We start from the raw sequence: 57671 nt of genomic DNA on the forward strand, positions 1-57671 counted from the left end.
GTTGATAGGCCAGATGTGGAAGCCCGGTAACGGGTGGAGCTGACTGGTACTAATAGGCCGAGGGCTTGTCCTCAGTTGCTCGCGTCCACTGTGTTAGTTCTGAAATAACGAACGGCCGTGTTGTGTTCCGGTGTTGGTTAATTTCATAGTGTTTCGGTGGTCATTGCGTTAGGGAAACGCCCGGTTACATTCCGAACCCGGAAGCTAAGCCTTTCAGCGCCGATGGTACTGCAGGGGGGACCCTGTGGGAGAGTAGGACGCCGCCGAACAATTATTCCGGGAAAGCCCCGTGCCCTTGTGGCACGGGGCTTTTCTGCGTTTGAGGACCGGTCGAGGTGAGAGCTTCCAGCTCTCCGAGCCAGGGCACGTCAGCAGACCGGACCGCGTGGATGCAGCATGCACCGCACCGCCGTGCATGGTCACAGCCCGGCGCGTGCGCGCACCGGGTGCCGAGCGTGCCGGACGGACGATTCCTGTCGCACCCCCGGGTCTCCGCAGTGGGGTGTGCCAGGGATCTTTACAGTCGTCCGGCGGCTTTGAGCGCCAGGTAGGCGTCAGCCAGCGCGGGTGCGAGTTCCTCGGGGCCGGCGTCGACGACGGTGACCCCATACCGTCGGAGCTGGTCGGCGGTCCGCCGTCGCTGGGCCCGTGTCTGTTCGCCCGCCGCCGCCTCGTAGGCGGACTCCACCGTGCCGCGCGCACCGGCCATCGTCTCGACCTTCGGATCGGCGACTGCGGCCACCAGGACGGTGTGGCGCTGGGTGAGCTGAGGGAGGACCGGGAGGAGCCCTTCCTCGATGGGGGCGGCGTCCAGGCTCGTGAGCAGGACGATCAGGGAGCGCCGGGGGGCACTCGCCAGTGCCGCCGTGCTGAGACCACGTGCGTCGGTCTCGACGAGCTCGGGTTCGAGGGTGGCCAGGGCACCGACGACGCTCGACAGGACCTCCCCGCCTGCCGCCTTGCCCTGCACCCGGGCTCGGACGCGCCGGTCGTAGGCGAGCAGGTTCACACGGTCGCCGGCCCGGGCGGCAAGCGCGGTGAGGAGCAGCGTCGCGTCCATCGCGGCGTCGAGCCGCGGTACGTCGCCCACCCTGCCCGCCGATGTCCGGCCGGTGTCGAGAACGATGAGGATGTGTCGGTCCCGCTCGGGACGCCAGGTACGGACAGCCACAGCGGAATGGCGCGCGGTGGCCCGCCAGTCGATGGACCGGGTGTCGTCCCCCGGCACGTAGGCCCGGAGGCTGTCGAACTCGGTGCCCTCCCCCCGGGTGAGCACACTGGTCCGGCCGTCCAGTTCGCGGAGCCGGGCGAGCCGTGAGGGCAGGTGCTTGCGGCTGGTGAACGGCGGAAGCACCCGGACCGTCCAGGGCACCCGGTGACCGCCCTGGCGGGCCACGAGGCCGAGCGGCCCGAACGACCGGACGGTGACCCGGTCGGCCTGGCGGTCACCGCGCCGCGACGGGCGGAGGAACGTGGTGAGGCGACGGCGCTCGCCGGCAGGAACAGTGATCCGGTGCCGGGACGACGCCTGCTCTGCCTCCGAGGTCCAGCTGCTGGGAGGCCAGGCGTCCCGGAGGTGTGCTCGGAGCTTGCGCCTGGAGGGGTTGGTCACGGTGAGTTGCACGGTTGCGGGTTCACCGAGTCGAACGGATGTATCACCGTTTCGGGTGAACTGCAGCGTTCGCACTGGCGCTGCCAGGGCGTAGTCGCACAAAATTGCCAGTGAAAGCGGGGCGTTGACCGCGAGCATGCCGGTCCAGCTCGGGGCCACGATGCCTACGGGGAGTGATCCCAAGGCCGCCAGCAGTGCCGCTCTTCCGGTGAGGGCCATGGTCACCGCCTCATCGGGGGACAGCGACGTGGGCGAGGACAGCGGTGATGACGGAGTCGGCGGTGACTCCTTCCATCTCGGCTTCCGGACGCAGCTGGATGCGATGACGAAGCGTCGGCAGGGCGAGGGCTTTCACGTCGTCAGGGATGACGTAGTCCCGGCCGGTGAGCCAGGCCCATGCACGAGCGGTGGAGAGAAGAGCGGTGGCTCCTCGGGGGGAGGCGCCGAGAGTGAGCGAGGGGGATTCGCGCGTGGCACGACAGATATCCACCACATAGGCGGCGATCTCCGGAGAGACGGAGGTCTTGGCGACAGCGGCGCGTGCTGCTTCGAGGTCGGCGGGGCCGGCGACGGCCCGTATGCCTGCCGCCTTGAGATCGCGCGGGTTGAACCCGTCTGCATGGCGGGTGAGCACGTTGATCTCGTCCTCCCGCGAGGGGAGAGGGACGGTCAGTTTCAGCAGGAACCGGTCCAGTTGGGCTTCGGGCAGAGGATAGGTGCCCTCGTACTCGACCGGGTTCTGGGTGGCTGCGACCAGGAAGGGGTCGGGCAGCGGACGGGGGGTTCCGTCGATGGTGACCTGGCGTTCTTCCATGGCCTCGAGGAGGGACGACTGCGTCTTCGGCGGGGTGCGGTTGATCTCGTCGGCGAGCAGGAGATTCGTGAAGACCGGGCCGGGCTGGAAGGAGAACTCGGCGGTTCGGGCGTCGTAGACGAGGGAGCCCGTGACGTCGCTGGGCATCAGGTCGGGAGTGAACTGGACGCGCTTGGTGTCCAGTTCGAGGGAGGCGGCCAGTGCGCGGACGAGAAGGGTCTTCGCGACACCGGGAACACCTTCGAGGAGTACATGGCCCCGGCAGAGGAGTGCGACGACCATCCCTGTGACGGCGGGGTCCTGGCCGACCACGGCCTTCGCGATCTCGGAACGCAGAGCTTCCAGGGATGCGCGGGCACTGTCGGAGTGCACAGGTGCCGCAAAGGTCCCTGTCGGTGCCGCAGGCTCGGCGGTCTCCGGGGTCGGGGCGCTCATGAAGTGCGTACCTCTCTTTCGAGGGCGTCGAGTTGGTCGGTCAGGAGAAGCAGGGCGGCGTCGTCGGCGGGAGCCGGGCCGAAGAGGAGGGAGCGGAGATCGCTGTGCGGTGCTCCCAGTCGTGCCGCGACCGCAGGCAGGAGGGTCTCAGGGGACTCGGAGTCGCGGGGGGAGACTCCGACGAGGGGGGAGATGCGGGCGCGGGTGGCGGAGCGGAGGACCTCTGCGGCCCGGTCGCGGGCGTCGGCCTTGCGATACAGGCGGGCACGGCCCTCGGTGGATTCGGATGCCCGGACGGCCACCGGTAGCCGCTCGGTGACCAGGGGCCCGAGACGCCGGGCCCGCCACACGGCGGCCAGGACAGCGGCGACACCGAGCTGGAGGGTGCCCCAGAGCCAGCCCGAGGGGATCAGACCGAGGAAGTCGCTTTCCCCCGAGGCTCCACTCTCGTCGCCCTCGCTGTCGGAGCGGGTGCCGCCTTCGGCGGCGGAAGGATCATCGAGCGAAGGGAGGTACCAGAGGAGATGAGGGCGGGACCCGAGGAGTTGCAGTGCCAGGGACGCGTTGCCCTGCTCGTCGAGGCGGTCGTTGTAGAGGATGTCAGGGGACCCGAGCAGTACGGTGTCGCCGATCTCTTCGTGCCCCGGCATGACCAGGAGGGTGGCGAGTCCGCCGTCCGGGTAGCAGGCGACGGCGCCCGCCGCGTCCGTCGTGTAGTGGATGCCGCCCATATCGCTCGTTCCCGCGGTCCGGGCGGCGGGGAGTTCGCAGCGTGGCGGGCGTGCGTCCACGGGGCCGGACGACTCCGCGTGTGCGCCGGGCGCGAGCCGTCCCACCGACGCCCCGCCCGGAGCGATGACGACGGTACGGCCCAGGGAGTCCGCGGTCGCCGCGTGGAGCCGGTCCTGCTGGTAAGGGGTGAGCACGTTGGGCCCGGCCACGAGCAGGGTGGTGTCGGGGGCGACCGCGCGGGTGGCCTCGTCGAGGGTGGTGGCGACGTCGACGGAGACGCCCCGGTCCTCGAGGAGCTGCGCGACGGCCCGGCTGCCGTAGGGATCCGGGGAGCGAGGATCGAGCCGGCCGTGCTGTCCACCGGAGCGGAGCGCGGCGACGCTCAGCCCCGCGACGACGAGGATGAGTACGGCGAGCAGCAGGCCTCGGGCGCGCTGCCAGATCTGGTGCGGCGTGCGGGACGCCGACGTGGAGGTGGTGGCCGTCTTGAGGGTCATCCGGCGGCCTCCTGGCCCGCGCCCGCGGCCACCATGGGCTTGGCGGTCTCGAGCTCCAGATCGAGCGTGCACAGGGTCAGGTACGCGCCCTCGTCGGCGGTACGACCGCCGTACGTCACGTCGTCGAAGACCCGGGCGGCGGAGAGGAGCCGGCCGGCGTGTGCGGGCAGCACCCTGCCCGCGTCGGCGGCTGCCTCGTCCGCGGTCCGGCCGGGGCGTGGATCGAGTACGGCCCTGTCCTCCAGCGAGCGCACGAGGGCCCGCATCCGTTCCTGGACGGCTTCGGTCCAGCGGTGGGCCTCGGCGTGCGCGGCGGCCGCGGTGCGGTGCTCGGCGGCACTGCGGGCAGCACCGCCGAACAGCGTCTCCGGTGTGCGGAGGGTGCGCTGCGGCGTGCCGAGCCGCCACCACAGGGCGGCGCCCAGGCCCAGGACGGCCAGGGTGATGACGACGAGACCGAGCGGCCCGCCGGGGGCCGCTCCTGCCGCTCCGTCCAGGAGATCACCGACCCAGTCCCAGAAGCGGTCCAGAGCGCGTTCGAGAAGGTTCGGGTCGTGCTCGTGGTACATCGGGTCGGAGAGCTCGTCCTCCGCCGCTTCCCGCGCGGGCACGCGTGGGACGTCCACGGGTATGTCCTCGCTCGCCCCGTCGAGCCGTGCTGCCACGATGCTGCCCCCCGCCCCCGTCATCGCATCAGCTCTTGAGGGTGTCGTAGCCGGGTACTCCGGCAGCCCGGGCGAGGTCGAGGTCGAGCGCCTCGCGGCGGATGCGCTGGTCGACGTAGAGCAGGGCCATCACTCCCGCGGTGAAGGGGTAGGCGAGCGTCGAGATGATCACGTCGCCGATGCCCGTGACGATGAGGAAGGGCCAGCCGAAGTCGGTCGAGCTGCTGTTCAGGAATTCGCTCAGGCCGTCGCTGTCCAGGGTCACGGCGATGATGCCGAACGGGATGGTGATGATCAAGGTGACGACGATGACCAGCACGTAGGTGAGCGCGAGGATGCCGAACGTCCGCCACCAGCTGCCCTTGACGAGCTTCGCCGACCGGCGCAGTGCCGTGAGGACGGGCTGGCGTTCCAGCATCAGCGCGGGCGCCGCGAGCGTGAAGCGGACCATGAGCCAGAGGACGACGACGCAGGCGGCGGCGAAACCGAGGAAGGTCAGTGCGAGTCCACCGGCACCGCTTCCCAGGAGCAGGCCCGGAACGAGGCCGGCCGCCATGATTCCGGCGCTCATCAGGCTCAGCAGCAGGGTCAGTCCGAGCAGGGGGAGGAGCCTGGGGCGGGCTTCGGACCAGGCTTCGCGGAGGGTGACTCCGCGGCCGATCACGGAGCGGCTGATCACCACGGTGAGGACCGAGGTGGTGATCAGCGTGCCGATCATGGCGATGAGGGTGCTCGGGGCGCTCGTGAGCAGCTGCGACTGCGCGGAGTCGGTGGCCTGGCGGAGGGCCTCGGCACCGACGGCGTTGGGGTCGACCGACTTCGGCTCCGGCAGAAGGTAGCGCTGCACGAGGATGACCACCATCTCGGCGATCACGGAGACCGTGAGGCTGACCCCGAGCACCGTGCGCCAGTGGGTGCGCATCGTGGACACCGCGCCGTCGAGGATCTCGCCGACCCCCAGCGGGCGGAGCGGGATCACGCCCGGCTTCGCCGCCATCGGTGCGCCGCCCCATCCTGGTCCGGGCTGCGGCGTTCCGCCCCAGCCCGGTGTGGGTGGGGGCGCGCCGGGGCCCTGGCCAGGGGCGCTGGGGGGCGACCACTGTCCCGGAGGGGGCTGTGCGGGAGACCACTGCCCGGCGGGGCCGCTTCCGTCTACGGGCGAGGAGGGACGGGGGATTCCCGCCTCCTGGCCTTCGGAGGGGGCGGATCCGGGCGAAGCCCAGCCCGGAGAGTCGTTCATGGTCGCTCCTTCACGGTCCTGTCCGCTCATCGGGGCGGGCAGGTTGGCTGCCATCGTGCCACGCGTCGGTCCGGCGCGGGCGGGGCCCTGTATCTCCTTCTTGCCGTCGTGCGCGGGCGGTTCAGCGGGCAGACTGGGCAGATGGCTGATCAGGACACACGAACGCCGGTGGGCATCGAGCCCCCGGCCCTCTCCGTACTCCGCTGGGACGAGCTTCCGGAAGGCCCCGCGGTGGTGCTCCTCGACCAGACGCGGCTGCCCTCCGAGGAGGTCGAGCTCATATGCGCCGACGTGCCCGCGCTCGTGCGGGCGATCCAGACCCTGGCCGTGCGGGGAGCGCCGCTGCTGGGCATCGCCGGGGGCTACGGCGTCGCCCTGGCGGCTGCCCGGGGTGAGGACGCGGCACGGGCAGCGGATCTTCTGGAGCAGGCGCGGCCCACCGCCGTGAACCTCGGGTACGGGGCGCGTCGGGTCGAGCGGACGCACCGCGCGGCCGTGGACGGCGGGGCCCCTGCCGATGTGGCTGCCGCGGCGGCGCTGGCGGAGGCGCGGACCTTGCACCGGCAGGACGCGGAGGCCAGTGGGCGGATGGCGCAGTACGGCCTGGAACTCCTGGCGGAGCTCCTGCCGGGTGCCGGGCACCGCCTGCTGACCCACTGCAACACCGGCGCCCTCGTGTCCGGAGGCGCGGGGACGGCCTTCGCCGTCGCACTTGAGGCTCACCGGAGGGGCAGGCTCCACCACCTGTGGGTGGACGAGACGCGCCCGCTGCTCCAGGGCGCGCGGCTGACGGCGTACGAGGCCGCACGGAACGGCATGCCGTACAGCTTGCTCACGGACAGCGCGGCGGGCTCGCTGTTCGCGGCAGGGGAGGTGGATGCCGTACTCATAGGGGCCGACCGCATCGCCGCGGACGGCTCGGTGGCCAACAAGGTGGGGAGCTATCCGCTGGCGGTGCTCGCGAAGTACCACCATGTGCCGTTCATCGTCGTGGCACCGACGACCACGGTCGATCCGAAAACGATGGACGGTACATCGATCGTCGTCGAGCAGCGTTCCGCGTCAGAGGTGACGGAGGTCACATCCAGGCCGGGTGTGGCAGCCGGTGGCGAGGGGGGCCGGACGGTCGTCGCACCCCCCGGAACCCAGGCGTACAACCCCGCATTCGACATCACGCCGCCCGAACTGGTCACGGCGATCGTCACGGAGGAGGGCGTCATTTCCCCGGTCACGGGGGTCGGACTGGCAGAGCTGTGTGCCAGGTCATCGCAGGTAACGATTAGCTAATGGGATGATGTCGTTTATGAAGGGACGCGTCCTTGTCGTCGACGACGACACCGCACTGGCCGAGATGCTCGGGATTGTGCTGCGTGGAGAAGGTTTCGAGCCGTCGTTCGTAGCGGACGGCGACAAGGCACTGGCTGCATTTCGTGAGGCCAAGCCGGACCTGGTGCTGCTGGACCTCATGCTGCCCGGACGGGACGGCATCGAGGTCTGTCGGCTGATCAGGGCCGAGTCGGGTGTGCCGATCGTCATGCTCACTGCCAAGAGCGACACGGTGGATGTGGTGGTGGGCCTGGAGTCAGGGGCCGACGACTACATCGTCAAGCCGTTCAAACCGAAGGAGTTGGTGGCCCGGATCAGGGCACGTCTGCGGAGGTCGGAGGAGCCCGCGCCGGAACAGCTGGCGATCGGGGACCTGGTCATCGACGTGGCCGGTCACTCGGTGAAGCGGGAGGGCCAGTCCATCGCCCTCACTCCGCTGGAGTTCGACCTGCTGGTCGCCCTCGCCCGCAAGCCGTGGCAGGTCTTCACCCGCGAGGTGCTGCTCGAGCAGGTGTGGGGTTACCGCCACGCCGCCGACACCCGCCTGGTGAACGTGCACGTCCAGCGGCTCCGCTCGAAGGTCGAGAAGGACCCCGAGCGGCCGGAGATCGTCGTCACCGTGCGTGGCGTCGGCTACAAGGCTGGACCGAGCTGACATGACCCTGGGCAGCGCTGCTCCGCCACCCGGGGGTTCCGGCGCCCGTACGGAGCGGGCTGCCGGTCCGGTACGGAGTTCTCGCCGATTCGTCAGGGCCCTGCGGGGCGGCCGGTTGCTACGCGACCGGACGCCCGGCGGGCCGGTGCCCCGTCTGCTGATGCGGTGGATCCGCGGGCCTCTCCTGCCCGCCGTCCGGCTCTGGCGGCGCAATCTGCAGCTCCGCGTCGTCGCGGGCACGCTGCTGATGTCGATCGGCGTGGTGCTGCTGCTGGGCTTCGTCGTGATCGGGCAGGTCCGTAACGGCCTGCTCGAGGCGAAGGGCACGGCTGCCCAGACACAGGCCGCCGGTGGCTTCGCCGCCGCCCAGGCGAACGCCAACGCGCCGCTGGTCCCCGGGGACCAGAGCGAGGAGGGCGCCGACGGCATGACGGCGAACACCTCATGGCGTACCGAGCTCGTCGACCAGCTCGCCAGTGGCGGTACGAACGCGTTCAACGTGGTGGCGCTCAGCGTCGACTCCGCCGACGGCGGTGTCACCAGCCGGGCCCCTCGCGGTTCCGGCAGCGTCGAGGCCTCCAGCGTCCCGCAGAGACTGCGGGAGGACGTGGGCAAGGGGCAGGGGGCGTTCCAGACGTACTCCCTGATCCGGTACTCGTACGGGAAGGATCCGGAGCCCGGTCTCGTCGTGGGCAAACGGCTCTACGACGTCGACCACAATCCGTACGAGCTCTACTACCTCTTCCCGCTCACGCAGGAGGAGAAGTCGCTCACGCTGGTGACGACGACGCTGGCCACGGCCGGGCTGTTCGTGGTCGTGCTGCTCGGGGCCATCGCCTGGTTCGTGGTGCGGCAGGTCGTCACGCCCGTCCGGATGGCGGCGGGGATCGCCGAGCGGCTCTCCGCCGGCCGGCTCCAGGAGCGCATGAAGGTCACCGGCGAGGACGACATCGCCCGCCTCGGTGAGGCCTTCAACAAGATGGCGCAGAACCTGCAGCTGAAGATCCAGCAGCTGGAGGAGCTCTCCCGCATGCAGCGGCGTTTCGTCTCGGACGTCAGCCATGAGCTGCGGACCCCGCTGACGACGGTGCGGATGGCCGCCGACGTCATCCACGAGGCCCGCGTCGACTTCGACCCCGTGACCGCCCGCTCGGCGGAACTGCTGGGCGACCAGCTCGACCGCTTCGAGTCGCTCCTGTCCGACCTGCTGGAGATCAGCAGGTTCGACGCGGGTGCCGCGGCGCTGGAGGCCGAACCGATAGACCTCCGCACGGTCGTCCGTCGTGTGATCGGCGGTGCCGAGCCGCTGGCGGAGCGCAAGGGCACCCGGATCCGGGTGGTCGGAGACGAGCAGCCAGTGATCGCGGAGGCCGACGCGCGCCGCGTCGAGCGGGTCCTGCGCAACCTGGTCGTCAACGCCGTCGAGCACGGCGAGGGCCGGGACGTCGTCGTGCGGATGGGCGTCGCCCAGGGTGCTGTGGCCGTGGCGGTCAGGGACTACGGGGTGGGGCTCAAGCCGGGCGAGGCCACCCGTGTCTTCAATCGTTTCTGGCGTGCGGACCCGGCCCGTGCCCGCACGACGGGTGGGACCGGTCTCGGTCTCTCGATCGCCGTCGAGGACGCCCGGCTGCACGGTGGCTGGCTCCAGGCCTGGGGCGAGCCCGGGGGCGGTTCGCAGTTCCGGCTGACCCTGCCGCGGACGGCGGACGAGCCGCTGCGGGGGTCGCCGATACCGCTGGAGCCCGAGGACTCCCGGCGTAACCGGGAGGACCGCGAGCGGGCGGAGGCCACACCGGCGGTGCCCGACCACCGGCTGATGTCCGTACCGAACCAGGCCGGTTCCACGGCGCGGTCGCTGCCCGCGCACGGGACGGTGGCGCCGCGCAGGCCCACATCCGTCGACCCGGCCGCCCTGCCGGGCAACGGCGCCCGTGTGGTGTCCCGCCCCGCCGCGGAACGGCCGGGCGGGAGCACCGACACGGACACGCAGGACCCGGAGCAGGAGGACACGGCACGTGGACACTGACCGTCGTCGGGGCGGCCACGGCCGGGCGGTGCGGCTCTCCGCGCTGCTGGGCTGCGGGGTCGTGGTGCTCGCCGGGTGCGGAGCGATGCCGGTCACCGGTGATGTGAAGGCGGTCGACGCCTCGCAGCCCGGGGATTCGCAGGTGCAGGTGTACGCCGTGCCGCCGAGGGAGGGCGCCACGCCCATCGAGGTCGTCGACGGCTTCCTGGAGTCGATGACCAGCGACGACCCGGATTTCCGGACCACCCGCAAGTACCTGACCGCGGAAGCCTCCCGCAGCTGGCAGCCCAGCGAGGGCACCACGGTGCTCTCGAAGGCGCCCAACCGCACCGGGCCGACCATCCACGACAAGGAACGCAGGTCCACCGAGACCTCGTACCTGCTGACCGGTGAGCAGGTGGCAGCGGTCGACGCGCAGAGCTCCTACCGGCCGCTGGTGCCGTCGGAGTACGCCCAGACGCTGCATCTGGTCAGGGAGAAGGGGCCGGACGGCAAGCAGGAATGGCGCATCGACATCGTGCCGGACGGCCTGGTGCTCGGGCAGTCCGACTTCAAGCGGCTCTACCGGTCCGTGAACAAGTACTACTTCGCGAGCGGCCGGACGGACGCCGAGCCCGCGCTGGTCGCCGATCCCGTCTACGTGCGCAACCGCACGGATCCCGTCACCCGCATGGACACGGCCACCCAGACGGTACGGACGCTGCTGGCGGGCCCGTCGAATTGGTTGCGCCCGGTGGTCGATTCACGCTTCCCGGCCGGTACGGCCCTGAAGAGCGGGGTGACCTCGCTGGCACCGGACGACCAGAACGTCCTGAAGGTGCCGCTCAACAAGAAGGCGGACAAGGCCGGGCCGGGAATCTGCAGGATGATGGCGGCCCAGGTGCTCTTCACCCTGCGCGACCTGACGTCCGCCAGGGTCGGACAGGTCGAGTTGCAGGGTGCGCACGGTCCGCTGTGCTCGCTCGGGGCCGACGAGGCCGAGGAGTACGTCTCGGACAAGGAATCCGGTGCGCCGGACAGCCAGTACTTCGTCGACGACAAGGGGCATGTCCAGCGCATTCCGGGGAGCACGAAGGGTGTCGGCGACCCGGTGCCGGTGATCGGCCCGTTCGGTGCCGGCACGGTGGCCATGAGCGCCGTCGGCGTGGCCCGGGACGAACAGCAGGCCGCCGCGGTCTCCGAGAGCCGGCAGCATCTCTACGTCTCCTCCCTCGTCGAGGAGAGCGAGCCGGCCGCACCCGTGGTGACCAGTAACGCGCCGAAACCCGCGGACCGTCTGTCGGCGCCGAGCTGGGACGGCAACGGTGATCTGTGGGTCGCCGACCGCGATCCCGCGGGGCCCCGGCTGCTGCGCCTGGCCGACGGGGCCGGGAAGCCGCAGGAGGTCGCGGTGCCCGGGCTCGACGGCGGGCGGATCGAGGCGCTGAGGATGTCGGCGGACGGGGTGCGGATCGCTCTGCGGGTGTCGAAGGACGGGCACACGACGCTGCACATCGGACGGGTCGAGCGTCATGGTTCGGGGGAGAGCGAGCAGGTCTCCGTGGAGGACCTGCGCCGTGCGGCGCCTCAACTGGCGGACGTGTCGGCCATCTCCTGGTCCGGTCGCAGCCGCCTCGTGGTGGTCGGCAAGGAGGAGGGCGGGGTCCAGCAGGTGCGATACGTACAGGCTGACGGTTCCACGTCGTCCTCCGCCGTCCTGCCGGGCGTGAACCAGGTGACGTCGGTGGCCGCGTCGGACGACGAGCAGCTGCCGCTGATGGCGGACACGGAGAGCGACGGCATAGTGAAGCTGTCGCCGGGCGACAACTGGCAGACGGTTCTCAAGGAGGGCGACTCGCTGGTCTACCCGGGGTGACCGGGAGACCGGCCGGTGCACCGGAGCGGAGCAGGCGGCCTCGGGTTCCGGTTCCTGATCCGCATGCCCCTGCCTGAGCTGCCTGACGAACTCGGCCGGGCCTGCTGGTCAGCCTGCCGTGCCGACGTGCCCTGACGTGCTCGACGTGCCGGTCCGCCCGGTCCGCCCGGCCCTGCCCCACGCGCTCGGCCCCGCCCCCTCCCGTGCTCGGCCGAGGACGCCCCGGGCTCTCGCGGGCTGATGCCGGGCCGGGCTGATGCCGGGCCGGACTGATGCCGGGCCGTCAGGGCTGCCCGCAGCAGCCTGAACGCCTTGTCCGCAGCCCCGTTACGCGGCCCGCATCGGGTTTTCCACAGGGGTTTTCCACAGGGGGTTGGCCGCGTATCCGCCGCCCGGGCACAGTGGAACCGTGCGCGGATGGCGGCGGGAGATTGCCGGTCTGGTCCTGCCCGTGGCCTGCGGTGGCTGCGGCAGGCCTCGGACGGAGCTGTGTGAGGAGTGCGCCGCCGTCCTGGCCAGGGCGCCGCGCCGGGTGAGACCGGCGCCGGAGCCAGCAGGTCTCCCGGTGGTGCACGCGACGGCGCCGTACGAGAACGCGGTACGCGCGATGCTGCTGGCCCACAAGGAGCGCGGGGCACTCGGCCTGGCCGGAGCGCTCGGCGGAGCCCTGGCAGCCGCCGTGCGGGCCGGGGCGGGGCAGCCGGGCGGAGCGGGTCCGCTGCTGCTGGTCCCCGTGCCCTCGGCGAGACGGGCCACGGCGGCGCGCGGACACGACCCCGCGCGCAGGATCGCCGTCGCGGCGGCGGCCGAGCTGCGGCGCGGCGGCGTCCCGGCCCGGGTGTCGGCCGTGCTGCGGCAGCGGCGCGCCGTGGCCGACCAGGCGGGGCTGGGTGCGCGGGAACGGCAGGCGAATCTGGCGGGTGCCCTGAGGGTGGTGGAAGGCGGCAGGCGGCTCCTCGACGGCGGCCGGGTGGTGCTGGTGGACGACCTGCTGACGACCGGGTCCTCCCTCGCGGAGGCGGCACGAGCGGTCCGCGCCGCCGGCCTCTCGCAGGGCGGTGAGGAGTCCGCCGGGAGAAGGGGGGCAGGAGCGCTCGGAGCCGCTGTTGTCGCAGCTTCTCCGACTGCTTTCGAATTAAACCGGAACTGACAGATAACTTGCATCGTTGCAGGTGGTGAGTGGGTAAAGGGCCCTGATCGGAGGTACGCGCGAGTAGCGGGTGCCGACACGGTGGTGGGCAGGCTATGTTCGGTTGTGAGGCACGGTGAATACCGCACCTCGACGAATGCACCACCAGGTTTCGGGCAGGTGACCCACCGGTACGCCAGAAGCTTGGAATTCGGTGGGGTGGACACCCCGCCGACGGGGGAGGAGGAGGTGAAAGTCACCGAGTCCGCGACTCCGGCGATCACCGGAGTCTGGTGCAAAAGGGAGATGCTCCGCCGCCGAAGCGGAGCGATCCGGGAACGGAGTTCTGCGTGGACATCGTCGTCAAGGGCCGCAAGACCGAGGTGCCCGAGCGGTTCCGCAAGCACGTGGCCGAGAAGCTGAAGCTGGACAAGATCCAGAAGTTCGACGGCAAGGTGATCAGCCTTGACGTCGAGGTGTCCAAGGAGCCGAATCCCCGTCAGGCCGACCGTGCTGCAAGGGTGGAGATCACGCTCCGCTCACGTGGGCCGGTCATCCGGGCGGAAGCGGCGGCAGGCGACCCGTACGCAGCGCTGGACCTGGCCACCGACAAGCTGGACGCACGGCTGCGCAAGGAGCACGACAAGCGCTACAGCAGGCGTGGCAGCGGCCGGATCTCGGCAGCCGAGGTGGCGGAGGTCGTGCCCGGCGCGGCCTCGTTCAACGGGGACGGCGAGCTGGTCCCCGAGGAGACGGCGTCACCCGTGCCCACCACAAAGATGGGTTCGCTCGAGGTGCAGGGCGAAGGCCCGCTCGTGGTGCGCGAGAAGACGCACGTCGCAGCACCGATGACGCTCGACCAGGCGCTCTACGAGATGGAGCTGGTCGGTCACGACTTCTACCTGTTCGTCGACTCCGAGACCAAGGAGCCCAGTGTCGTCTACCGGCGGCATGCGTACGACTACGGTGTCATCCACCTGAGGACCGACCCGCTCGCCTCCGACGGGGCCGGCGGAGCGGGCGGTGCGCTCGGCGGCTGACGCCACCATCCACAGACGACAACGCCGTGCCCCTGGAAGCGTCTTCGCGCCACCGGGGGCATCGCGCGTGACCGCGGGGGCATCGCTTGGGGGGCCGGGCATGAAAGCATGGCGTCCCAGGCCAATCAGTGCTCTGCGCACTGCCGTTGGCGGACAGCTTGTGACCTCGGGCCGTGGCCTTCAGGGGGAGGAACGATGGCGGACACCTTCGGGCCCGTGCGCGGGACGAACGATGCCGACAGCGCTGCCGGTGCGGATTCCGGGGCGGACGACGGAGGTTCCCGCAAGGAACCCATCAGGGTGCTGGTGGTGGACGACCACGCCCTCTTCCGCAGGGGCCTGGAGATCGTCCTCGCGCAGGAGGAGGACATCCAGGTCGTCGGTGAGGCGGGCGACGGAGCCGAGGCGGTCGACAAGGCGGCGGACCTGCTGCCCGACATCGTGCTGATGGACGTGCGGATGCCGAAGCGCGGCGGCATCGAGGCGTGCACCTCCATCAAGGAGGTGGCTCCCAGCGCGAAGATCATCATGCTGACGATCAGCGACGAGGAGGCCGACCTCTACGAGGCGATCAAGGCCGGTGCGACCGGTTACCTCCTCAAGGAGATTTCCACCGACGAGGTGGCCACGGCCATTCGCGCGGTGGCGGACGGCCAGTCCCAGATCAGTCCTTCGATGGCGTCCAAACTGCTCACCGAGTTCAAGTCGATGATTCAGCGCACCGACGAGCGCCGGCTCGTACCCGCACCGCGTCTCACCGAGCGGGAGCTGGAAGTGCTCAAACTCGTCGCCACGGGCATGAACAACCGTGACATCGCCAAAGAACTGTTCATCTCCGAGAACACGGTGAAGAACCACGTCCGCAATATCCTGGAGAAGCTTCAGCTGCACTCCCGGATGGAAGCGGTCGTCTACGCGATGCGCGAGAAGATCCTCGAGATCAGGTAGCGCTTTCGAGGGCGGAGAGCGCCCCGGAGCGCTCCGGCCCAAGGCGACGGGGAGTTCCGGCCGGCGGAGCCCCTAACCGAGGATGCGGGCGATCTCGGCGGCGAGCGGCTCGCGCAGCTCCGGAGCCTCGACCCGCTCCAGCCGCACGTCCGTGCAACCCACCCAGGACGCGGCCTCCACGAGCGCCTCGGCCATCGGCGCCACGGACTTACCCCCGTCCAGGGACACCTGGCGGGCGACCAGCGTGGTCCCCTCCCTCGCCGGGTCGACCCGGCCCCGCAGCCGTCCGCCCGCCAGCAAGGGCATGGCGAAGTAGCCGTGGATCCGCTTGGGCCGGGGGACGTACGCCTCCAGGCGGTGGGTGAAGCCGAAGATCCGCTCCGTACGCGCCCGTTCCCAGATCAGCGAGTCGAAGGGGGACAGCAGCGTCGTGCGGTGCCGGCCGCGTGGCTCCGAGGCCAGCGCCTCCGGGTGGGCCCAGGCCGGCTTCGCCCAGCCCCGCACCGACACCGGGACCAGCCCGGATTCCTCCACGACGGCGTCGAACTGCTCGCCCTTGAGCCGGTGGTAGTCCGCGATGTCCGCCCGGGTGCCGACGCCCAGTGAACGCCCGGCCAGTGCCACCAGGCGCCGCGCGCACTCGGCGTCGTCCAGGTCGTCGTGGAGCAGGGCGGCGGGAATCGCGCGCTCGGCGAGGTCGTAGACCCGCTTCCAGCCACGTCGCTCGGTGCACACCACCTCGCCGTACATCAGGGCGCGTTCGACGGCGACCTTGGAGGCGGACCAGTCCCACCACTCTCCGCCGTTCTTCGCGCCGCCGAGCGCGGTCGCCGTCAACGGGCCCTCGGTGCGCAGCTGGTTGATCACCGTCTCGTACGCCCCGTCGGGGAGGTCGTGGGCCCACTGCGGCCGGGAGCGGTAGGCGCGGCGGCGGAAGGCGAAGTGCGGCCACTCCTCGACGGGCAGGACGCACGCGGCGTGCGACCAGTACTCGAACGAGCGGCCCCCCGACCAGTACGCCTCCTCGACCGCGCGCCGGCCGAGCGCCCCGAGACGGGCGTACGGCACGAGTTCGTGCGACCTGGCGAGGACGGAGATCGTGTCGAGCTGGACCGCCCCGAGATGGCGCAGTACCCCCGGGACCCCGCTCCGGCGGTCGGGAGCGCCCAGGAGGCCCTGGGCGCGCAGGGCGATCCGGCGTGCCTGGTCGGCGGAGAGTTCCAGAGCGGGCTGCGGCACAGACGTCATGGGGCGACCCTAGGGGGCGCCACTGACATCGGGGGCCGGGATGTACGGAAGGGTGCCGGGCAGTCCCAGATCGGCCGGGAGCAGCGAGCCGGACCAGGTGTCACGCCGTACGCCCTTGTTGAGCAGGGCCGCTCGTTGGTCACCCTCCATGCGGAATCCGGCACGCAGCGCCACCTTTCGTGACGGGGTGTTGCCGATCTCGGCCCGCCATTCCAGGCGATCCGTGCCGAGGGCGGAGAAGGCCCAGCGGGCGGCCCCGAGCACCGCCTCGGTCATGAGGCCGGCGCCGCGGTGTTCCCGGGCCGTCCAGTACCCGACCTCGTACGTACCCGGGGATTCGCGGCGGTTGAGGCCGAGCGCGCCGACGAGGGGCCCGCCGGGCCGGAGCAGCACCGCGAAGTTGTACATCGAGCCGTCCTGCCAGCCCGCGGGCGAGAGCTTCCGTGTGAAGAGCTCCGCGTCCGCACGGGTGTACGGCGAGGGGACGACCGTCCAGCGCTGGATCGCCGGATCCTGGCACGCCGTGTAGGTCGCCTCCGCGTCCTCGGGCCCGAAAGGCCGCAGGAGCAGGCGTTCGGTGGTGACCGTGGTGGTTTCCATGCACGGATTCTGGTCAGCGCGGGCGCGGGATGCGAACACTTTTCGGGCTGCCCGGCACCTTCCGTCCCCTCTGTCCGTTGTCCTGGAGGGGTGCGGCGGGGACAACGCGGCAGCAGCCCTCCCGGCGTGGTGGGGTCCTCGCTTACGATGGCCGTTGCGGTAGGGCCTACCTGCCGTGCCCGCGCCAGAGTCCATCACACGACCCAGTGCCAGGCCCGACCGGCAAGGAGACCAGCCTCAGTGTCCGTCTTCAACAAGCTCATGCGTGCAGGCGAAGGCAAGATCCTGCGCAAACTGCACCGCATCGCGGACCAGGTCAGCTCCATCGAAGAGGACTTCGTCAACCTCTCCGACGCCGAGCTGCGGGCGCTCACCGACGAGTACAAGGAACGGTACGCGGACGGCGAGAGCCTGGACGACCTGCTTCCCGAAGCATTCGCGACCGTCCGTGAGGCCGCGAAGCGCGTTCTCGGACAGCGCCACTACGACGTACAGATGATGGGCGGCGCCGCCCTGCACCTCGGCTACGTGGCCGAGATGAAGACCGGTGAGGGCAAGACCCTCGTCGGCACCCTGCCCGCGTATCTCAACGCGCTCTCCGGCAAGGGCGTGCACCTGATCACGGTCAACGACTACCTGGCCGAGCGTGACTCCGAGCTGATGGGCCGGGTGCACAAGTTCCTCGGCCTCGAGGTCGGCTGCATCATCGCCAACATGACCCCGGCGCAGCGCCGTGAGCAGTACGCCTGCGACATCACGTACGGCACGAACAACGAGTTCGGCTTCGACTACCTCCGCGACAACATGGCGTGGTCCAAGGACGAGCTCGTCCAGCGCGGCCACAACTTCGCCATCGTCGACGAGGTCGACTCGATCCTCGTCGACGAGGCCCGTACGCCGCTGATCATCTCCGGCCCCGCCGACCAGGCCACCAAGTGGTACGGCGACTTCGCCAAGCTGGTCACGCGCCTGACCCGGGGCGAGGCGGGCAATCCGCTGAAGGGCATCGAGGAGACCGGCGACTACGAGGTCGACGAGAAGAAGCGGACCGTGGCCATCCACGAGCCCGGTGTCTCCAAGGTCGAGGACTGGCTCGGGATCGACAACCTCTACGAGTCGGTGAACACCCCGCTCGTCGGGTACCTCAACAACGCGATCAAGGCCAAGGAACTCTTCAAGAAGGACAAGGACTACGTCGTCATCGACGGCGAAGTCATGATCGTCGACGAGCACACCGGCCGTATCCTCGCCGGCCGCCGCTACAACGAGGGCATGCACCAGGCCATCGAGGCGAAGGAAGGGGTGGACATCAAGGACGAGAACCAGACCCTCGCCACGATCACCCTCCAGAACTTCTTCCGTCTGTACGACAAGCTCTCGGGCATGACCGGTACGGCGATGACCGAGGCCGCCGAGTTCCACCAGATCTACAAGCTGGGCGTCGTGCCGATCCCGACGAACCGGCCGATGGTCCGCGCCGATCAGTCGGACCTGATCTACCGGACCGAGGTCGCGAAGTTCGCGGCGGTCGTCGACGACATCGCGGAGAAGCACGAGAAGGGGCAGCCGATCCTGGTCGGCACCACCTCCGTCGAGAAGTCCGAGTACCTCTCGCAGCAGCTCTCCAAGCGCGGTGTCCAGCACGAGGTCCTCAACGCCAAGCAGCACGACCGTGAGGCGACGATCGTCGCCCAGGCCGGCCGCAAGGGCGCCGTCACGGTCGCCACGAACATGGCCGGCCGAGGCACCGACATCAAGCTCGGCGGTAACCCGGACGACCTCGCCGAGGCGGAGCTGCGCCAGCGCGGTCTGGACCCGGTGGACCACGTCGAGGAGTGGGCCGCCGCCCTGCCCGCCGCGCTGGAGAAGGCCGAGCAGGCCGTGAAGGCGGAGTTCGAAGAGGTCAAGGAGCTCGGCGGGCTCTACGTGCTGGGCACGGAGCGCCACGAGTCGCGGCGAATCGACAACCAGCTGCGCGGTCGTTCCGGCCGTCAGGGTGACCCGGGCGAGTCCCGGTTCTACCTCTCGCTGGGCGACGACCTGATGCGGCTGTTCAAGGCCCAGATGGTCGAGCGCGTGATGTCGATGGCCAACGTTCCCGACGACGTCCCGATCGAGAACAAGATGGTGACCCGGGCGATCGCCTCCGCGCAGTCGCAGGTGGAGCAGCAGAACTTCGAGACGCGCAAGAACGTCCTGAAGTACGACGAGGTGCTCAACCGGCAGCGTGAGGTCATCTACGGCGAGCGCCGGCGCGTGCTGGAGGGCGAGGACCTCCAGGACCAGATCCGTCACTTCATGGACGACACGATCGACGACTACATCCGCCAGGAGACGGCGGAGGGCTTCGCCGAGGAGTGGGACCTGGACCGGCTGTGGGGTGCCTTCAAGCAGCTCTACCCGGTGAAGGTGACGGTCGCCGAGCTGGAGGAGGCCGCGGGCGACCTGGCCGGAGTCACGGCCGACTTCATCGCCGAGTCGGTGAAGGACGACATCCACGAGCAGTACGAGGAGCGCGAGAAGACGCTCGGCTCGGACATCATGCGTGAGCTGGAGCGGCGCGTGGTGCTGTCCGTCCTGGACCGCAAGTGGCGTGAGCACCTCTACGAGATGGACTACCTCCAGGAGGGCATCGGCCTGCGGGCCATGGCGCAGAAGGACCCGCTGGTCGAGTACCAGCGCGAGGGCTTCGACATGTTCAACGCCATGATGGAGGGCATCAAGGAGGAGTCCGTCGGCTACCTGTTCAACCTGGAGGTCCAGGTCGAGCAGCAGGTCGAGGAGGTCCCGGTGCAGGACGCGGGCGAGCGGACCTCGCTGGAGAAGCAGGGTGCGCCGGTGGCCGCCGCGGCCGGGCGTCCGGAGATCCGGGCCAAGGGCCTGGACGCTCCGCAGCGCCCGGACCGGCTGCACTTCTCGGCTCCCACGGTCGACGGCGAGGGCGGGGTCGTCGAGGGCGACTTCACCAACGGTGACGCCGCGCGCTCCGAGGGCGACGGGCTGACGCGTGCGGAGCGCCGCAAGGCGCAGAAGAGCGCCGGCGGGCGGCGCCGCAAGAAGTAGCGGAACGCGCCACCACGCGAGCGCGCTCCCCGCGGGGCGTGTCTCGCATCCGTGGTGGCGCGGCCCGCGCGGGGCGTGCTTCCACCCGTGGGGGAGCACCTTGCCCTGAACGCGCTTCGACGCGAGGCGCACGTTCCGTGGAACGTGTGCCTGCGAGACGCGTGCCGGCAGGAGCATGGGCAGAACGGCGTGGCCCGGACATCACACGGTGTCCGGGCCACGCCGTTCTGCGCTTCCCGTGGACCGCGCCTCCCGCCTCGCACCGGTGGTGGTGCCTCTCGCGGACCGCGCCTCGCCGAATGTGCGCCCTCCACCTCCGGCGGGCCCCGCGAGACCGCTCGCCGGTAGGCGTATCCGGCCAGCGGCACGGGGCGGACATCACGCGCGTGTCCGACCCCGGACCGTTCTCCGGGGTTCTCCGGCCCTCACGAGGCGTGGCCCGTCTCCATGTGCCTGCCGAGGGTTTTCAGGGGCTCTGGCGCCCTTGTGCGGCTCCGTGAGGCCCGGTGCGCGGTGGACCGTGCGGTCGCGAGAGGGGCGCCTGACCCGGCCGTCGGCGGACAGCACGGTCATTTCGCCGTGCAGAGGCGTTCTCCTCCCAGGTCGATGGCGGCGCAGCGCCAGCGCAGGTCGGGGCCCTGTTCCAGGCGGAAGGCCATGGCGCGTACCCGCTCGCCCGTGGCGATGCTGGCGAAGGCCTCGACGACGCCGTCGGCCGGCTGGGTGCCGTGGCAGGTGCGGACGACCGGTCGCCCGTGGCCCGCGCCGAGGGGGGCGTCCGGGGCGAGTTCGGCGAGCTGGTCGTACGCCTCGCCGATCGTGTGGCCCAGCATCCAGTGCACCGGGCGCTGGCCGCTCAGGACGGCGAGCAGGCGTTCCGCGAACCACTGGTGCGGACGCAGAGGCCTCCGCGGGCGTTGTGCCGGTACCGTGCCCGGCCTGCTGCGGTCGTGCCGTCCGGCCGGCCTCGTCCTGTCCGTGCTCATGCTCGTAGCCCCCGTGGCTGCTGTCCGGCGCCCGGGAGTACCGGGCGGTAACTTCTGCTGGGGACCTTCTACGGGGCCGGTCGGCGGCCCCGCAAGCGAGGCGGGGGCCGTGGCGCGCGCCGGCCGGGATCACCTATCCAGGTGACGGGCCCCGCGCCGCAAGGGAACGGCGGGGGTGACGGCCGTCGCGGGGTGGACGGCAGGGGGTGGATCGGCAACCCCGAAGGGGGACGCCGCACGTATCCTGATGGCGTCATCGACTACGAAAGCGGTCAGCCATGCGTGTGTACGTCCCCCTGACACTCTCCGGTCTTGCCGCGGTGCACGGGGCGGGCGAGATCGGACCGGGGCCGCTGACTGCCTACGCCGTGACGCCGGGGCTGCGTGAGTGGTACGTCTCCGACGACATCGAGGAGCTGGAGTACGCGGCGCTCAACCGGGCCGCCGCCGCTTCGCTGCGGCTGATCGCGGCGAAGCCGGACGAACCCCGGCGCCGCGTCGTCGTCGCCCTCGACGTGCCGGACGGCGCGGCTGTCGCCGACCCGGATCACGTCCTGGACGCCGCCTCCCTCGGTGAGGTGCGGATCGCTGACGCGGTGGCGCTGTCGAAGGCCGCGGCCGTGCACGTCGACGCGGACGACGCCGAGAAGGACGTCGCCGCGGCTGCCTCGGCCCTGGGGGCGGCCGACCTCGGTGACGACGACGCCCGGTTCACCGTGGACGGCGCGGAGGACCACGAACTCCTGTGGTTCGGAATCCAGGAGATTCCCGGCCTCCTCGCCTGAGGGCACCGGGTCGCGGAAGCGCCGGCCGAGGGCTCGACGGGGCGTCTGTCGTACCCGGCGAGTATTTTCTCTCCATGGCGACATCGGCAAAGCACCGCACCCATCTGGTCTGGGACTGGAACGGCACCCTGCTCGACGACATCGAGGCCGTCCTCGGGGCGACGAACGCCGCGTTCGCGGAGGTCGACCTCGCTCCGCTCACGCTGGAGCAGTACCGCGAGACGTACTGCGTGCCGATACCCAAGTTCTACGAGCGGCTCATGGGCAGGCTGCCCACTCCCGCCGAGTGGGAGCGGATGGACGGCCTCTTCCACCGTCACTACACCGAGCAGCGGGTCGCCTGCGGGCTGACCGCCGGTGTGGAGGAGCTGCTGGACCGCTGGAAGCGGGCGGGCGGCAGCCAGTCGCTGCTGAGCATGTACGGCCACGAGCACCTGGTCCCGGTGGTGCGGGCGTACGGCATCGAGCGTCACTTCCTGCGGGTCGACGGCCGCACCGGGCCCTCGGGCGGCAGCAAGGCGCAGCACATGGCGCGCCACTTCGAGGTGCTGGGCGGCATCCCTCCCGAGCGGGCGGTCGTCATCGGTGACGCGGTCGACGACGCCGTGGCCGCGGCGCACGTCGGGGCGCGTGCGGTGCTCTACACGGGCGGTTCGCACAGCCGGGCCAGCCTGGAAGGCGCGGGTGTCCCCGTGGTGGACACCCTGGCCGAGGCGGTGACCCTGGCAGGGCTGATGGCGGAGTGAGGTTCCACGCGACGGGCGCCGCCCACGTCGCCCACCGCTGAGGCTCCACCCGACAGGTGCCGCCCACGCCTCGCACGCCGCCCACCGCTGCCGCTCCCTGCGCTACGCGCCGCACGCACCCGTTACGTGTCGCGAGCGTCTCCGGGCGATGTCCAGAGTGTCAAAGTTCGGGATGTTCTTTTGTACATATGCGGCTCATGACGGTTGTGGGTGCGAGAGGGATAGCCTGGGGCCGTGATCAGCGCGATACGCCTCGGGGGCAGCGAAGCCCCCGGCCTGCGCCCGGAGTGCCACAGCACCCGGGCGATCCGCGATCTCCGCATCCCGGGCGGTCTGCCGAACATGGCCGATATGGTCCCGGGAATCTCCCCAGGCGGCATAGCGTCGATCCAGACCGGAAACCCCGCGTCGTGGCGGTACGTCGTCGTTTACACCTACGTCACGCAACGGCGCGCGACAGGAGCCAGAGGACATGCAGACCAAGCTGGACGAAGCCAAGGCCGAGCTGCTCGCACGGGCGGCCCGGGTAGCTGACAACAGTCCGGGCGGTGGTGTCGGTGGCCCGGGAGGCGGCCTCCGGGTGCACCTTGCCGAAGCAGGGACCGCAGCCGGGACCGGCAGCGAAGCCGCGGACGGCACCGAGGCCGGCCAGGGTGAACCGTCGGCCCAGGAGATGCTGCTCGCCTATTTCCAGCGCTACTACCTGCACACCGCTCCGGAGGACATCACCGACCGCGACCCGGTCGACGTCTTCGGCGCCGCTTCGTCGCACTACCGGCTCGCCGAGAGCCGTCCGCAGGGCACGGCCAACGTCCGGGTGCACACGCCGACCGTCGAGGAGAACGGCTGGACGAGCAGCCACTCCGTCGTCGAGGTCGTCACCGACGACATGCCCTTCCTGGTCGACTCGGTCACCAACGAGCTGTCCCGGCAGGGCCGGGGCATCCACCTCGTGATCCACCCGCAGGTGGTCGTCCGCCGCGACGTCACCGGCAAGCTGATCGAGGTGCTCGCCGAGGACCGCCCCCGGCGCGACGGCACCACCGGCGCCAAGGGCCGCAAGGAGGCCAGGGCCGAGCTGCCGCACGACGCGCTCGTCGAGTCCTGGATCCACGTCGAGATCGACCGGGAGACGGACCGTGCGGACCTGAAGCAGATCACCGCCGATCTGCTCCGTGTCCTGTCCGACGTACGGGAGACCGTCGAGGACTGGGACAAGATGCGCGACGCCGCGCTGCGGATCGCCGAGGACCTGCCGTCGGAGCCGCTCGACGAGCTGGCCGACGAGGAGGTCGAGGAGGCGCGCGAGCTGCTGCGCTGGCTCGCCGCGGACCACTTCACCTTCCTCGGCTACCGCGAGTACGAGCTCCGCGACTCCGACGCGCTGACGGCGGTCCCCGGGACGGGGCTCGGCATCCTGCGCTCCGACCCCAAGCACAGCGAGGACGAGGCCCACCCGGTGAGCCCGTCCTTCGACCGGCTCCCCGCCGACGCCCGGGCCAAGGCGAGGGAGCACAAGCTCCTCATCCTGACGAAGGCCAACAGCAGGGCGACCGTGCACCGCCCCAGCTACCTCGACTACGTCGGCGTGAAGAAGTTCGACGCCGACGGCAACGTCATCGGCGAGCGGCGCTTCCTCGGTCTCTTCTCGTCCGCCGCCTACACCGAGTCGGTGCGCCGGGTGCCCGTGGTGCGCCGCAAGGTCGCCGAGGTGCTGGAGGGGGCGGGCTTCACGCCCAACAGCCACGACGGCCGTGACCTGCTCCAGATCCTGGAGACCTACCCGCGTGACGAGCTGTTCCAGACCCCGGTCGACCAGCTGCGCTCCATCGTCACCTCCGTGCTGTACCTCCAGGAGCGCCGCCGGCTCCGGCTCTACCTGCGCCAGGACGAGTACGGGCGCTACTACTCGGCCCTCGTCTACCTCCCCCGTGACCGCTACACCACCGGGGTGCGGCTGCGCCTGATCGACATCCTCAAGGAGGAACTGGGCGGCACCAGCGTCGACTTCACGGCCTGGAACACCGAGTCGATCCTCTCCCGGCTGCACTTCGTGGTCCGGGTCCCGCCGGGCACCGAGCTCCCGCACCTCACCGACGCCGACGCCGACCGCATCGAGGGACGCCTCGTCGAGGCCGCCCGCTCCTGGGCCGACGGCTTCCAGGAGGCGCTGAACGCCGAGTGCGGCGAGGAGCGCGCCGCCGAACTGCTGCGCCGTTACGGGCAGTCGTTCCCCGAGGGGTACAAGGCCGACCACTCCCCGCGCGCGGCCGTCGCCGACCTGGTCCACCTCGAAGCGCTCAAGAGCGAGCGCAAGGACTTCGCGCTCAGCCTGTACGAGCCGGTCGGCGCGGGCCCCGCCGAGCGCCGGTTCAAGATCTACCGGACCGGTGAGCAGGTCTCGCTCTCCGCCGTCCTCCCCGCGCTCCAGCGACTCGGTGTCGAGGTCGTCGACGAGCGGCCGTACGAGCTGCGGTGCGCCGACCGCACGCACGCCTGGATCTACGACTTCGGGCTGCGCCTGCCCAAGAAGGGCACCGGCAACGGCGACTACCTCGCCGGCGACGCCCGGGACCGCTTCCAGGAGGCCTTCGCCGCGATCTGGACCGGCGAGGCCGAGAACGACGGCTTCAACTCGCTGGTCCTGGGCGCCGGTCTCGACTGGCGTCAGGCCATGGTGCTGCGCGCCTACGCGAAGTACCTGCGCCAGGCGGGTTCGACCTTCAGCCAGGACTACATGGAGGACACCCTCCGCAACAACGTCCACACCACCCGGCTGCTGGTCTCCCTCTTCGAGGCCCGGATGTCCCCGGCCCGGCAGAAGGCCGGCACGGAGCTGACCGACGGGCTGCTGGAGGAGCTGGACGGGGCCCTCGACCAGGTCGCGTCGCTGGACGAGGACCGGATCCTGCGGTCCTTCCTCACCGTCATCAAGGCCACGCTCCGGACGAACTACTTCCAGCTGGCCGACGACCACGAGCCGCACAACTACGTCTCGATGAAGTTCGACCCGCAGGCGATCCCCGATCTCCCGGCGCCGCGACCGGCGTTCGAGATCTGGGTCTACTCGCCGCGCGTCGAGGGTGTCCACCTGCGCTTCGGCAAGGTCGCCCGCGGCGGGCTGCGCTGGTCGGACCGCCGGGAGGACTTCCGTACGGAGATCCTCGGCCTGGTCAAGGCGCAGATGGTCAAGAACACGGTGATCGTGCCGGTGGGCGCCAAGGGCGGCTTCGTCGCCAAGCAGCTGCCCGACCCGGCCGTGGACCGTGACGCCTGGCTCGCCGAGGGCATCGCCTGCTACAAGATCTTCATCTCGGCGCTGCTCGACATCACCGACAACATGGTCACCGGCGAGGTCGTCCACCCCGCCGAGGTCGTCCGGCACGACGAGGACGACACCTACCTCGTGGTCGCCGCCGACAAGGGGACCGCGAGCTTCTCCGACATCGCCAACGACGTCGCCGTCGCGTACGGCTTCTGGCTCGGCGACGCCTTCGCCTCCGGCGGCTCGGCCGGCTACGACCACAAGGGCATGGGCATCACCGCCCGCGGTGCCTGGGAGTCCGTGAAGCGGCACTTCCGTGAGCTGGGCCACGACACCCAGACGGAGGACTTCACCGTCGTCGGCGTCGGCGACATGTCCGGTGACGTGTTCGGCAACGGGATGCTGCTCTCCGAGCACATCCGGCTGGTCGCGGCCTTCGACCACCGGCACATCTTCATCGACCCGGACCCGGACGCCGCCACCTCGTACGCCGAGCGGCGCCGGCTGTTCGACCTGCCGCGCAGCTCCTGGGCGGACTACAACACGGACCTGCTGTCCGCCGGTGGTGGCATCCACCCGCGTTCCGCCAAGTCGATCCCGATCAACGCGCACATCCGCGCGGCGCTCGGCATCGAGGGCAAGGTCACCAAGATGACGCCCGCCGAGCTGATGCAGAACATCCTCAAGGCGTCCGTCGACCTCGTGTGGAACGGCGGTATCGGCACCTACATCAAGTCCTCGGCCGAGTCGAACGCCGACGTCGGTGACAAGGCCAACGACGCGATCCGGGTGAACGGCGCGGACCTGCGGGCCCGTGTCGTCGGCGAGGGCGGCAACCTCGGGGCGACCCAGCTCGGCCGTATCGAGTTCGCCCGGGCCGGCGGCCGGATCAACACCGACGCGATCGACAACAGCGCCGGAGTGGACACCTCGGACCACGAGGTGAACATCAAGATCCTGCTCAACGGCCTCGTCAGGGACGGCGACCTGACCGTGAAGCAGCGCAACAAGGTGCTCGCGGAGATGACCGACGAGGTCGGCCAGCTCGTGCTGCGCAACAACTACGCGCAGAACGTCGTGCTCGCCAACGCCTGCGCCCAGGCCCCTTCGCTCCTCCACGCCCACCAGCGCTTCATGCGCAAGCTGGGCCGTGACGGGCACCTCGACCGGGCGCTGGAGTTCCTGCCGAACGACCGCCAGATCCGTGAGCTGCTGAACCACGGGAAGGGCCTCAGCCAGCCCGAACTGGCCGTGCTGCTCGCCTACACCAAGATCACGGCGGCGGAGGAGCTGATCTCGACCAGCCTGCCGGACGACGCGCACCTGCAGAAGCTGGTGCACGCCTACTTCCCCCAGCAGCTGAGCGAGCGCTTCCCCGAGGCCGTCGAGGGTCACGCGCTGCGCCGCGAGATCATCACGACGGTGCTGGTCAACGACACGGTCAACACCGGTGGCTCGACGTTCCTGCACCGGCTGCGCGAGGAGACCGGGGCGTCGCTGGAGGAGATCGTGCGGGCGCAGTTCGCCGCCCGCGAGATCTTCGGCCTGTCCGCCGTGTGGGACGCCGTGGAGGCGCTGGACAACAAGGTCGCCGCCGACGTGCTGACCCGGATCCGGCTGCACGCGCGCCGGCTCGTCGAGCGCGGCTCGCGCTGGCTGCTCGGCAACCGCCCGCAGCCGGTCGCGATCGCGGAGACCGTCGCGTTCTTCCGCGACGGGGTCGAGCGCGTCTGGAACGAGCTGCCCAAGCTGCTCAAGGGCGCCGACACCGAGTGGTACGAGTCGATCCGCGACGAGCTCACCTCGGTGGGGGTCCCGGAGGAGCTGGCGATCAAGGTGGCCGGATTCTCCTCGGCCTTCCCGGCCCTCGACATCGTGGCGATCGCGGACCGTACGGACAAGGACCCCCTGGCGGTCGCCGAGGTGTACTACGACCTCGCCGACCGGCTGGGCATCACCCAGCTGATGGACCGGATCATCGAGCTGCCGCGGGCCGACCGCTGGCAGTCCATGGCCCGCGCCTCCATCCGTGAGGACCTGTACGCGGCGCACGCCGCGCTCACCTCGGACGTGCTGTCCGTCGGCGACGGGGCCTCGTCGCCCGAGCAGCGGTTCACGGCGTGGGAGGAGAAGAACGCGGCGATCCTGGCGCGTTCGCGCGCCACCCTGGAGGAGATCCGCAGCTCGGAGGCGTTCGACCTGGCCAATCTGTCGGTGGCCATGCGGACCATGCGGACGCTGCTGCGTACGCACGCCTGACCCCAGGCGGCCGAGCGGGCCGCCCCCCAGCCGTCCGCCGGACGGGCCTCCCCGGCCCGTCCGGCGGACGGTGTCACGTCTGCCGCGCGTTCACTTCTTGGGTTTCTTCGGCTTCACGGGCCCGGTGAACTCCTCGTACGCGGCGACGACCTCCTTGGCCGGTCCGTCCATCCGCAGCGTGCCGGCCTCCAGCCAGATCGCCCGGTCGCAGGTCTCGGTGATGGACCTGTTGCTGTGGCTGACGAGGAAGACCGTGCCGGCCTCCTCGCGGAGCTCCATGATCCGGTCCTTGCTGCGCCGCTGGAACTTCGCGTCGCCGGTGGACAGCGCCTCGTCGATCAGCAGGACGTCGTGGCTCTTGGCGGCCGCGATGGAGAAGCGCAGTCGCGCGCCCATGCCGGAAGAGTAGGTGCGCATCGGCAGGGTGATGAAGTCGCCCTTCTCGTTGATCCCGGAGAAGTCGACGATGTCCTGGTAGCGCGCGCGGATCTGCTCGCGGGTCATGCCCATGGCGAGACCACCGAGCACGACGTTGCGCTCCCCGGTCAGATCGCTCATCAGGGCCGCGTTGACGCCGAGGAGCGAGGGCTGGCCCTGGGTGTGGACGCGGCCCTTCGACGGCGGCAGCAGGCCCGCGATCGCCTTCAGGAGCGTCGACTTCCCGGAGCCGTTGGAGCCGATCAGGCCGATGGCCTCGCCCTTGTACGCGGCGAAGCTGACCCCCTTCACCGCGTGCACCTGGCGTGCGCCCCGCGGCTGCCTGCGCGAGACGATCCGGTTCAGGGCGGAGGTGGCGCTCCCGCGCCCGGTGCGGGCGCCGTTGACCGTGTAGGTGATGTGGACGTCGTCGACGACGACGGTGGGCACACGTGAATCGAGGGTGTCAGCCACGTCCGTACCTCTCCTCGGCCTTCCAGAAGTAGACGAAACCGCCGATGCCGCACAGGAGCGCCCAGCCCGTCGCGATCGCCCACACGTGCGGGGGCAGCTGCGCCCCGGTGAAGCTGTCGATCAGGGCGTAGCGCATCAGGTCGATGTAGACGGCGGCCGGATTGCATTCGAGGGCCAGCAGGACGAGACGCGGCACCCGGTCGGCGGTGAGCAGGGTGTCGAGGCTCCACATCACGCCGGAGGCGTACATCCAGGTGCGCAGGATGAAGGGCGTCAGCTGGGCGATGTCGGGGGTCTTGGCCGCCAGCCGGGCCATGACCATCGAGACGCCGGTGTTGAAGAGTGCCTGGAGGGCGAGCGCGGGGATCGCCAGCAGCCAGGAGGGCCGCGGGTACTGGCCGAACACGAGCAGGATCAGGAAGAGGGCGCCGAGGGAGAACAGCAGCTGCTGGAGCTGCTGGAGGGCGAGGGCGATGGGGAGGGACGCGCGCGGGAAGTGCAGGGCCCGGACGAGTCCGGTGTTGCCGCTGATCGCCCGGGTGCCGGCGGTGATGGAGCTGGAGGTGAAGGTCCAGATGAAGACGCCGGTGACGAGGAAGGGCACGTAGTCGGGGACTCCGTGCTTGGTGTTCATCAGGACGCCGAAGATGAAGTAGTAGACCGTCGCGTTGAGCAGCGGGGTCATGATCTGCCAGATCTGCCCCAGCTTCGCCTGGCTGTACTGCGCGGTCAGCTTGGCCGTGGCGAATGCCGTGATGAAGTGCCTGCGCCCCCAGAGCTGCTTGACGTACGCGCCGAGTGAGGGGCGGGCCCCGCTCACGGTCAGCCCGTGCCGGGCGGCGAGAGCGGCCAGCTCGCCTGGTTCGTACACGGGGAGGAGGGCGGGAGATGCGGTGTCCACCGGGGCCGGCGGGGCTGCTGTCTGGCTCACCACGATCGCTTTCGACGGGGGCGGGGGGAACAGGGCGAACAGAGCGGGCTCGATGGGACGGCACCGTATCGTCGCAACGCTGAGACTAGGACGTGTGTACGTCGCAACGCAACCGTTTCGTCGTTACGGTCTATCATTCGGGCCATGACCACCGAACGGCGAACCGGGCGCCGCACCCCGGCAGGTGCCGCGGTGCTGCGCGAGGACGTGACCGACGCGATCCGCGGCGCCGTCTTCGACGAGCTGGCCGCCGTGGGCTTCGCGCGGATGTCCATCGAGGGCATCGCCAGGCGGGCCGGGGTGGGCAAGACCGCGGTCTACCGCCGCTGGAAGTCCAAGCTGCATCTGGTCCTGGACCTGGTCGCCGCCGTCGCGGCCCAGGGCATGCCGGCGCCCGCCACCGGTTCGCTGTACGGCGACGTACGCTCCGTGCTCGAACTGGCCGCGTACGCCCTGCGCCATCCCGTGGCCTCGCAGGTGATCCCGGACCTGCTGGTCGAGGCGGCGCGTAACCCGGAGATCTCCGGCGCGATCAAGGCGGCCCTGCTCGACCAGCAGCAGGGCGTGGCCGCCGTGGTCGTACGGGCGGCGGTGGAACGCGGGGAACTGCCGGAGGGCAGCGACCCGGACCGGGCACTGGACCTGATCGTCGGGCCGCTCTACTGGCGCCTGGTCGTGGTCCGGGGCGATCTGCCGAAGGGATACCTGGACGACCTCGCGGCCTCGGCGGTCCGGGCGCTCAAGGCCTGACCGGCGCGCGAGCGGGCGCGAGGCCCCGGCGCGCCGCGCACGGCCCGGGCGCCGGGTGCCTCTGTGCCCCGCGCGGCTTCGCCTGCCCGGCGGTCCCGTGCGTGGGGGCCCGGGCGGTGTCCCGGGGAGCGTGTGTTCCGCGTCCGTGTGCGGCTCCGCGCGTGGGCGCCCCGGGCCGCCCGGGGAGTGCGTGGCGGTGCGGGACTAGGCGCTGTGCACGATCTGGATGAGGTTGCCGCAGGTGTCGTCCAGGACCGCCGTGGTGACCGGGCCCATCTCCACGGGCTCCTGGATGAAGCGCACCCCGAGCCCGCGCAGCCGCTCGAACTCCGCCGGCACGTCGTCGACCGCGAAGGACGCGGCGGGGATGCCGTCCGCGACCAGCGCCGTCTTGTACGGCTTCACCGCGGGGTGGCCGTCGGGTTCCAGGAGCAGTTCGGTCCCCTCGGGGGCTTCCGGCGAGACGACCGTCAGCCACCGGGCCGCGCCGAGCGGGATCTCGTGCTTCTTCACGAAGCCCAGCACGTCGGTGTAGAAGCGCAGGGCCTTGTCCTGGTCGTCGACGAACACGCTGGACAGATGAATCCTCATGGGGCGCTCTCCGGTGAGTCGGGTCCGAGCCACCGCGCCGCGATGCGCTCGAGCGTTCGGTGTTCAGGGTGCCTTCCGGGGCGCGCCCACGCCACCTGCCGCACCGGGCGCCTCTAGGCGCCACCGTCCACGGCGAGCAGCCGGTCCACGATCCTGCGTGCGGCCCCGCCGTCCGCCGGTCCGCAGTGGTCCCGCCGGAAGGTCCCGTACGCCTGCGCGTGCGGTGCCGTCGCCGCGGGCACCTCCCGCAGGGCCTCGATCACCTCCTCGGTGGTGGCGAGCAGGGGGCCGGGGGCGCGGGCCTCGAAGTCCAGGCAGAAGCCGCGCACCGTGTCCCGGTAGTGCTCCAGGTCGTAGGTGTGGAAGAGCATCGGCCGGCCGGTGTGGGCGAAGTCGAAGGCCAGCCCCGAGTAGTCCGTGACCAGCACGTCGGCGATCAGCAGCAGCTCCGACGCGTCCGGATGGGCGGACACGTCGCGCAGGGAGGCGTGCGCCGGCACGCTGCCGGTCACCCGGGGGTGCCTGCGGACCAGCACGGTCGTACGCGCGTCGAGCGTCCGCGCCAGTTCGGCCAGGCCGAGCGCGGGATCCCAGCGGTACAGCGGGGCGGACCCGGCGGGAACACCGGCCGGCGGGTGCGCGAGATGGTCGCGGTAGGTCGGGGCGTACAGCACCACGCGCCCGCCGTCCGGAACGCCGAGCCGGCGGCGTACCCGCTCGGCCGTCCTGTCACGGTCCGGTGTGCACAGCAGGTCGGCGGCCGGGGAGCCCGCCTCCAGCACCTCGCCGTCGTAGGCCAGGGCGCGCCGCAGGTGAGGGGTGGCGTACCCGGCGGGGGAGACCAGGACGGACCACTGGGCGGAGCGCTGCGCCAGGGTGGCGAGCTCCTGGTGGTCGGCGTAGAGCGAGCCTTCGAGGTCCAGGCCGAACCGGCCGAGCGGGGTGTCGTGCCACGTCTGGACCACCGTCTGACCCGGCCGGCGTGCGAACCAGACCGGCAGCGGACCGGCCGCGACGATGTGACGGGCCCGGGCGAGCGCCTCGTACCAGGCGGTGCTGTGTGCCACGACCGGTGTCGCGGTGGAGGGGACGCGGCCCGCGGAGCCCGCCGAGCCGTCGGTGACCCAGAGCTGCTCCGCATCGGTGCTCCGGCGCACGAGCTCGGCGTGCACGGCGCGCGGGGAGCCCTCGCCGGTGTACAGCACGGCGTCCCGCAGCGGCAGCTTCCGCTGAGCCGGGTGGTGCGCCGTGCGCAGACGGCGCTGGTGGTACGCGCTCCGCTCGGCGTCCCCGAGCGCCGGCGCACCGTGCACGGTCAGCCGGTCGCCGTGACGGCGGTCGAGCCGGAACCGCGCCCCGGCGGCCCCCAGGGGCAGGCGCGCGGCGAGCGCGGCCCCCACACGGACGGGGCGGCCGTCGAGGAGTACCTCCCACTCGCCCTCACGCGGCGGCTCGGCGAGGACGGCGGCGAAGGCGCCTTCCGTCGTCCCGTCACCCCTCTCGACGGGGACGGGCACCGTGTCGCCGAGGGCGCTGTGGCGCAGTTCGAGCGCGCCGGACGAGGCCCCGCGGACGTCGATGCGCAGCCCGCCGGCGGGAGCGGGTCCGGCGCTCACCGCGAGCGGTTCGGCGGTCACCTCCACCACCAGACGGCCCGCCGGGTCGGCGAAGGCGGGCGGCGGCAGCTCCGGGGCGGCGGCGAGCGGCACGCGGGTGCCGTCCGCGTCCTGGAGCGCCACCAGCCAGCGCCCGCCGGTACGCCCGCCGGGCCCGCCGGGCTCCACGGGCCCCCCGGGCCGCAGGACGCCGGTCGTCCGTCCGGCCGGTGCCGACGCGGTAGTCGTCCCGTCGGCCAGCGCCGACAGCGGGACGCGGGCGTGGAAGAGGCCGGAGCCCGCGCCGTCACGCCGGTCCGCGCCGCCGGGCCCACCAGTGCCGCCGGGTCCGCCCGCGCCGCTGCTTCCGTCCTCCGTGCTCACCTCGCCCGCATCCCCGTCGTCGTCCTCGTACGTCACCGGGCAGACGTGCTCCGCGGCCCCGTCACGGGTGAGCACGAGAGCGGTGGGCCGGGTCTCCCCGTACAGCCGGCCGGTGAGTCGCAGGGTGCCGGACCCGCCGTCGTGGGCGACCGCCAGGGCGGGCAGGCGCGTCACGGTCAGTTCGAGCCGGCCCTCCCGGTAGCCGAGCACCGCGCGCAGGCCCCCGCCCAGGTCGTGGACCAGAGGTTGCGCCGCACCCGCCTCCACGGCGCGCAGGGCCGCCCGCCGCACGACGCCGTGGCCGGCCACCACCACGCCCACCAGCCAGCGCCCCGCCCCCAGACGCCCGGGGTCCAGGACCATCTCGAAGCCGGCGTGGTCGTAACAGTGGCTCTCCTGGCCGGAGTCGGCGGTGGCCCGGTCCGTCCGGACCGTGCGGACCGGCACGGCCCTCAGCCGCCGGCCCCCCGCCTCCCGCACGAGCCCCGCCTTCAGCGACTGCCGGGCCGTGGCCGCCGGTAGGTTGCGGACGTACGCGTAGCCCCGCAGCCGCAGCCGGCCGTCCTCGCCCCAGGACGACTCCACCAGGCGTGCCACGGCCGGGAGATCGCCGCGGCCCAGGCGTGCCGACGCGCTCCGGCCCTCCGCGATCCCGGGGTGCGTGGCGCGCCGCCGCCCCGGCAGCCCTTCGACGGTGAACGTGCCCGCGCCGTTGGCCCGTTCGAACTCCAGGACCGCCAGCAGGTCGTCGAGCCTGCGCTCCCGCACCAGTTGCCAGCGGATGCGCGCCTCGGCCGGCAATCCGGTCAGGGCCGCGTCGCCCGCCCGGTCGAGGAAGACGCCGGCGTCCTGCATGAACGCCGAGCGGTAGGCGGGGCCGCCCATCGGCAGTCCCTCCATGAAGTACACGAAATCGTCCCGCAGGCAGGACGTGTCGTAGCGCAGCCTCTGCGCGGGCCCGCGGTCCGCCAGGAACGCGCTGACCTGCTCGCAGGCCGCGATCCGGTCGCGTACGCCCCGGACGTCCGTACGCCGCCGGGTGATCGAGCCCTCCCGCACCCGCCAGTGGTAGACGTGGCGGTGCAGCACGTCCACCGACCCGGCGAGGTAGTGCGCCGGGATCATCACCGGGGTGTCCTCGTAGAGCTTGCCCACCGGGAACGTGAAGGAGTGCCGGTCCCAGAAGGTCCGCCGGAACACCTTGTTCCAGGCCACCCGGTCGGCCAGCAGGCGCGCGTCGCGGGTGATGTGGGTGCGCGGGCGGTCCTCGGTCAGCCAGCGGTACTGCCAGGCCTGCTGCCTTCCCCGGTCGTTCAGCCGCCACACGTTGCCCGTCACCAGGTCGGAGCCGGTCGACTCCAGGGAGGCCAGCATCCGTGCGTACGCGTCCGGGACGACGACGTCGTCGCTGTCGGCGAACGCGAGATACGGAACGCCCGGTGTGGTGTGGGCGATCCCCGTGTTCCGGGCGGCGCTGAGGCCCGCGTTGGACTGGCGGACGCAGCGGAAGCGGGGGTCGCGCGCCGCGAAGTCCCGGGCGATCCGGCCGCTCCCGTCCGTGGAGCCGTCGTCGACGAGCACCACCTCGATGTCCGCCAGGGACTGGCCGGCCAGTGAACGGAGGCACTCCTCCAGGTAGTCCTCGACGTTGTGCACGGGAACGACGACGCTGAGGAGTGGCTTCATGTACGGCTCAACCCGGGGGAGCGCCTCGGGTCACGCCGTTGACCCGAACGGGTGAAGACGCGTAGGGCGGTCCGTGCCGTCCGCACTACGCTCGGCTGCCATGCTCCTCAGTGTCGTCGTGACAGCCCACCGTGTTCAGGGGTACCTCAGGGCGGCCCTGGAGTCGGTGACGGGACAGGCGGATGCGGGGGACTGCGAGCTGATCGTCGTCACCGCGCCCGGCGGGGGCCTGGAACTCGGCATCGCGCGGGAGTTCGCGGAGCGGGACCCCCGGGTCCAGGTGCTGCCGCTGGACCGGCCCTGGGAGAGGGGCGCAGCCCGCAACGCGGGAGCGAGCGCGGCGCGGGGGAGCTATCTGCTCTTCCTCGACGGGCAGGACCTGCTGCTGCCAGGAGCGGCAGCGGAGATCGCCGCGTGCCTGACACCCCACGCTCCCGGCAGATCCGACCCGGCAGGCCCACCCGCCGAGGCCCCCGGCACACCCGACGTGCTGCGCCTCGGCCACGACCGGATCGACCTGTGGGACCGGACGCGGCAGGGCGACGCCCTCCCGCACGCCCGGAGCCAGATCTTCCGCCGGGCCTTCTGGGAGGCCCACGCCCTCCGCTTCACCGAGGGGCTCTACGACGACGTCGTGCCCGTCCACCGCGCGCTGCTCCTCGCCGCTGACGCGGGCACCCTCGGCACGCTCGACCGGATCTGCGTCCGCCACCGCGTGCGCGGCACCGGTGCGCCCGCCACGGCCAGGGACCGGGCGCACTTCGTCGTCGTCCAGGCCTACGAGCGGCTGGCCGCCGAGACGGGCGGCGACCCGCGCGTCACCGCGGTGCGCAGCGCCCATCTGACGGCCGTCCTCGACGATCCCGGCCGGATCGCCCCCGGGGACCGCGCCGCCTTCTTCCGCGCCGCCGGACTGCCCGGCCGCTACACCGCGCAGCGCGCCCGGCGGGCCGCTCTCGCCGGGCGCGCGCGGGCGCGGAGCGCCGCGCGGGCGGGCCGGAAGTCGCTGCGCGCCCAGGTGATGCGTGCCGCGTACCGCGCCGATCTGCACCGCCCGCTGGACCCCTGTCTCGCGGTCTACGGGGCGTACTGGAACCGCGGGGTCGCCTGCAATCCCGCCGCCGTCTACGCCAAGGCCCGCGAGCTCGTCCCGCACATCCGCGGTGTGTGGGTCGTCTCCTCCCGCCACCGTGACCGGATGCCGCCGGACGTGCCTTATGTCATCGAGGGCTCCCGCGCCTACTGGCGGACCATGGCCACCGCGACGTACCTCGTCAACAACTCCAGTTTTCCGGGCGGTTTCACCAAGCGGCCGGGCCAGGTCTACCTCCAGACCCATCACGGGACACCGCTCAAGACCATGGGCCTGGACCAGCGCCCCTACCCGGCCCTCACCAACGGTGTCAGCTTCGAGCGGATCGCCGCCCATGCGGGCCAGTGGGACTTCAGCCTCTCCGCCAACCCGCACAGCACCGAGATCTGGGACCGGGTCTACCCCTCCTCATGCGAGCAACTGCCCTACGGCTACCCCCGCAACGACCTCCTGTGCTCCGCGACCCCGGAGCTGTCGGGGAAGGTCAGGGCGGAACTCGGCATCGCACCCGGCGCGACCGTGCTGCTGTACGCGCCGACCCACCGTGACTACCGCACGGGCTTCCTCCCCCGGCTCGACCTGGACCGGCTCGCCGCCGAACTCGGCCCGGACTGGGTGCTGCTGGTGCGGGCCCACTACTTCTACGGGCGTTCCTCGGGCACGGCGGCCGGGGACCGGGTCGTCGACGTCACCGGGCATCCGCGTGTCGAGGAACTCTGCCTGGCCTCGGACGCGTTGATCACCGACTACTCCTCCCTGATGTTCGACTACGCCTGCCTGGACCGGCCCGTCATCACCTACGCGCCCGACTGGGAGGCCTACCGCGCGGCCCGCGGCACCTACGTCGACCTGCTCTCGGGCCGCCCGGGCGACACCCCGGGGGCGGTCGCCACGACGGAGGCCGGTCTGCGTGAGGTGCTGCTGAGCGGGGCGTGGCGGGCGCCGGAGGCCGAGGCGCTGCGCGCCGCGTTCCGCGCCCGCTTCTGTCCGTACGACGACGGGCACGCGGCGGAGCGCGTGGTGCGGCGGGTCTTCGGCGTGTCCTCCGACTGAACCAGGGGTCACCCGTACGGGGCCGACCCCTTCCGTGTCCCGCCGTCGTTGTGCTCAACAGCGCGCGCACACGGCAACGTCGGGAGAAACTCATGCACCGGTCCGCCTACGAGCAGATGCAGCTCTGCATCGAGGAGTATCTGCCGAAGACCCGCAGGCACCGTGTGGTGGACCTCGGTTCGCGGATCTCCGGGAAGCAGACCCGCACCCACCGGGGCCTGCTCGCGGACCACGACATCGACTACTTCGGGGTGGACGTCCTCGACGGCCCCAACGTCGACGCCGTGATGAAGCGGCCCTACAGGATTCCCGCGAAGTCCCGCAGCGCCGATGTGGTGCTGTCCGGGCAGGCGTTCGAACACATCCCCTTCTTCTGGGTGTCGATGATGGAGATCGCCCGCGTCCTCAAGCCCGGCGGCCACGCCTTCATCACCGCTCCCTCGCGCGGCCACGTCCACGACGCCCAGGACTGCTGGCGCTACTACCCCGACGGGTTCCGTGCGATGGCCGCCCACTCGGGACTCGAACTCCGCGAGGCGTACACGGACTTCCCGCCGTCGAAGGGGATCTGGCACGACTACCGGTCCATCGACGCCAAGGCCGCCTACTGGGGCGACTCCGTCGGGGTCTTCCGCAGGCCGGCGCGGTATCCCCGGCTCACCATGTTCGCGGTGCGGGAGACGGCGGTGTGGTGGGCCAACCGGGTCGGCGGGGTGGACCGGGTGCCCCTGCCGCGCCCCCTGGACGGCCGGGAGCGGTGCGGGCGTCCGGACACCCGTACGGCCCCATCAACGACAGGTTGACGAAAGATGACATGAGCCGCATAACGCGCGTACTGTCCCGCCCCATGGCTTGGCGCAACGCCGTCAACGGCGTCCTTCAGCAACTCACCGGATACCAGCTCAGGCGCGCGACCCTGCCCGCTCCCCGGCCCGCCCCCGCCGCCGTCCCCGTCGCAGCCGCGAAGCCGGCCGCCCGGACGGCCGCGGCGAAGAAGCCGCCGCAGCTCCCCGTGGACTACGACGACGAGGCGAAGGACATCATCCGTGCGGTCAAGCCGTACACGATGACCTCTCCCGAGCGGCTCAACGCCTTCGTGCTCGCGACCCGGCACGTCGTCAAGCACGGCATCCCGGGGGACATCGTGGAGTGCGGGGTGTGGCGCGGCGGTTCCATGCAGGCCTGCGCGAAGACGCTGCTCTCGCTCGGCGAGACCAGCCGTGACCTGTACCTCTTCGACACGTACGAGGGCATGACCCCGCCCACCGCCGAGGACCTGCGGCGTGACGGCAGGCCGGCCCGGGAACTGCTGGACGCCCAGTCCAAGGACCGGCCGATCTGGGCGGTGGCCTCGCTGGAGGACGTACAGGCCGGTTTCGAGCAGGTGCCCTACCCGAAGGACCGGGTGCACTACGTGCGGGGCAAGGTCGAGGACACCGTTCCGGAGCAGGCGCCGGAGCAGATCTCCATCCTTCGGCTGGACACCGACTGGTACGCGTCGACCAAGCACGAACTCCAGCACCTGTACGGCCGTCTGGTCAGCGGCGGGGTGCTGCTGATCGACGACTACGGGTACTGGCAGGGCTCACGTCAGGCCGTCGACGAGTTCCTGGAGGAGACCGGCGAACGGCTCCTGCTGCTGCGCATGGACGAGGGCCGTATCGCCGTCAAGCCCTGAGCGGGCGGCCCCCGTTGATGAGCCCCGTGCCTCCCCGGCACGGGGCTCGTTCCATACAGAGGAAGTCCGTCAGTCCGTCCGGAAGGATCGTGCGCAGAGCCATGGCACCCCGTCTCACCGTCGTCGTCCCGCTCTACAACGTCGAGGAGTACCTAGGAGAGTGCCTGGACTCGCTCGCCGGACAGACCATGGGGGACCTGGAAGTCGTGATGGTCGACGACGGATCGACGGACGGCAGCGCCGATGTGGCGCTGGAGTTCGCCCGCCGTGACCCGCGCTTCCGGCTGATCCGGCAGAAGAACGCCGGGCTCGGCGCCGCGCGCAACGCCGGTGCGGGGCAGGCCCATCCGGATGCCGAGTTCCTCGCCTTCGTGGACAGCGACGACGTCGTCCCCGAGGCGGCCTTCGCCCGGATGCTCGGTGAACTGGACGCATCGGGCTCGGACTTCGCGACCGGCAACGTGCTCAGGCTCCGGCCCGGGGGCGCCCTGGAACAGTCCCCGATGTTCCGCAGACCGATGGAGAGGCCGCGCAGGGCCACGCACGTCACCCGGGACTGGATCCTGCTCGGTGACCGCATCGCGTGCAACAAGGTGTTCCGCAGGTCCTTCTGGGACGAGCACGCCTTCGCCTTCCCGGCCGGTGTCCTGTACGAGGACATCGCCGTGGTGCTGCCCGCCCACTTCCTGGCCCGCGGGGTGGACGTCGTCGAGGCGCCGGTCTACCACTGGCGGGACCGCGACGGCTCGATCACGACGCGGCGGGCGGTGGCCCGGGGCATCCGCGACCGGGTGACGGCGGTCTCCACCGTCAGCCGTTTCCTCGCGGACCGGGGGATGACGGAGGCGAAGCGGCGCTACGACGAGCACGCGCTCTCCGGTGACCTGTGGCTCTTCATCGAGGCGCTCCCGGACGGCGACGAGAGCTTTCACGAGGCCTTCCTCACCCACGCCAACGCCTTCGCCGACACGGTCGACCCGGCCGTCCTGGACGGGCTGCCGCTCCATCTGAGGGTCCGGTGGCAGCTCATCCGGGAGCGCAGGCTGGCGGAGCTGCTCGCCCTCCTGGCCCACGAGTCCACCGACCGCGACACCTTCCACGTGCGTGGCAGGCTGCGTCCCCGTGCTCACCACCCGGGGATCGAGGGGCCGCTCCCGCGCCGGGTCACCGCCCTGTCGGCCGAGGACCTCCCCGTGCACGCGCACCTCACCGAGGCCGTGTGGCGGGACGGGCTGCTGCACCTCAAGGGGTACGCGTACGTCCGCAACGCTCCGGGCAGGTCGGCCGGGGCCGGCTGGCTGAGGGCCGGCCGGCGGGTGCTCCCGCTCCGGCTGCGGCGGACGGTGACGGACGAGGCGGCGGCCAGGTCGGGCCGCTCGCTGCACCGCTACGAGCGGTCCGGTTTCGAGACCGTCGTGGACCCCCGCCGGCTCGCCGTCCGGAACGCCGCCCCCGGCGCCCGGACCGTCTGGAAGCTGGAATCCGTCGTGGCCGGGGCGGGCCGCCCCCGGCGGGGCCCGATGCGGCTGCTCGGCAATCCGGCTCCGCCCGCCGTGCGGTACGTCGACGAGCGCACCCGGGTGGTCCCGCTGCTCTCCGGCAACAAGCTGGAGCTGCGCGCCGAACGGATCGACGCCGTGCTGGCCGGTCACGCTCCCACGGAGGGCGGGGACGCCATCCGGATCGCGGTGCGGCTGCTGTGCGGGGAGACTCCGAAGACGCTGCGGCTCCAGGAGTGGCGTACACGGACGACCCGCGACGTGCCCCTGGTCGCGGAGGGCGGCACGGACGGGAGCACGGACGGGCGGACCCTCCTCGCCGAGGTCCCGCTGGCGGCGTTCGCGGGCGCCGACGGCGACTGGGGCGTCCAGCTGGTCGGCGGGGCGCGCAGGCTGACGGTCGCCGCCCGCCCGGAGACGGACGCGGGGCGCTATCCGCTGGCCGGCGGCCGTGAGGTGTACGCCGCCCCCAACCCCTCGGGTGACCTGGTGCTCGTCGACCGGGCCGTGGCGCCCGTCGTCGCGCGCGCCTTCTGGACGGACGAGGACCGCCTCCTCCTGGAGTGGACCTTCCCCGCCGGGCGGGACCGCCCGGACGAGCTGGTCCTGCGGCACAGCGGCCACCAGGAGGAGACCGCCGTCGCCGTGGAGCGTGTGGGGGACAGGTTCCGCACGGAGTTCGCCCCCGGCGCGGTCCCCGGAGCGGGCGGCACCCTCCCGCTCGCCGAGGGCCGGTGGTACCCCTTCCTCCGCGCACCGGGCGAGACGGATCCGGAGCGTTATCTGCCGCTGCGGCTGGTGCCCCAGCTGCACGCCGGACTGCCGCTGCACCGCGAGACGGCCGGGCGCCGCTTCACCCTGGAGCGGCGCTTCCACGACCGGCTCTGCCTGGAGTCGGGCAGCGCCCTGCCGCTCGCCGAGCGCGGGCCGTACGGACAGCGGCTGCTGCGCGCCGCGTACGCCGGCGCGCGCGGGCGGGAGCTCCGGGACGCGGTGCTGTACTCCAGCTTCGACGGGCGGCAGTACTCGGACTCACCCCGGGCCGTGCACGAGGAACTGGCCCGCCGCGACACCGATGTCGAGCACCTCTGGGTGGTGCGGGACCAGCAGGCGGCCGTGCCCGCGGGGGTCCGCGCGGTGGCCCTGCACAGCGCCGAGTGGCACGAGGCGCTGGCCCGCAGCCGGTGGATCGTCACCAACACCCAGCTGCCGGAGTGGTTCGAGCGCGCCGAGGGCCAGTTCGTCGTGCAGACCTGGCACGGCACCCCCCTCAAGCGCATCGGCCGGGACCTGGAGGGCACCGCGTACGCGGACGCCGCGTACATGGCGTCCATGCCCCGGCGCGCCGCCCAGTGGAGCGTGCTCGTCTCGCCGAACAGCTTCTCCACGCCCGTGCTGCGCCGCGCCTTCGGGCACACCGGCGAGGTACTGGAGTGCGGCTATCCCCGCAACGACGTGCTGTACGCCCCCGACCGTTCGAAGATCGCCGCCGCGGTCCGGCAGTCCCTCGGCGTACCGGAGGGCAAGCGGATCGTCCTGTACGCCCCCACGTGGCGCGAGGACCGGCCCAAGCAGAGCGGGCGGTACGGCCTCGATCTCCAGCTGGACCTGGAACAGGCCCGGGAGGCGCTGGGTGAGGACCACGTGCTGCTGGTGCGCCGTCACTACCTGGTCGGCGGGAGCGTCCCGGAGAGCGACTTCGTCCGTGACGTCTCGCGCCACCCCGACGTCGCCGAGCTGATGCTGATCAGCGATGTGCTCGTCACGGACTACTCGTCCCTGATGTTCGACTTCGCGCAGACGGGCCGGCCGATGCTCTTCCACACGTACGACCTGGAGCACTACCGCGACACCCTGCGCGGCTTCTGCTTCGACTTCGAGAACCAGGCACCCGGCCCGCTGATCCCCGACTCGGCAGGGGTCGTGGAGGCGCTGCGCGACCCGGACGCGGCGACCGCGGGGCACCGCGAGGCCTACGCCCGCTTCCGGGAGACCTTCTGCGACCTCGACGACGGGACGGCGGCGGCCCAGGTCGTGGACCGGATGCTGAAGGGGGCCCAGGCATGAACACCCCCGACTTCAGCTGTGTGATCACCGCGCCGGACGGCGGACGGGAGGCCCTGCGGGCGTCGGTGGAGTCCGTGCTCGACCAGAGCATGCGCTCCGTCGAGGCCCTGGTCGTCCTGCCCGCCGGCGTGCCCGGAGGGCTGCGGACGGAGGCGGAGACGCTGGCCGGGCGCGACCCGGACCGGGTCCGGGTCCTCGCCGCCGGCGCGGAATCCGGGTCCGCGGCTGCCCTGCGCAACGCGGGTACGGACGCGGCACGGGGTACCTACGTCCTCGTGCTCGGTGAGGGCGAACGCCTCCATCCGCACGCCTGCCGCAACCTCTGGGAGGCCGGGGCGCGCACCGGGGCCGACCTGGTCGCCGGGCGCTGGACCCGGCTGACCGGTGAGGACACGAAGGAACGCGAACCCGCCTGGCAGCGCACGCTGTTCGTCCGCTCCCGGACCGTCGCCCGGTTCGCCGAGGCCCCCGAACTCGCCGTGCACGACGCCCTGGTGACCGGGTTCTGCCTGCGGCGCCAGGCGGTGGAGCGGCACGGACTGCGCTACGACGAGGACCTCACCCACAGCGAGATCCTGTTCGGGCCGCTGGCCGCCGCCGTCGTCGGCCGGATCGCGCTCGTACGCCGCCGGATCGTCAACGGCCGGGCCGTGCCGGACGCCGGGCGGGATCTGGCCGGTCTCGTGGAGGCGCACCGGCGGGTCTGCCATGTGCTGGTGGCGCAGGGGCTGGCCGAGGTGCGCGAGGAGCGGGACCGCGCCTTCCTCGTCGACCACCTCGTGCCCCTGGTCCGTGACTGGCCGTGCCTGCCCGCCGCCGAGCGCGGCCGGATCGCCGCGACGGCCGCGCGGGTGCTGCCCGGCTGCGTGGCGGACCGGGCCCTGCTCACGCTCCCGCCCGTCGAGCGGGTCGGGGTGCGGCTGCTGGAGCGGGGCGACGCCGAGGGGGTGCTGGCCGCGGCCTACGCGCTGCGCAGGCGCGGCACGGTGACCGCGCCCCTCTCCGTGGGCGACGACGGGCGGGTGTACTGGCCCGGGGGCCCCGATCCCGTGCTGGACGTGACGGAACTCGGCCACCAGTACCGCCCGTTCGGTGAGCTGAAGCTGATGAACAGGCTCACCCGCTACGAGGCCGACGGCCACGGGGTCCGGCTCGCGGGCCGGCTCGTCCTGCCGTCGCACACCGGGCCCGACCCGGACGGCCCCCTCACGGCCCATCTGGAGTTCCGCGTACGCGACGGATCCCGCGCCTTCCGTGCCCCCGTCGACGAGCTGAGGGCCGATGCCACCGGGATCGCCTGGTCCACCCGCACCGACCTCACCCGCCTGCTGCGTGCCCTCGGTCCCCGGGACACGGTGTGGGACGCCCGGATGGTGGTGGAGGACGGCCGGACCCGCTCGGTCAGCGATCTCTTCGCCGCCCACGACCTGGTCGGCCCTGCGCACGGCTCTCCGGCCCGGCCCCGGCTGGGGCGGCTGACCGGGGACACCTGGCAGCCCTACGTCACCCTCCGGGACCACCTGGCCCTGCGGCTGGAAGCGCGCCGCCGCCCCGCCCGCACGGCCCGGCGCCTGGTCCACTACGCCACACACTTCCGTCCCGCCCGCCGGGCCAGGCTCCTGCTGCGGGCCCTGGCCAAGCGCCGGGACCGGCTGCAAGCCCGCGGCTTCAAGGTCTCCGTCTACTCCACGTGGCTGCTCCGGCTCCCCGTACGCAAGGGCTCCGTGGTCTTCGAGAGCCACATGGGCACCTGCTACGGCGACAGCCCCCGGGCCGTCCACGAGGAGGTGCGGGCGCGGGGGCTGCCGCTGCGCGCCGTATGGGCGTACGCCGATTCCCCGGAGGGCTTCCCGAAGGACGCCCGGCTCGTGCGCCGCTGGTCCTGGCGGTATCTGTGGGCCCTGGCCCGGGCGGAGTACTGGGTCGACAACCAGGGCTTCCCCCAGCACCTGGACAAGCCGTCCGGCACCACCTACCTGCAGACCTGGCACGGCTCGGCGTACAAGCGCATGGGCTTCGACGAGACGCGGGTGCGCCTCCAGAACGCCCCGCAGCGGGAGCGGCTCCAGCAGGCCGTACGCCGCTTCGACCACTTCCTCGTCCGCTCCGAGCACGACGTGGCGACCCTGGCCCGGGCCTACCGGCTGCCCGAGGAGAGCCTGCTGCGCACCGGCTACCCGCGCAACGACGCGCTGGTCGCGGCGCGTGTCAGGGACGAGACGGAGGGGCGCCTGCCGCGTCCGCCGCTCGCGGCCGAGCTGGGGCTGTCCGACCACCGCACGGTGGTGCTGTACGCGCCGACCTTCCGGGGCGGGCCGGGCAGGCGCAGGCGCCAGCGGCTCCTGCTGGACGCGGCACGCTTCGCGGAGCGCTTCGGTGACACCTGCACGCTGCTGGTGCGGGCGCACTACCTGGAGGCGGCGAGCCTGCCCGCCTGTCCGCCCGGGACGGTGGTGGACGTCTCGCGCCACCACGACGTCAGCGAACTGCTGGCACTCGCCGACGTGCTGGTCACCGACTACTCGTCGATCATGTTCGACTACGCGCTCCTGGACCGCCCGATCGTGCTGTTCGCGCCCGACCTCGACGCGTACGCCGCCGAGCGCGGCAGCTACTTCGACCTGCGGGAGAAGGCACCAGGGCCGGTGACCACGACCGAGGAGGAGCTGTTCGGCGTGCTGGCCCGGCTGAAGAGCGCGGATGCCGGGTACCAGGAGGCGCGAGCGGCGTTCGCCGCGGAGTTCGGCGCCTTCGACCGGGGGGACGCGGCACGCGCCGTCGTCGACACGGTCTTCGCCCGCCACCTCGTCCCGTCCCGTTCCGCCCGCACCGGGGAGGCCCGCCGATGAGCGGCAGCCGCGACGTGTTCATCGTCTCCAACAGCACCGACGAACTCGGCGGGGTGACGGGCTGGATGCACCGGACCGCCCAGCTGTTCCAGGAGGCCGGCCACCGTGTGCACACCGTCGGCATCCACGAGGCCGAGCGGAAGATGGCCCTGCCCGACCCGCCCGGTTACCCCGTCACCGCGCTCTACCCGGCGCATCCCCCGACGCCGTGGGCGCCGAAAGGGCTGAGGGACCGCTTCCGCGTCGCCGAACGGAGGAAGGAGGCGGCCCGGGCCGCCGCGAAACGGTGCGCCGTCGCGCGGCTCTCGGAGATCTTCCGCGACGCCCGGCCCGGCGGGGTGGTGATCGTCAGCCAGGTCTGGGCGATGGAGTGGGTCACCGAGGCGGACACCCGCGGGATGCGGGTCATCGGGATGAGCCATGAGTCCTACGACTACTCGCGGGCGAGCCACCGCTACCGCTGGATCAAGAACCACTACGCGCAGCTCGACCGCTGGCTCGTCCTGACGGAGGAGGACGCGGACATCTGGGCGGGTGACGGGATGAACAACGTCGGCTTCATGCCCAACGCCCTGGCCGCGCTGCCGGAACTGCCCTCCCCGCGCCGCGAGAAGTCGGTCGCGAGCGTCGGCAGGCTCACCGACCAGAAGGGCATCGACATGCTCCTGGACACCTGGGCTCTGGTGGCTCCGCAACGGCCCGGCTGGCGGCTGGACATCCACGGCACGGGTGAGGACGAGGCGCAGCTCAGGGCCCAGTGCACCCGGCTGGGGCTGGACGGCTCGGTCGGCTGGCGGGGGCGCACGGACGACGTGCCGGGGGCGCTGGCCGCCTCCTCCGTCTTCGTCCAGTCCTCGCGCGGGGAAGGCTTCCCGCTGGCGCTGATGGAGGCGATGGCGAGCGGCCTGCCGTGCGCCGCGTTCGACTGCGCGCCGGGCGTACGCGAGATCGTGCGTGACGGCGAGGACGGTCTCCTCGCGCCCGCGGGCGACATCGGGGCGCTCGCCGACCGGCTGCTGAGGCTCAGCGGCAACCCCCGGATGCGGGACGCCATGGGGGACCGGGCGCGTACCAACGTCCAGCGGTTCTCCGAGGCGGAGATCATGCGCCGCTGGGAAGAGCTCTTCGCGTTCCTGGAGCGCTGAGGGTCCCTGGCCGAGAGCACCGCGGCCCCGGGCACCCTCGCGGCCCCGGACGCCGCGGCGCCCGGGGCCGCGGGCCTCAGCCGTTGGTGTACTCCCGTACCGGCACCTGCCGGGGCACCCCGCTCGGTCCCCGGCCCGTCACCGGGGTGGGCACCGGCAGCCCCGAGGTGTCGTTCAGGAAGACCCGGCGCACCACCCGCTCCGACGCGTGCCCGTCGTCGTACGGACAGAAGCGCGCCCGGAAGGCGGCCCGGCGCTGCGTGGAACGCGGCCCGCGCCAGTGGTCGGTGGTGAAGATCTCGTGCAGCTCCTCCTGATCGCGGGCGACCGCCCCGGGCGGGAACGCGGCCGGATCGAAGTACGTGCCACGCGTCGCCTCGTACGCCTGTGCGTCCTCCAGGTACAGGACGACCGGACGGTCGAGGTTGACGTAGTCGAACATCAGCGAGGAGTAGTCCGTGATCAGGCCGTCCGACGCGAGGCAGAGCTCCTCGACGGACGGGTGGGCGCTGACGTCGATGATCCGGGGGTGCGCGGTGTGCCCGGGGGCGCCGTGGGACGTCGCCTCCAGATAGTGGGAGCGGGTCAGGACCACGTAGTGCGGGCCCAGGACCCGGACGAGCTGCTCCAGGTCCAGGGAGTGGTGCTGGGTGCGCCGGTAGTCGCGGAGCGTCGGGGCGTACAGCAGGGCGGTGCTGCCGGCCGGGACGCCCAGGAGCTCGCGCAGCCTGGCGGTCTCCTCGGGGCCGGTGCGGTGGAAGACGTCGTTGCGCGGGCTGCCGTACTCCAGCGTGGTGTAGCCCGAGGGGTAGGTGCGTTCCCAGACGAGCGTCGAGTGCTGGTTGGCGGAGAGCGAGAAGTCCCACTTGTCGACGTTGCGCAGCAGCTGCTCGAAGTCGATGGAGCCGGCCGCCGCCGGGCGGTGCACGAGATCGGTGCCCATCGTCTTCAGAGGGGTGCCGTGGTGGGTCTGGAGCAGGATCTGCCCGCGTCTCTTCACGAGTCTGCGGTCGAAGTTGACGTTGTTCACGAGGAACTTGGAGCGTGCCAGCGCCGTCCAGTAGGCGGCCGTGCCGGGGTGCAGCACACGGGTCGCGTCCGGCACCGTACGGGCGTCCTCGGGGCGGCAGATCCAGGAGGTGCGCAGCCCCGGGACGAGGGCCCTGGCGGTCGCCTCCAGCGCGGCGGGGCTGCAGGTGTAGCCGCGGTGCCAGTAGGCGGCGAACACCGCGTCGCCCGGGCGCAGGGGGAGCCGCAGCTGGACGCGGTAGTGCAGCTGGAGCGCCGCGCCGCGTGCCGCCCGGTGCGCGGTGGCGGCCAGACGTCCCAGCCGGCCGCGCAGCCGCTGTGCCGCCCACAGCGCGCGGTAGGTGCGGTGGGCCCCCAGCCGGAAGAGGGCGTGCCGCAGCCGGGCGCGGCGGGGCACCGGGGCGCCGGGCGTGCGGTAGCGGCGGCAGTGGGCGCGCGCCATGCGGAAGAACCGGGCGCGGGTGCCGCGCGGCAGCCGGCCCCGGGAGGTGTAGAGGGTCGAGAAGTGGTCGAGCATGCGGCGGAACATCACCGGCCGCCAGGAGGCGAGCTCGGGGCGCGCGTCGATGAAGGCGAAGACGCGGTCGTACTGGTCGAAGACGTCGAAGTGCCGGTGGGTGGTGGTGGAGAGGATGTTGCCCCGGCGGCGCTGGCGGTAGCCGACGCAGACCCTGTCCAGGACGGCGATCGACCCCGCGGCCATCAGCACGGGGTAGGTCCAGGGGGTGTCCTCGTAGTAGCCGGGGGCGAAGGTGAAGCCCTCGGCCTCGACGAACTCGCGGCGGTAGGCCTTGTTCCAGACGACCATCAGGACCTTGAGCAGCTCCGGGCGGTCCGCCAGCCGGAACGAGGGCGGGCCGGTCTCGGCGAGGTGGTGGGCGAAGACGTTGCGCACGCTCTCGCCCGACCAGTACGTACGGGCGTAGTCGTAGACCAGGACGTCGGGGCCGCCGGTGGCGTCCAGCCGGTCGGCGACGGCCTGGAGCGCCTCCGGGGTGAGGGTGTCGTCGCCGTCGAGGAACAGCAGGTAGTCTCCGGTCGCCCTGGCCATGCCGGCGTTCCGGGCAGGTCCGAGACCGGAGTTGACGGGCAGATGGACGACGCCGACCCGGGGGTCGCGGACGGCGTACTCGTCGGCGATCGGGCCGCAGGCGTCCGGTGAGCAGTCGTCGACCACGATGATCTCGTAGTCCTTGAACGACTGGTTCAGCACGGAGTCGAGACACGCGTGCAGATACGCCTGGACCCGGTACGCGGGCACGATGACACTGAACCGGGGCACAACACATCCAGGGGTTCGCTCGCGGGCGGGCAGGTGGCCCGCAAACGGCCGATGGAGTGACTTGGTTACGCCGGACGTGGCATTCGGGGGAAACACGAGGTAGGGCGGCCCGATCGCGAGTGAAAGGGCCGCCCTGATGTTGACGAACGTATGTGCTTCGCCGTCTCGTCTACTTGACGGCGCCCGCCATCACCCCGGAGACGAACTGCCTCTGGAAGGCGAAGAACACCGCGAGCGGGATCACCATCGACACGAAGGCGCCGGGCGCCAGCACGTCGATGTTGTTGCCGAACTGGCGGACCTGCTGCTGGAGCGCCACGGTGATCGGCGGAGAATCCGAATCCGCGAAGATCAGGGCGACCAGCATGTCGTTCCACACCCAGAGGAACTGGAAGATCCCGAGCGAGGCGATCGCGGGCCCGCCGAGCGGCATCACCACCCTGGTGAACACCCGGATCTCGCCCGCGCCGTCCAGCCGAGCCGCCTCCAGCAGTTCCCGGGGGATCTCGGCGAAGAAGTTCCGCAGCAGGAAGATGGCGAACGGCAGGCCGAACGCCGTGTGGAACATGATCACGCCGAACGTCGTCTCGAAGATCCCGAGGGTGCCGAAGAGCTCGGAGACCGGGATCAGCGCCACCTGCACGGGGACCACCAGCAGCCCCACCACCACCAGGAACCACCAGTCGCGCCCGGGGAACTCCATCCAGGCGAAGGCGTAACCGGCGAGCGAGCCGATCACGACCACCAGGAAGGTGGTCGGGACGGTGATCATCACCGTGCTGAACAGGGAGTCGGTGATGACCGAGTTCTCCAGCAGCCGCTGGTAGTTGGCGAAGGTGAGCTCGGACGGGGCGGTGAAGATCTTCCACCAGCCCGTCGCCGCGATGTCCTCGGCCCCGCGGAGCGAGGAGAGCAGCAGGCCGATGGTCGGCATCAGCCAGAACAGGCCCACCAGGACGAGGAAGACCCGCATCACACCGCCACCGGCCCGTGCGGCGATCCGCGCGGCGAGGGACTGGTAGGCCCCGGCGGTCTTTGCCGGCGTCGTCATCGGCGTCCCTCCTTCCGAATGCGGCGGATGTTGAACAGCATCACCGGGATCACCAGCAGCAGCAGGAGTACGGCGATGGCGCTGCCGACCCCGAGATCCGCGTCCGTGCCGAACGAGGAGCGGTAGAGCTGCAGGGCCAGGACGTTCGCGTCGTCCTGCGAGGAGCCGGGCGCGATGATGAAGACCAGGTCGAAGATCTTCAGTACGTTGATCATCAGCGTGACCAGGACCACCGCGAGCACGGGCGCCAGCATCGGCACCGTGATCCGCCGGAACACCTGCCACTCGTTCGCGCCGTCCACCCGGGCCGCTTCCAGCAGTTCGCGCGGCAGACCCGCCAGACCGGCCGCGATCAGCACCATCGCGAAACCGGCCCACATCCAGACGTAGCTGCCGATGATCCCGGGCGTCACGAGGGACGGGCCGAGCCAGTCGACCCCGTTGTACGGCTCCCGGAAGTTGTCCGCCGGCAGCCGCAGCTGCGCCCCGTCCGCCGAGGCGGGCAGGGTGAACACCCCGTCGGCTCCCGCCGTGGCCGAGGCGACCACCTTGCCGTCCCTGACGGCCTCGACGGTGATGCCCTTGAGCCCGAGTTCCTTCGGGTCGACGACGTTCGGCTTGCCGCCGCCGCCCTTGGTGAAGTCGAGCCAGGCCGTCCCCGTGATCCCGTCACCGGACGCGTCGGGCACCTTCGCCGGCTGCGCGTCGCCGGGCATCTTCGCCGGGACCACGCCGACCAGCGGCAGGCTGACCGGCTGTCCGGCCCGCACGGTCTCCTTCGTGACGAAGGAACCCCCGCCGCCCGCCTTCAGCGGATGGACGGGCAGCGGATGCGCCTTGGGGAAGCCCGAGGACTGCGCGAACGTGTCGTGCACGCCCACCGCCACGGCGTTGGCGACGCCGCGTTCGGGTGCCTGCTCGTACACCAGCCGGAAGATGATGCCCGCGGCCAGCATCGAGATCGCCATCGGCATGAAGACGATCAGCTTGAACGCCGTGCCCCAGCGGATCCGTTCCGTCAGCACCGCGAAGATCAGGCCCAGTGCCGTGGAGACCGTGGGTGCGAACACGACCCAGATCGCGTTGTTCTTGACCGCGGTCCGGATGGTGTCGTCGGTGAACAGCTCCTTGTAGTTGTCCAGGCCGACGAAGCCCGTGCCCGCCTGATCCAGGAACGAGCGGTAGACGGAGTAGACGATCGGATAGACGACGAGGGCGCCCAGCAGGACGAGGGCCGGCAGCAGGAAGGCCGCCGCGACGACCCTGCGGGTGCCGGTCACGCTTCTGAGGGTGCGCGCCGTCGCGCTCGGACCAGGACGCTTGTCGGCGGGGGGCGCGGTCTCCGCGCCCCCCGTTTTCACTGTGGTCATCCCGTCAGCTCGTGTACGCCTTGGCCGCGTCGGACTCCAGCTTCGCCTGGGTCCCCGCGATGTCCTTCGGGTTCTTCAGGAAGTCCTGGAGCGTCTTCCACTCACCCTTGCCGGGGGTCCCGCCGAACGACTGCGGGGCCTGGTCGGACATGTCGAAGCGGACGTCGTCGCCGGCCGCGATCAGCGCCTCGGCGATCGTGCGCTGCACGTCGTTGGGGTACGACGCCGCGTCCAGGGACTTGTTGGGCGAGATGAAGCCGCCGGCCTCCGCCCAGATCTGCGCCGCGTCCGTCGAGGCGAGCCAGGTCAGCAGCGCCTGGGCGCCCTCACCGTCCTTCAGCGCCACGGCCGCGTCGCCGCCGGTCACCACGGGGGACTCCGCGCCCACCGCCGGGAACGGGAAGACCTTGGCGTCCGTGCCGATCTTCGCCTCGGTCTGGGCGATGTTGATGGAGACGAAGTCACCCTCGAACACCATCGCGCCCTTGGGCTGGTCGCCGCCGGTGAACGTCTGCGTGACGGACACGGGGAACTCGGTCTGGAGCGCGCCGTCGGCGCCGCCGGAGATCAGGCTCGGCTTGCCGAAGAGCTCGGCGAGGGTGGTCAGCGCGTCCTTGACGGACGGGTCCGTCCACTTGATCTCGTGCTTGGCCAGCTGGTCGTACTTCTCCGGCCCGGCCTGGGAGAGGTAGATGTTCTCGAACCAGTCGGTGAGGGTCCAGCCGTCTGCGCCGCCGACCGAGACCGGGGTGACACCGGAGGCGGAAACCGTCTCCGCCGTGGCGAGGAAGTCCTTCCAGGTCTTCGGCTCGCTCGCGCCCGCGTTCTCGAACGCCTTGGCGTTGTACCAGATCAGGGACTTGTTGGCGGCCTTGAAGTAGACGCCGTACTGCGTGCCGTCGACCGAGCCGAGGTCCTGCCAGACCTTCGCGTAGTTCTGGCCCAGCTGCGCCCGCGCCTCGGCGCCGACGGGCTTGGCCCACTTCTTGGCCACCGCCTGCTGGATGGCCCCCACCTGCGGGATCATCGCGACGTCCGGCGGCTGGCCGCCCGCTATCTTCGTACCGAGGAAGTTGACGATCGGGTCCTGCGCCGGGACGAAGGTGACGCTCGCCCCCGTGCGCTTCTCGAACTCGTCGAGCACCTTGGTGAAGTTGGCCTGCTCGGGGCCGGTCCAGACCGCCGCGACCGACAGCTTCTGGCCGTCCAGCTTCGGCAGGGTCACCGTCGAGGCGCTGTCCGGGCTCTTGCCTCCGGATCCCTCGCCCGCCTTGTCCTCGCCGTCCCCGTCGCCGCCGCAACCGGTGAGGGCGAGCGCCCCGATCGCCGTGAACACCACTGCGGCTCTACGCATTCGAAGGGTTCTGCGCATCCCTTGCCCCGTCTCTCCTGTGCGCCCGTGTCTGCGGACCGGTACCGACGGCAGGACCGTCCGGCGCCGCTCACGTCTCCCATCGGGCGGTTCAACTTGTCGTCCGTGCACACAGTCCTACGCCGGGCCAACAGGTGCCGCAATACCGCTATCAGCCTCACCGTAGAGATCGTGATCCGGCCGTGACGTCATGTCAGTGCGCCGGAAACACAGGTGAGTTCAGGGCTGGGAAGGGAGCAGCGGGGGAAGCCGGTCGGCGTTCACCGAGCGGGCCGCACGCTCCAGGGCGCTGGCCAGCAGGGCCAGGTCGGTGGGTCCGTTGCCCAGCTCACGGACCGGCCGGCGGGCCGGGGGATCGCCCATCCGCTCCCACTCCAGCGGGACGACGGTCGGGCGCAGCGTCGCCGTGCGCGGGATGCGCCCGGTGACCCGGCCGCCCTGGAACGGCGTGACCCTTCCGTCCGGATGCCCGAGCCGTCCCCGGCCCGGCGAGGCCTCGTCCGGCGACGGCGGCACGACGGGCGGGTCGAGCACGATGCGCAGCCGTGCGCCCCGGGCCAGCTCCGTGTCCTCCGTGCGGTCCGGGCGGCCGGAGGTGGCGACCAGATGGACCCCGAGCCGCTCGCCCTCCCTGGCCACGGCCTCCAGCACCCGCACGACGGACCCGGCGGACGGGCGGCCGGGACTGCCCAGGGCCGGGGCGACCAGGGCGTCGAAGTCGTCGGCCAGGACGACGAGCCGGGGCAGCGGGGAGGGTCCGGGGTCGACGGGCCGTGCCGAGGCGGGCCGCAGCCGCAGGGTGCCGCTGGCGGGCGACTCGATGTCGCCGCGCTGTTCGGCCGGGCCCGTGCCGCGGCGGCCGGTGCGTGTCTGCGCCTCCTCGTGGCGGGCGTGCCACGCGGTGAAGTCCAGCCCGCCGAGCAGCTCCGCCCGGCGCTTCAGCTCGCCGCCCAGCGCCTGCGCGAACTCCCGCATCCGTACGGGGTCGGAGGCCACCAGACGCGTGAAGACGTGCGGCAGCTCCGTGCAGGGAGCCAGCCCGTCGCCGCCCGCCCCGTCGATGAGCAGGATGCCGAGCCGGTCGGGCCGGGCGGCGGAGGCCAGGGAGGCGGCGACGGCACGCAGCAGCTCCGTACGCCCGCTGCCCGCGGGTCCCTCGACGAGCAGGTGCGGCCCCTCGTCGGCCAGGTCGACGGCGAGAGGGCCCCGGGGGCCGGCGCCGAGCACGATCACGGGCCGCCCGGAGAGGCCGGAGGAGCCCGGCGTGGGCCCGGCGGCCGAGGGCTCGCTCTCGCGCCGCTGCGCACCGATCCTGGGGGCGCCGGTTCCGGACGCCTGGGGATAGGCGGAGCGGCCCGAACCGGAACTGGTGACTCCGCCGCTCCGGAACGGGGTGCGCCCGGAGTCGGGTGACTCGCGCTGCGCGCCTACCCGCGGGCCGGTGCTCAGCGTGCGGCCCGAGCTCGTCGTGTCCAGGTCCGCGCCGCCGGAGGGGGCGGCCACGCGCACGGTGGCGCCCGGCTGTTCCTCGGCGGTGGAGGCCCAGCGGGCCATCAGGGAGGCGGGGGTCGCCCTGGCGAGGCCCAGCTCGTCCAGCAGCCGCGCCGAGGGAGGCAGGGCCGCCGCCATGGGCCGTCCGGGCAGGGGGGCGGAGCCCTCGTCGCGCAGCGGGGCGAGCGCGCGCCCGAAGCGCTCGGCCCAGGCGGCGGACACGGCGTCCACCGCGGCGACGGTGCCATGGCCGGCCGCCTGGCCGCCGGCCGTGCGCAGCAGCCGCAGAGCGGTCGCGACATCGCCGCTCAGCATGGCGACCGCACCGCACTCGCGGAAGGCGATCGAGGCCCGGCACGCGCTGTCGTAGGTCGCGGTGACCGGGGAGGTCGGGGAGGCCGCCGGGGTCTCGGCCAGGCAGAGCAGATGGATGCCGGAGGCCGCTCCGGCGCCGGCCAGTGCGGCCGTCGTCTCGCGCAGCGCCGCCGAGCCGGGGTCCCCGTCCAGGATCACCACCGTGTGCGGACCGGTGTGCCGGGCAGCGGCCTCGGTCACGGAGGCCCGGTCGGCGCTGGACCAGCCGGGTCCCAGCGGTCCGTCCTCCATGCGGCGCACCAGCTCGTGGGCGCGGGCGCCCGCCTGCTCGCGGTCGTACGCCAGGAGGAGACGGCAGTCCTGGCCGTGCATGGGGCGCAGATGGGGCAGCCAGCCGAGCCAGGACCACTCGCGGCGGCGTTCCTCCGCGCTCCGGGCCCGGTCCGCGCTGATCAGCACGATCTCCAGGTCGAAGGGGGAGTGCAGTGCAGCGAGCTGCGCCACGACCGACCGGGCGAGCCCGGACAGCCGCGCCCGGGGCCCGGCCAGGCCGAGCGAGCCCGCCTCCCGAAGTCCCACGGTGACCGGTACGGCGGGCAGGTCGGCGCGTTCGGTCGTCCCGAGGCGTACGACCAGGGCCTCGGGATGAGCGGGGTCGCGCTCCCACAGCCGGGGGCCCGGCCCCAGAGCGGTGAGCAGCACGGTGGCGGGATCGGGCCAGGTCCCGGCCGGGGCCGGGCGGGAGCGGAGAGGGGTGGAGGCGGCGTACGGGGCGGGGGCGGAGACGGTGCCCCCGGCCGGGGGCGCTCCGGCGGGCGCCTCGTGCGCGGGCTCGCCCTTGGCACCGGTCAGGCGCCGCGCCCAGGCGCCTATGCCGCCGCGCCGGGGAGCGTCGCCGTGCGTGAGGGAGGTGCCGCGGCCGTGGGTGACGGGCGGCAGGGGCTCGTCCGGGTGGGCGTCGTGTCCGGCCGGCCCGTCGTGGTGGGGGCCGGGGGCCCCGGGGGCGGGGCTGTAGGCGTGGCCGTACCCCTCGTCCGCGAAGCCGTCCGGCCCCGCCCCGGTCTCCGGAGCCGGGGCGCCGCCCGCCTCCGGCCGGGCCACCCGCAGATGGCCCTCGCCGTCGGGCGTCGTCGTGAGCGTGGGCGTGCGGCTGCCGGGCGTGAGCCGGAGCGTGGACTCACCGAGCCGGAGCAGGGCGCCCGGCACGAGGGGCACCGGACGGTCGCGGACCTCCGTGCCGTCCAGCGAGGTGCCGTTGGTCGAGCCGAGGTCGGCGACGGAGACGCGGCCGTCCTCCGAGACCGTCACCGCGCAGTGCAGGCGGGAGACGTCCGGGTCGTCGAGCGGGACGTCCGCCTCGGCGGAGCGGCCGATCCGGATCCGTCCGCCGTGCAGCAGATGGACCCCTCCGGCGTCGGGTCCCGCGACCACGTGCAGCTGGGCCGGGACGGCGTCGTCCGCCGCCTCGTCCTCCCCGGGCACCTGGAGCGAGAGCACGGCACCGTCCACCAGGGGCGGCTCACCCAGGGAGCAGCGCTGCGGGTCGAGGCGCTCCCGGCCCGCGTACAGCACGGTGGCCCCGCCGCCCAGGGAGCCCTCGGGACCGGCCACCGCGGTGGCCAGGCCGGAGGCGACGGCCGCGAGAGCCGTCCCCGCGGGGGCGGTGACGAGCACGTCGCAGGCGCGCGCCGGGGTCTGGCCGCTGCGCGGCGCGAGGACGGTCAGCCGGATCTGCATCGCCGTCAGCGGTCCCTTCTGCGCGGGGCGCCCGGCAGGGGAAATGCCCTGTGATTCCCCCCACCCGGCACGGACGCGTCGTCCGGTACAGGTCGTCACGGAGGGTGAGGCTCCCGACCTCACGGTTCCGTGCTGGAGGCATCCTCGCACCTGCCGCTGACAACACGCCCGGGGGTGGCCGCTTAGTGATCATGAATGGCCGAGTGTGGGCGTAAAAGTGCCTGCTTGGTCCTGCCGGGAAGGTCCTGCACACTCGTTCGGCAACCAACTCTTCCGAGTCTGCGTCTTCCCGGTTCTCCCGTGACCGCGGCGGTGACACGGCCGGAGGACGACCGGCCGGTGCCCCGTACGGCGGCACTAGAGTGGGCCGGAACATCCGGGTGGGCCCGGGGGACCGCGAAGCACAACGATCAGCAGGGAGCGCGTGACGTGCGGCCAGTCGGCAGCAAGTACCTGCTCGAGGAGCCGCTCGGACGCGGCGCCACGGGCACCGTCTGGCGAGCCCGCCAGCGGGAGACCGCGGGCGCCGAGGCGGCCGTCGCCGGGCAGCCCGGCGAGACCGTCGCGATCAAGGTGCTCAAGGAGGAGCTCGCCAACGACGCGGACGTCGTGATGCGGTTCCTGCGTGAGCGCTCCGTGCTCCTGCGGCTCACGCACGCGAACATCGTGCGCACCAGGGACCTCGTCGTCGAGGGCGATCTGCTCGCCCTCGTGATGGACCTGGTCGACGGCCCCGACCTGCACCGCTACCTGCGTGAGAACGGCCCGCTCACCCCTGTCGCCGCCTCGCTGCTCACCGCTCAGATCGCGGACGCGCTCGCCGCCAGCCACGCCGACGGCGTCGTGCACCGTGACCTGAAGCCCGCCAACGTGCTGCTCGACGAGCGCAACGGCGAGATGCGCCCGATGCTCACCGACTTCGGCATCGCGCGCCTCGCGGACTCCCCGGGACTGACCCGGACGCACGAGTTCGTCGGCACCCCCGCCTATGTGGCGCCCGAGTCCGCGGAGGGGCGTCCCCAGACCTCCGCCGTCGACATCTACGGCGCGGGCATCCTGCTGTACGAGCTGGTCACGGGCCGTCCGCCGTTCGCCGGCGGCACCGCGCTCGAAGTCCTGCACCGGCACCTCAGCGAGGAGCCCCGCCGCCCCAGCACCGTTCCCGAACCGCTGTGGACGGTCATCGAGCGCTGCCTGCGCAAGGACCCGGACCAGCGGCCCAGCGCCGTGAACCTCGCCCGCGCGCTGCGGACCGTCGGCGCGGGCATCGGGGTGCACGCGAACTCCGCCCAGATCGCCGCGGCCGAGGGCGTCGGCGCGCTGCTCGCCCCCGATCCGGCTCCCGCCGCCGTCCCCGGCACGCCGGGCGCCGCCGACGCGACACAGGTGCTGCCGAGCACCGCGGGCTCGTACGACCCGGCGGCCCCCACCAGCGTGCTGCCCCAGACCCCGGGCGGGGGCGGCCACGCCGACCCGACCGCGGTGATGCCGCCCGTACCGCCGCGCCCCGACGGGCCCCCGCAGCCCGACGAGCCGCACCCCTGGCAGTCCCAGCTCCGGGCGGCCCGGGACCGTAACGAGCAGACCCAGGTCCAGTACCTCGACCCGAGCCAGGACCCGCTGCGCCGCCGGCCCCAGCGCCAGCAGGCGCCGCAGCAGGCCCCGCAGCAGCGCCCGCAGCCGCAGCACCAGCAGTACCCGCCGCAGCAGCAACCCCAGCGCTACCAGCCGCAGCAGCAGGCCCAGCCCCAGCGCCGGCAGCCCCCGCAGCCCCCGCAGCCGCAGCGCCAGCAGTACGCGCCTCCGCAGCAGCCCGCGCCGCAGCAGCCGGAGCCGCGCCGGCCCCGGCAGCGGAGCGCCAACCCGATGCGCATCCCGGGACTCGG

The 57671-nt window shown here is 72.0% G+C and carries 36 protein-coding genes and 2 rRNA genes (1 of these 38 running past the window's edge); 21 read left to right on the plus strand and 17 right to left on the minus strand.

All coding sequences use genetic code 11. The features are described 5' to 3' along the window. Positions 1 to 73 (plus strand): 23S ribosomal RNA (locus tag ACFY8O_RS06670); the annotation flags it as partial. Positions 74 to 152: 79 nt separating this feature from the next. Continuing rightward, positions 153 to 269, plus strand: a 5S ribosomal RNA gene (gene rrf, locus ACFY8O_RS06675). A 248-nt stretch (positions 270 to 517) separates the two neighbouring features. Here rrf and ACFY8O_RS06680 read toward each other — a convergent pair. From ACFY8O_RS06680 to ACFY8O_RS06700, 5 genes are read right to left on the minus strand one after another with little or no spacing between them, the layout of a single operon-like run. Next, positions 518 to 1831 carry a DUF58 domain-containing protein gene (locus ACFY8O_RS06680; protein WP_387899660.1) on the minus strand — a complete coding sequence of 438 codons (1314 nt, stop codon included), beginning with the start codon at positions 1829 to 1831 and terminating at the stop codon, positions 518 to 520. Between the two features lie 10 nt (positions 1832 to 1841). Continuing rightward, positions 1842 to 2861, minus strand: a complete 1020-nt coding sequence (locus ACFY8O_RS06685) for an AAA family ATPase (RefSeq protein ID WP_387899663.1) — start codon at positions 2859 to 2861, stop codon at positions 1842 to 1844. Continuing rightward, positions 2858 to 4090 carry a DUF4350 domain-containing protein gene (locus ACFY8O_RS06690; protein WP_387899665.1) on the minus strand — a complete coding sequence of 411 codons (1233 nt, stop codon included), beginning with the start codon at positions 4088 to 4090 and terminating at the stop codon, positions 2858 to 2860. Before ACFY8O_RS06690 ends, ACFY8O_RS06685 begins: the two co-directional genes overlap by 4 nt. Then, positions 4087 to 4779: a DUF4129 domain-containing protein gene (locus tag ACFY8O_RS06695; RefSeq protein ID WP_387899668.1), complete on the minus strand. Its 693-nt coding sequence runs from the start codon at positions 4777 to 4779 to the stop codon at positions 4087 to 4089. Before ACFY8O_RS06695 ends, ACFY8O_RS06690 begins: the two co-directional genes overlap by 4 nt. Before the next feature lie 4 nt (positions 4780 to 4783). Then, positions 4784 to 5995, minus strand: a complete 1212-nt coding sequence (locus ACFY8O_RS06700) for a glycerophosphoryl diester phosphodiesterase membrane domain-containing protein (protein WP_387899671.1) — start codon at positions 5993 to 5995, stop codon at positions 4784 to 4786. 141 nt (positions 5996 to 6136) lie between these two features. On the opposite strand from ACFY8O_RS06700, the gene mtnA reads away from it, so the two are divergent. From mtnA to ACFY8O_RS06735, 7 genes are all read left to right on the plus strand, one after another. Further along, positions 6137 to 7282 (plus strand): S-methyl-5-thioribose-1-phosphate isomerase, encoded by a 1146-nt coding sequence (mtnA, locus tag ACFY8O_RS06705; RefSeq protein ID WP_387899673.1) that lies wholly within the window; start codon positions 6137 to 6139, stop codon positions 7280 to 7282. Positions 7283 to 7286: 4 nt separating this feature from the next. Beyond that, the gene (gene mtrA / locus ACFY8O_RS06710; RefSeq protein WP_187281934.1) at positions 7287 to 7976 is read left to right on the plus strand and encodes a two-component system response regulator MtrA; all 690 of its coding nucleotides are present in this window, start codon (positions 7287 to 7289) and stop codon (positions 7974 to 7976) included. 1 nt (position 7977) lies between these two features. Then, a complete protein-coding gene (gene mtrB, locus ACFY8O_RS06715) occupies positions 7978 to 10002 on the plus strand; it encodes an MtrAB system histidine kinase MtrB (protein WP_387899675.1) in 2025 nt (674 codons plus the stop codon). A gap of 28 nt (positions 10003 to 10030) precedes the next feature. Further along, the gene (locus ACFY8O_RS06720) at positions 10031 to 11857 is read left to right on the plus strand and encodes an LpqB family beta-propeller domain-containing protein (protein ID WP_145802682.1); all 1827 of its coding nucleotides are present in this window, start codon (positions 10031 to 10033) and stop codon (positions 11855 to 11857) included. 409 nt (positions 11858 to 12266) lie between these two features. Next, positions 12267 to 13007 (plus strand): ComF family protein, encoded by a 741-nt coding sequence (locus ACFY8O_RS06725; RefSeq protein ID WP_387899677.1) that lies wholly within the window; start codon positions 12267 to 12269, stop codon positions 13005 to 13007. 329 nt (positions 13008 to 13336) lie between these two features. After that, complete coding sequence (hpf, locus tag ACFY8O_RS06730) at positions 13337 to 14026, plus strand: ribosome hibernation-promoting factor, HPF/YfiA family (protein WP_145801164.1); 690 nt, start codon at positions 13337 to 13339, stop codon at positions 14024 to 14026. Between the two features lie 195 nt (positions 14027 to 14221). Beyond that, positions 14222 to 14974 (plus strand): response regulator, encoded by a 753-nt coding sequence (locus tag ACFY8O_RS06735; RefSeq protein WP_145801165.1) that lies wholly within the window; start codon positions 14222 to 14224, stop codon positions 14972 to 14974. A gap of 72 nt (positions 14975 to 15046) precedes the next feature. Here ACFY8O_RS06735 and ACFY8O_RS06740 read toward each other — a convergent pair whose 3' ends face one another. Together ACFY8O_RS06740 and ACFY8O_RS06745 are read right to left on the minus strand one after the other, a co-directional pair. Next, positions 15047 to 16222 carry a winged helix-turn-helix domain-containing protein gene (locus tag ACFY8O_RS06740; RefSeq protein ID WP_387899679.1) on the minus strand — a complete coding sequence of 392 codons (1176 nt, stop codon included), beginning with the start codon at positions 16220 to 16222 and terminating at the stop codon, positions 15047 to 15049. Between the two features lie 9 nt (positions 16223 to 16231). Next, positions 16232 to 16822 (minus strand): GNAT family N-acetyltransferase, encoded by a 591-nt coding sequence (locus tag ACFY8O_RS06745; protein WP_387899681.1) that lies wholly within the window; start codon positions 16820 to 16822, stop codon positions 16232 to 16234. Positions 16823 to 17062: 240 nt separating this feature from the next. Here ACFY8O_RS06745 and secA point away from each other — a divergent pair, with 240 nt between their 5' ends. Next, positions 17063 to 19885: a preprotein translocase subunit SecA gene (gene secA / locus ACFY8O_RS06750; RefSeq protein WP_387899683.1), complete on the plus strand. Its 2823-nt coding sequence runs from the start codon at positions 17063 to 17065 to the stop codon at positions 19883 to 19885. Positions 19886 to 20454: 569 nt separating this feature from the next. Here secA and ACFY8O_RS06755 read toward each other — a convergent pair. Next, entirely contained in the window at positions 20455 to 20871 is a 417-nt protein-coding gene (locus ACFY8O_RS06755; protein WP_145801170.1) for an Rv3235 family protein, read from the minus strand. 278 nt (positions 20872 to 21149) lie between these two features. Here ACFY8O_RS06755 and ACFY8O_RS06760 point away from each other — a divergent pair, with 278 nt between their 5' ends. From ACFY8O_RS06760 to ACFY8O_RS06770, 3 genes are all read left to right on the plus strand, one after another. Then, complete coding sequence (locus ACFY8O_RS06760; RefSeq protein ID WP_387899685.1) at positions 21150 to 21656, plus strand: DUF6912 family protein; 507 nt, start codon at positions 21150 to 21152, stop codon at positions 21654 to 21656. A 74-nt stretch (positions 21657 to 21730) separates the two neighbouring features. Beyond that, on the plus strand, positions 21731 to 22402 hold the full coding sequence (locus ACFY8O_RS06765; protein ID WP_387899687.1) for an HAD family hydrolase: 672 nt from the start codon (positions 21731 to 21733) through the stop codon (positions 22400 to 22402). 472 nt (positions 22403 to 22874) lie between these two features. Continuing rightward, positions 22875 to 27926, plus strand: a complete 5052-nt coding sequence (locus tag ACFY8O_RS06770; protein WP_387899688.1) for an NAD-glutamate dehydrogenase — start codon at positions 22875 to 22877, stop codon at positions 27924 to 27926. 90 nt (positions 27927 to 28016) lie between these two features. Here the strand turns inward: ACFY8O_RS06770 and ACFY8O_RS06775 are convergent, their stop codons facing one another. Next, positions 28017 to 28817: an ABC transporter ATP-binding protein gene (locus ACFY8O_RS06775; RefSeq protein WP_387899690.1), complete on the minus strand. Its 801-nt coding sequence runs from the start codon at positions 28815 to 28817 to the stop codon at positions 28017 to 28019. After that, positions 28810 to 29751: an ABC transporter permease gene (locus tag ACFY8O_RS06780; RefSeq protein ID WP_145801176.1), complete on the minus strand. Its 942-nt coding sequence runs from the start codon at positions 29749 to 29751 to the stop codon at positions 28810 to 28812. Before ACFY8O_RS06780 ends, ACFY8O_RS06775 begins: the two co-directional genes overlap by 8 nt. A gap of 141 nt (positions 29752 to 29892) precedes the next feature. Between ACFY8O_RS06780 and ACFY8O_RS06785 the strand changes: the two genes are divergently transcribed. Further along, positions 29893 to 30498 (plus strand): TetR/AcrR family transcriptional regulator, encoded by a 606-nt coding sequence (locus ACFY8O_RS06785; RefSeq protein ID WP_387899693.1) that lies wholly within the window; start codon positions 29893 to 29895, stop codon positions 30496 to 30498. Positions 30499 to 30702: 204 nt separating this feature from the next. Here the strand turns inward: ACFY8O_RS06785 and ACFY8O_RS06790 are convergent, their stop codons facing one another. Together ACFY8O_RS06790 and ACFY8O_RS06795 are read right to left on the minus strand one after the other, a co-directional pair. Then, positions 30703 to 31089, minus strand: coding sequence for a VOC family protein (locus ACFY8O_RS06790; protein ID WP_387899695.1), 387 nt, complete (start codon positions 31087 to 31089; stop codon positions 30703 to 30705). Between the two features lie 113 nt (positions 31090 to 31202). Then, positions 31203 to 34754, minus strand: coding sequence for a bifunctional glycosyltransferase/CDP-glycerol:glycerophosphate glycerophosphotransferase (locus ACFY8O_RS06795; protein WP_387899697.1), 3552 nt, complete (start codon positions 34752 to 34754; stop codon positions 31203 to 31205). Between the two features lie 100 nt (positions 34755 to 34854). Between ACFY8O_RS06795 and ACFY8O_RS06800 the strand changes: the two genes are divergently transcribed. From ACFY8O_RS06800 to ACFY8O_RS06825, 6 genes are all read left to right on the plus strand, one after another. Further along, complete coding sequence (locus ACFY8O_RS06800) at positions 34855 to 36900, plus strand: bifunctional glycosyltransferase/CDP-glycerol:glycerophosphate glycerophosphotransferase (protein ID WP_387899699.1); 2046 nt, start codon at positions 34855 to 34857, stop codon at positions 36898 to 36900. 92 nt (positions 36901 to 36992) lie between these two features. Beyond that, positions 36993 to 37703, plus strand: coding sequence for a methyltransferase domain-containing protein (locus tag ACFY8O_RS06805; RefSeq protein ID WP_145801181.1), 711 nt, complete (start codon positions 36993 to 36995; stop codon positions 37701 to 37703). Positions 37704 to 37714: 11 nt separating this feature from the next. After that, positions 37715 to 38578, plus strand: a complete 864-nt coding sequence (locus tag ACFY8O_RS06810) for a TylF/MycF/NovP-related O-methyltransferase (RefSeq protein WP_387899701.1) — start codon at positions 37715 to 37717, stop codon at positions 38576 to 38578. Between the two features lie 101 nt (positions 38579 to 38679). Beyond that, entirely contained in the window at positions 38680 to 42144 is a 3465-nt protein-coding gene (locus ACFY8O_RS06815; protein ID WP_387899703.1) for a bifunctional glycosyltransferase/CDP-glycerol:glycerophosphate glycerophosphotransferase, read from the plus strand. Beyond that, complete coding sequence (locus ACFY8O_RS06820) at positions 42141 to 44993, plus strand: bifunctional glycosyltransferase/CDP-glycerol:glycerophosphate glycerophosphotransferase (RefSeq protein WP_387899705.1); 2853 nt, start codon at positions 42141 to 42143, stop codon at positions 44991 to 44993. The genes ACFY8O_RS06815 and ACFY8O_RS06820 overlap by 4 nt, the downstream gene beginning before the upstream one ends. After that, complete coding sequence (locus ACFY8O_RS06825) at positions 44990 to 46138, plus strand: glycosyltransferase (protein WP_387899706.1); 1149 nt, start codon at positions 44990 to 44992, stop codon at positions 46136 to 46138. Before ACFY8O_RS06820 ends, ACFY8O_RS06825 begins: the two co-directional genes overlap by 4 nt. 76 nt (positions 46139 to 46214) lie before the next feature. Here the strand turns inward: ACFY8O_RS06825 and ACFY8O_RS06830 are convergent, their stop codons facing one another. The 5 genes from ACFY8O_RS06830 to ACFY8O_RS06850 form a co-directional block, all read right to left on the minus strand. After that, a complete protein-coding gene (locus tag ACFY8O_RS06830; RefSeq protein WP_387899708.1) occupies positions 46215 to 48449 on the minus strand; it encodes a bifunctional glycosyltransferase/CDP-glycerol:glycerophosphate glycerophosphotransferase in 2235 nt (744 codons plus the stop codon). A gap of 169 nt (positions 48450 to 48618) precedes the next feature. Then, a complete protein-coding gene (locus ACFY8O_RS06835) occupies positions 48619 to 49500 on the minus strand; it encodes a carbohydrate ABC transporter permease (RefSeq protein WP_145801188.1) in 882 nt (293 codons plus the stop codon). Further along, entirely contained in the window at positions 49497 to 50870 is a 1374-nt protein-coding gene (locus ACFY8O_RS06840) for a carbohydrate ABC transporter permease (RefSeq protein ID WP_387899711.1), read from the minus strand. Before ACFY8O_RS06840 ends, ACFY8O_RS06835 begins: the two co-directional genes overlap by 4 nt. A 4-nt stretch (positions 50871 to 50874) precedes the next feature. Continuing rightward, on the minus strand, positions 50875 to 52242 hold the full coding sequence (locus ACFY8O_RS06845; RefSeq protein ID WP_387899713.1) for an ABC transporter substrate-binding protein: 1368 nt from the start codon (positions 52240 to 52242) through the stop codon (positions 50875 to 50877). A 219-nt stretch (positions 52243 to 52461) separates the two neighbouring features. Beyond that, positions 52462 to 55785: an FHA domain-containing protein gene (locus tag ACFY8O_RS06850; protein WP_387899715.1), complete on the minus strand. Its 3324-nt coding sequence runs from the start codon at positions 55783 to 55785 to the stop codon at positions 52462 to 52464. 429 nt (positions 55786 to 56214) lie between these two features. Here ACFY8O_RS06850 and ACFY8O_RS06855 point away from each other — a divergent pair, with 429 nt between their 5' ends. Continuing rightward, positions 56215 to 57671, plus strand: the 5' portion of a protein-coding gene (locus tag ACFY8O_RS06855) for a serine/threonine-protein kinase (protein WP_387899717.1). 196 nt of this gene lie beyond the right edge of the window; 1457 of the gene's 1653 nt are visible here — the first part of the coding sequence; the start codon lies at positions 56215 to 56217; the stop codon falls past the right edge of the window.

The organism is Streptomyces argenteolus (assembly GCF_042902585.1).
Taxonomy (GTDB): Bacteria; Actinomycetota; Actinomycetes; order Streptomycetales; family Streptomycetaceae; genus Streptomyces; species Streptomyces argenteolus.

Excerpts from the sequence above, each read along its gene's own strand:
- ACFY8O_RS06770 (WP_387899688.1), top strand. The coding sequence starts at position 22,875 with ATGCAGACCAAGCTGGACGAAGCCAAGGCCGAGCTGCTCGCACGGGCG.
- ACFY8O_RS06785 (WP_387899693.1), top strand. The coding sequence starts at position 29,893 with ATGACCACCGAACGGCGAACCGGGCGCCGCACCCCGGCAGGTGCCGCG.
- ACFY8O_RS06745 (WP_387899681.1), bottom strand. The coding sequence starts at position 16,822 with ATGGAAACCACCACGGTCACCACCGAACGCCTGCTCCTGCGGCCTTTC.
- ACFY8O_RS06685 (WP_387899663.1), bottom strand. The coding sequence starts at position 2,861 with ATGAGCGCCCCGACCCCGGAGACCGCCGAGCCTGCGGCACCGACAGGG.
- ACFY8O_RS06690 (WP_387899665.1), bottom strand. The coding sequence starts at position 4,090 with ATGACCCTCAAGACGGCCACCACCTCCACGTCGGCGTCCCGCACGCCG.
- mtrA (WP_187281934.1), top strand. The coding sequence starts at position 7,287 with ATGATGTCGTTTATGAAGGGACGCGTCCTTGTCGTCGACGACGACACC.
- ACFY8O_RS06695 (WP_387899668.1), bottom strand. The coding sequence starts at position 4,779 with ATGACGGGGGCGGGGGGCAGCATCGTGGCAGCACGGCTCGACGGGGCG.
- ACFY8O_RS06835 (WP_145801188.1), bottom strand. The coding sequence starts at position 49,500 with ATGACGACGCCGGCAAAGACCGCCGGGGCCTACCAGTCCCTCGCCGCG.
- ACFY8O_RS06740 (WP_387899679.1), bottom strand. The coding sequence starts at position 16,222 with ATGACGTCTGTGCCGCAGCCCGCTCTGGAACTCTCCGCCGACCAGGCA.
- ACFY8O_RS06820 (WP_387899705.1), top strand. The coding sequence starts at position 42,141 with ATGAACACCCCCGACTTCAGCTGTGTGATCACCGCGCCGGACGGCGGA.
- ACFY8O_RS06760 (WP_387899685.1), top strand. The coding sequence starts at position 21,150 with ATGCGTGTGTACGTCCCCCTGACACTCTCCGGTCTTGCCGCGGTGCAC.
- ACFY8O_RS06800 (WP_387899699.1), top strand. The coding sequence starts at position 34,855 with ATGCTCCTCAGTGTCGTCGTGACAGCCCACCGTGTTCAGGGGTACCTC.
- ACFY8O_RS06850 (WP_387899715.1), bottom strand. The coding sequence starts at position 55,785 with ATGCAGATCCGGCTGACCGTCCTCGCGCCGCGCAGCGGCCAGACCCCG.
- ACFY8O_RS06815 (WP_387899703.1), top strand. The coding sequence starts at position 38,680 with ATGGCACCCCGTCTCACCGTCGTCGTCCCGCTCTACAACGTCGAGGAG.
- mtrB (WP_387899675.1), top strand. The coding sequence starts at position 7,978 with ATGACCCTGGGCAGCGCTGCTCCGCCACCCGGGGGTTCCGGCGCCCGT.
- mtnA (WP_387899673.1), top strand. The coding sequence starts at position 6,137 with ATGGCTGATCAGGACACACGAACGCCGGTGGGCATCGAGCCCCCGGCC.
- ACFY8O_RS06805 (WP_145801181.1), top strand. The coding sequence starts at position 36,993 with ATGCACCGGTCCGCCTACGAGCAGATGCAGCTCTGCATCGAGGAGTAT.
- ACFY8O_RS06810 (WP_387899701.1), top strand. The coding sequence starts at position 37,715 with ATGAGCCGCATAACGCGCGTACTGTCCCGCCCCATGGCTTGGCGCAAC.
- ACFY8O_RS06700 (WP_387899671.1), bottom strand. The coding sequence starts at position 5,995 with ATGAACGACTCTCCGGGCTGGGCTTCGCCCGGATCCGCCCCCTCCGAA.
- ACFY8O_RS06790 (WP_387899695.1), bottom strand. The coding sequence starts at position 31,089 with ATGAGGATTCATCTGTCCAGCGTGTTCGTCGACGACCAGGACAAGGCC.
- ACFY8O_RS06845 (WP_387899713.1), bottom strand. The coding sequence starts at position 52,242 with ATGCGCAGAACCCTTCGAATGCGTAGAGCCGCAGTGGTGTTCACGGCG.
- ACFY8O_RS06755 (WP_145801170.1), bottom strand. The coding sequence starts at position 20,871 with ATGAGCACGGACAGGACGAGGCCGGCCGGACGGCACGACCGCAGCAGG.
- ACFY8O_RS06765 (WP_387899687.1), top strand. The coding sequence starts at position 21,731 with ATGGCGACATCGGCAAAGCACCGCACCCATCTGGTCTGGGACTGGAAC.
- ACFY8O_RS06795 (WP_387899697.1), bottom strand. The coding sequence starts at position 34,754 with ATGAAGCCACTCCTCAGCGTCGTCGTTCCCGTGCACAACGTCGAGGAC.
- ACFY8O_RS06735 (WP_145801165.1), top strand. The coding sequence starts at position 14,222 with ATGGCGGACACCTTCGGGCCCGTGCGCGGGACGAACGATGCCGACAGC.
- ACFY8O_RS06840 (WP_387899711.1), bottom strand. The coding sequence starts at position 50,870 with ATGACCACAGTGAAAACGGGGGGCGCGGAGACCGCGCCCCCCGCCGAC.
- ACFY8O_RS06680 (WP_387899660.1), bottom strand. The coding sequence starts at position 1,831 with ATGGCCCTCACCGGAAGAGCGGCACTGCTGGCGGCCTTGGGATCACTC.
- ACFY8O_RS06825 (WP_387899706.1), top strand. The coding sequence starts at position 44,990 with ATGAGCGGCAGCCGCGACGTGTTCATCGTCTCCAACAGCACCGACGAA.